Source organism: Enterococcus sp. 5H (genome assembly GCF_028128615.1).
In the GTDB taxonomy this organism is placed as follows: domain Bacteria; phylum Bacillota; class Bacilli; order Lactobacillales; family Enterococcaceae; genus Enterococcus_L.
On record NZ_AMDP01000051.1, the window covers coordinates 1 to 43,829 of the forward strand.

The following is a 43,829-nucleotide window of genomic DNA, read 5'->3' on the forward strand; positions in this document are numbered from 1 at the left end:
TGTTTAACGCAACTGAAAAGTGCACCACGTGATGATTGAAAACTGCACCAGTTAGTTTAACCAATTTTTTGTATCTTCCACACGGAAAGATTTCCCGCTTAAATCTAAAACGTGTGCCCGATGGGCAATTCGATCTACCATAGCTGCAGTAAGCATAGGATCCTTAAATACTTCTTCCCAACGGTCAAATGATAAATTTGTTGTAATAATCATTGAACCCGTTGATGTACGATTAGACAGTAAGTTAAAAAGAATTTCACTTCCTACTTGATCGAATGAAACATAGCCTAACTCGTCTAAGATGACTAAGTCATACTTACTAAATCTCCGTTTATAATAGGTCAGCTGGTTAGCGCTCATGGCTTCCTTTAACTCAACGACGAGATTAGGAATATTCGTGAACAAGACACTTTTTCCTGTCAAACATGCTTCCATACCAATGGTTGTTGCTAAATGAGTTTTACCAACTCCTGGATTACCCAATAAAATGAGATTTTCTTTTTTATCAATGAATTGAAGCTGCTGAAGCTCCTTGATTTGTTTTCTTAGTTTTGATGATAAATGACTATCCAGATAGTCATCAAACGTTACTTTTTGAGGTAATTTTGCTTGCCGAATCAATGTATGAATACGATTGTTTTTCCTTCGTTCGACTTCTAACGATAAAAGCTGACTTAGAAACTCTTCGTATCCTTGATTTAATGTAGTTGCTTCTTGAATCAGACGTTCATAATTTTCTTTGATATAGGAGAGCTTCAGCTGTTTCGCGTGTTCTTTAATCACAATCAGATCACCTCACTTACTTGATGAAGTCGGTTGTATTCTCTTAATTGATTTCGGGCTTCATTGACTGCTTTAGTTGCTGGCTTAGGAGTAAAGACCTCATGGTCTTTTATCGCCTGTTCGTCTAAATAGGTAACCAATTCATCAATGGGCAGTTTTTGCTTCTCTTCAATCAGCTGTATAAATCGTTTCGGTCGTTGTTTATAAAACTGTAAGAAACAACGCCTTAGTCTCGGTAGCTTTGCTAATACCAGTGAATGTTCAATGGCTCCTGGCTTTCTTTTTAGCGTATAAAGATAATGCCGCATTTCAACCTGATAGTTATCTCGGCCACTCAGACGAGCATGGGAAGCCACTATTTGGCCATTTCTTACTACCTTTAATTCATTGAGATATAGTTTGGCAGTTACTAGTTCTCCAACTAAATAATCCGGGATTGAGTAAAAGTTATTCTTAACATGGATAAAACTGTATTTATCAACCTTTTGATTCGTTGTAATGGCATAATCATAATCTGAAACCAACGGTTTCAACTGGGACTTTTCAGTTTCTATAGAGACTTTTTGATTCAACTTTGTTAGTGCATCAGTTAAATATTCCTGTGCATGTGCCATGCTGGCAAACTCATAGATTTTGGTGAAGGCACGATCTCGTATGACTTGAACACTTTTTTCAACGTGACCTTTCTCATTGCCACTGTACGTATTGGTGACGACCGGCTCAAATCCATAAAATAGAGAGAGTTTCAAGAGTTCCTCATTTAATTCTTTTTCATGTTTTCCAACAAATTTTTGAATAACATTTCGCATATTATCGTAGACAACGGTGGAATAAACACCCTGAACTTCTTTAAAAAACTGGATATGTGCATCAACGAAAACTTGTTGATTGGAAGAGGTATAAAGCCTTCCCCAGCGATAACCTGTGGCAGGAGAAGAAAATACTGCTAAGTAGTAAGTATATTTTTCTCCCTTAATCAAGCATTTTACTTCGCCAAAATCAAATTCAATCCGGTAACCCAATGGATATATCTGTTTAACAAACGCTTCCCGTTGTTTCTGAAGCTTTTTTCTAACATAGGGACGTATTGTACTTTCTGCAATATCAAATCCTTCAGCCACAAGGATCTCATGAATGCTTTTTGTTGTTAATTTTTGCTTATGCCTACCTAGTTTCTTCGTTTTTTCACTATCGAAGGCTAGAAGTTCATCGATTCGTTTGTCCATTTTTTCTGTGTATTTTCTAGGACTTCTATTGGCTGAATTATAGGTGGGTTTCGCTGTGAGCGCTTCTTTTTTCATTGGATCCGTAGGATCAAGTGTAATCTGCTCTTTCGTTTCAATGTATTCTTCCCAGTACTTCGCAACTGTACGGCGATTCATGTGTAATTCTTTTGCGACAGATCGTTGAGAACGACCACTTTCAAGAAGACGTATGATGGTACATTTATCCATTAAATTTTTCACTCCTGAACCTCCAATAAAAAAACAAGTTGTTCTTCTATTGTGAGTTATTAGTGGTGTACTTTTCAACCATCATCGCTGTAAAAAGTGGTGCACTTTTAAATTAGCATAAACAGTTTTATCAGAATCATTACTTAATGAGTCTGATAAAGTAAAAATTTTATCAGATTTTTTAGTTGAGATGCAAAAACCAACTTTTATTCAGGATACTAATGATGTAAATTATTAGTAATCTGTTGTGTAATAATATAAAGAAATGGGAAGATATTTTTGAGGAAAGATAATGGATTCTAAAACTAAATGGTATAAAAAAGCTAAAAAAGATAACTGGAAAGCTAAATTCAAAATTATAGTTAAAAACATAAAATGGTGTAGTGAAGAAAACTATGTTGAATTTTTTGGTGATGTCATTGAACATCAATCAGAATATCTGCGTAAAAATCCCTCGTTGCTACCAATGTTTAAAGGATATGTAGATTATCAGCTAACAGAAGGTGATGTTTTAGAGCTCATAGGAAGAGGACGATTGGGTTACAGTTCAGGACACTATGAAATAAGTTTTATAAATCCTAAACTTATTATGCTGAAGGAAAGTCTTGTTGAGGTAATAGAAGTATTAAAAGAGCCAACAGGAGCGGTAGAGAGTTCAAGTGGAGAGGTTAGATATTATGTGAGACATGGAGATTTAAATGCAACGTATAGTCAGTCTACTAGTTATACAGGAATAATGAAATCCTTAGAGAATGTTGGTAGAAATAGGCTCATGAACGATTGTGGATCATTCAATTTAAAAGAGTTACATATGGATGATAAAAATAACTCTCCAATCACTTTGGCAAGAAAATATTGGGAATATCGATCTATAGAAGAGATTAAAAATAATGAAAACTATAAAAAAATTAGTGGAGAAGCTGAGTATAAAATAATAGAATTATTGTATTAAATATGAATATATTCTGATGGGCAAGGTATGTTGATTGGTTACAAATCTTGACCACGAGAATTTAAAATTTACTCTAATACAATGAAATTTCCTTTAACTTATTTTTATAAGAATAGTTGATTTTACTAAAGTTTTAGTCTGTACGACATCTAGGATTAGCTAATCATGTTAAAAAAAACATTTTTGATATACTCGAGAGTTTTTTGACCATCTCGAACGAATTTAATCAGTATTTATCAGTTTTTTCAAACTTTGAAGAATTGTATTAAATTAAGATTTAAGTTTCGCTAGCGATTACCAGAGTTGTTTGAATTTAAAGAGAATATAGAGATGACCTTACTTTATGAAATAACATAATTAGCATTAAATATATATTTCAAAATAACAAACAAAAAATGCTATAATAATGATAGTAAAGAAGTGTCAGGGGTCTTTTGTAGAACTGTTCAAAAGACAGTGGTTATATATTTGTGAGTTTAACCATCTAATTACTTGCCAAAGTGAAAATTAGATGGTTATTTTGCTGATTATCAACACCGCTAATATTGCAAATTAAGGTTGTTTATTCTTAAATTTTAAGAGAGCTTCATTAGCGGTTATAACTTTTGCTTTTGAAGGAATGTTTTCTATTGAGTTTGCTTCATTAATGAAAAGAATTATATTTAGAATCCATTGTGGTAAAGACTTGAATAGTTTAGAATACTTTTTAATATTACTATCAAGTAGCATCAAATAATCAATTGTTTCATGATAATTTTGAATTTCTACAAGGGCACTTGAATATTTATATTTCCAGTTAAAGGGTTCTTTTACAATCATTTCTTCATTTCTGTAGATCCAATTTTCATTATAAAAATCTTTTGTAGAAAAAGAGCTATTTTTTATGAATTCATCAAATTTCTTTCTACACAAATGATTTTGTTTATATAGGTCGTACTTATCTTGATTAAAGCTATAACGATAAATTTTTCCAACAGTTATTGTCTCGACACCAATTAATTTTGCAGTCATAGTTCTATGGTTTCCATCTCCAGCAAGAAAATATTCTTTAACTCCATTTTTTTCAAATTCATAGAATGTACATTCGCTGAGTAATTCTTCTGAATACATTTTAACAACATAATCTAAATTTCCATCATAAAATAAAGATAATAAGCTTGCGAAACGAAGTGTTGCTACGTTCAAATCTATTCCAGTAGGAACGCCAATCAATCCATAGTTTACGGCTTGGAACCAGGAATGATCAGAGACTCTAGTAACTCCCTTAATATCGTTTGTATTAATTTTTTTATATTCAATAACCTCATTCAAATCATCAAAATATTCGAAATATATATTATCAGTTTTGATTGTTTCATTTTTTGCTTTTTCTAATTGTTTCAAAGAAACACCATGTGTAACTAGAAAGTTATACAGTCCTATTGATTTGACTTCATTAATTAATGTCTCACGTACGTCAACTATTGCAACTCATCTCCTAAAAAAAATTGAATTTCATGCTCAATTCCAAATTTTTCTATATAAAACTCATGTTCTCCAGGTAATAAAAAATCAAGATTTTTTACTACATAGATTAGCCATACATTATTCTCTTTTTTGAATTTAATGTAGCCCATTTCTTTTAGTTTTTTCTTGCAGTCGTCAATTACACTTTTGTTGTCATGATCAGGAACTCCTCCATAAAAACCTTCGTAAATTATTTTATTAATTTTGTAACTACTGGCATCAGACTCTAAACAATATGCTTTGTTGTTTAATGCGCAGGCCTTGTATATACAATAGTAAGTTCGAACTGTAAATTCTGTAAACTTTCCCGTTTTAGTAGTTCTTTGTTCTTTAAAATATTCTCGTTGTTTTTCTATTTTTTCATTTGACCACAAAATAAACACCTCACAGTTTTTATGTATTAATTATATCATACATAAAGATTGTGAATAGAATTTTATCAAGTTGTGTCTTTTTCCTCACTATTTTTGTTGGTAATAGGTATAAGAATAAAACTTGTACCTTGACAACTCAATAGAATCTATCAGTAACATTCCCTTTGCATGGAGCACTGCATTAAGAACCGCCATAACAAGCAATTAAGAATTGCTACAAGCGACTTCCTTCTTAATCAAATTGAAACTAGTCCCTTCAAGCCATGATATGCAAAGTACATAATGATACTTCTGTAAAGCTCGCCATAAACTGGGGAGAGGTGAAAATCCTATGCTGTTTGGTGACTCAAACAACTGATAGATGATACAAGGAAAGAAAAGGAGGGAGAAGATGCAAGAAAATATTTGTTTTCCAGAAACTCCAAGGCAAAATAAAACGCTAAATACAACGATCTATAAAAAATTAGACCAAGTTCTAGATGAACTTTCTAAAACACAACATTTCTTACCACTTGTTTTAACCAATGAAGACCTAAAGAGAGAATTTCAAATTAGCGACAGCACATTAAATCGATTAATCAGACTAGCAGAGTTCCCAAACTGTTGGTACGGCATTAGAGGTCATTACGCCAAAGATGAAGTGCTAAATTGGTTCAAAAATCACGATTATGAAGAGTACAGAGATCGAATGCACAATTTAAGAATGTCTTGAAAATATGTATTTTTGGGTGAATATGCTTTATAATGGAGGTACTCGAAAGCAATCTATTAACACATGTTCATCCTCCTTCTTGAAAGAGAGGGATTGAGTTTGGATATAGCTGATAGATATAAGCAGCATGTGAATCAAGCAGGAGAAATCACGTGGTATTTTCAAGCGTTCAGAACAACACGTAGAGGCTTTAAAACAAAACGGGAAGCGCAATTGGCATACTTAGAAATGGAGAAAAAACACCAGACGTATAAGAAATTGACTGGTAGTGATGAATTATTTCGAGAAGTAGCTGAAAAATGGTTTGTTTATTATCAATCATTGAAGGAACAAAAAGAAAGTACGTATGAGAAAAGACATGAATCTGTAAAAACTCTTTCTAGATGGATTGGCGATAAGAAAATGATCAGTCTTAGTTCAGATTTTTTAGAAGAACTATTCTTCACTTTGAAAGAGAAGGGTATAGATGGTGTATCGAAAGGCTATTCTAAAAATTCGTTAGAGAGTTTTCGTCAAACCTTAAATATGATCTTCAATTATTGTCTAAAGCATAATGTATTAAGCGACAATCCCTTGGAATCCGTTAGACGTCCAAAATATCAGCAAACCGTTCAGCAATTAAAGGATTCATTAGAGAGATTGGATCAAAAGTATTTGATGTTTGATGAGCTAAGATCATTGCTTAATTACAGTATTGTTCATGAAGAGCTACCACTTTCAACGTTGTATCATGTTTTGTTTTATACAGGCTGTCGTATAAGTGAAGCTTTAGCCTTACAACCCGAAGACATTGATCTTAACAATAATGAGATTCTTTTTTACAAGCAGACAACCGTAAAAGGGAAGCAAATTAATTTTAAAATTGATACAACTAAAAGTGTAAGTTCAGCACGACGAGTGGTTGTGACACCATTAGTGATGGAAAAGTTAAAAGCTTTAATGGAAATGCTAGATGATGTTAGGAAGCAGTTTAAATTTAAAGTAGAAGAGAAGTATTTATTTGTTTATCTAGAGCCACACAAGCGAGGCGTTCCATTTAGACGAGAGTATGTCAATCATCATATCAAACGATGTGTTGAGCAATGTGGTATAAAGAAACCCTTCCACACGCACCTGGCTCGCCATACAATGGCAAGTTTAGTCGCTGGTCATTGTGACTGGGAAGTATTGAAAGCTCGTTTAGGTCATACAGATAAAACAACCTCTGAAATTTATCGACATTTAACATCAGAAGAAAGATTAAAACCACTAGAAGCTTTTCAAATTTTGGAAAGCTGACTGCAGGTTTTTGATAATTCCATAGTGAAAAGCTTGGAATCATCACTTACTTTTTAATGGCTGTAGTCAGAGTGGTAGTCAATTTAATAAAAAATTTAATGATATCAATAGATAGCGTACTTTTAGCACGAAGTAAAGAAATCCGTCGTTAAGAACTTGTTATTCAGTAAAACGAAAGTCCTTGTTTATCAAGGGCTTTTTTGTTTGCGATAAGTTATATATCGAGAGTTTGATTTAAGTCATACAAGGTGTTTATTCATAAAAAGGGTCAGAAAAGGGGCAAGCTTTTATAAAAGCTCAAGGTCACTTTGAAGTTTTTCCCGTATGTCTTCAGTAACGTGTAGATATATTTGTTGAGTGATTTTACTCCCTTCATGACCAACTCTATCTTGTATAACATAAAGAGGTGTTCCGATTTCAGCAAGTTTTGAAATATCCGGCTTAATATCTATAATCTGCTATTAGAATAACCTGAAATAAGCAGGTTATTTACAGATAAATAACTGATTTACAGGCTGTAGTATTTTTAGAAAGATAGATGTGACGTTTTTGTTAGTAAATGGATAGGAAAACTTAACAACTTAGAAGTATACTCATTTTGTAAGATCTTACAAAAAATACCAAGGAGGGAACGACATGAATTCAATTATCAGTTCATTAGCTACACCTTATCAATTTGAAGATTTTGTAAACGAAGGTGACGAAAGATGGAATAGCCGTGAAGGTGCAGAGATTACAACAGTTGTAATCCATCACATGGCAATGACAAATTACGATGGAGTCCCAGAAGTATGGAGAGATCGAGAGGCTTCTGCTCATTACGGTATAGGTCCTAAAGGTGAAATTAGATCATACGTTGGTGAAGAAAAAAGAGCATGGCACGCAGGTAAAGCAAATTCCTATTCTATAGGTATTGAAAACTGTAATATTTCTACAGCGCCAAATTGGGAAGTAAGTGATCAAACGGTAGATTCTTTAGTTAAATTAATTAAAGATATCAACAGTAGATACTGTAAAAAAATGAAAATTGTAGGTCATCAATGCGCTGAGGGAAATTCGCCTTCATCCACTGAATGTCCAGGACCTTCTTTAATTCCAAGATTATCTGAGATTATAAGAAGAGTAAACGAAGATTGAATAAAGCTCTAGTCATCGCTTGTGCGGTGGCTTCTTATATTACAACTAATGGTCATTCGTGGTGATTGTTGTAACATGAAGAAAAAGAATACCACGCCAAGTGACGTTAAATAAAGAACTCTATCCAAAAAGAGAATAAATAAGTGAACGCATAATTGGATATGTGAAAGAAATAAATGATGCACTAGACCAAGTACCGGGACTTGAGAAAGTCATAATGTTTATGATTTGCAAATTTTCTAAGTTAAAATAGTAAGCCATTCAAACATATTGGTCGAGGATTACCTTAACTGCTGTTAAATAAATTACCAAGATGGTTGAGGACTTTTATAGCAAAGGATTTGGTAGAATACATACAAAAAGAGGCAAGAGCAGTTAAATGTTCTTCCTCTTCTTTATTTATTCAGATCACCAATCTAACTCGCATTCATGAGCGTGACACATTTCAATGAACTTATTATCTGGTTTTTGGTCAAGAATGATGGTTTGAATCGATGCATAAGTAGAAAATGTATAAAAGTTTTTCTTATATAATTTAGACGCATCACTTAATAAAATTGCTATTTTTGCTTGTGAAATCATATTATTTTTTAAGTAACCTTGCTGAAAATCTTCCTCATAAACCCCAGTTAAATCAAAACTTTTACAAGAAAAAAACGCCAGATCAGCATTAAATTCCTGAATAAACGAAGAAGCTTTTTCTCCTAATAATGAAACAGAAAAAGGTTTTAGTGTACCGCCTGTAACGATGACATGATTTGAAGTATTCACAGACAAATCAAGTGCATTTTTAAGGCTATTTGTGATGATTGTAAGATTACTAAATTCATTAATATAAGGACACAAAGCATTGGTGGTAGTGCTTGAATCTAAAAAGATAGTTTTCCCATTTTCTAAGTAATTGGATGCAATTTTGGCAATATAATTTTTTTCTTCGTGATGATCTTTTTGTCTCAATTCATGAGCAGGTTCATTATTTTCAAAAAGGGATACTTGTCCATGATGTTTATGAATTAAGCCAAGCTTTTCAAGATGAATAAGGTCTCTGCGAATGGTTGATAGACTAACAAACAGAGTCTGGCTTAACTCTTTTGGTTTGATGTATTTCTTCTGTTTTATAACCGCTAAAATTTCTTCTTGTCGTTCATTTTCGAGCATTAAAAATCCCTCCATGGTGAACTAATTTGAATGAAAAAGAACAATTTTGTTTGATTTAATGGATAAAGTTCAACTTTTATTAAAGTGTAGAAAATCGATTAAGACTATTGTAACATGTTTGTAAGCGATTTACTTATAAAAGTTAACATGATGAATGGGGATAGGAGGTGTAATTGTGAACAAATATGAACATATTGTGAATGATATAAAAAAACAAATTCAAGAGAAGGTAGTTTTCCCAGGTGATCGATTACCTACTGAAAATGAATTAATGGAAAAATATGGTGTTAGTAAAACGACTATCACTAAAGCTTGTTCTACATTAGAAAATTTGAATTTAGTCTATAGAAAACAAGGATCAGGCACATTTGTAACAAAATCAATGGTGAATAAACAAGTTTATTTTACAGAAAATAATCGCTTTTCACTGTCGGATACACAAAGAACTGAACTAGTTAATATTTGTGAAAGTGATGACCAAATTAATAACCAGCTTTTAGCAATCGATAGTATTGAAAAAGTCTATGTAGTAGAACGTGTCAAATATGTAAATGGACAACCCTTTACATTGCAACGAAACTTTATTCCAGAAAGATTTTTTTCAAAATTTGATTTTATCACTGCAAAAAACGGATTGTCAGTTTCAAAAAATTTTTACGAACATTTTCAAATAAATACATTCACAACGGATTTTGAAGAAACAATCCAAATAGTCGATGACGTGCCAAAAGAAGACCTTAGTAAGATCAATTTAAGTATTGGAACGCCTGTTATAAAATTTAATAAAAAAAGTTTTATTGACGGTAAAATCTATGAAATTATTGAGACGTTTTTAGACTATAAACACTATCAGTTAACGCTGAAATCTTTTAAATAGTTGGAGGAAATATGATGGTAAGAGAATTTGAATGGCCTGAAAATTATGGGAATCCTAAATGGTTTATTCAGGATCGGTTTGGCTTATTTATTCATTTTGGTTTGTATTCGGTAGCAGCTCGTCATGAATGGGGGATGACCTTAGAGGAACAGAGTGTATCAGAGTATCAAAAATATTTTGATGTATTTGATCCAGATTTATTAAATCCTGAAGAATGGGCAAAGAAAGCAAAAGAAATCGGATTTAAATACGTGGTAATTACAGCAAAGCATCATGATGGTTTTGCTTTGTGGGATACGGCCTATTCTGATTATAAAGTAACAAATACGCCATATAGTAAAGATCTTCTGGGTGAACTAGTTGCGGCTTTTAAAAAAGAAGGTATTCGTGTTGGTTTTTATTATTCATTACTCGACTGGCAGCGGTCAGATTTTTTAGTTGATGGCTATCATCCAGAGCGTAACAATCTTGAATATATCAATAGAAATCCAGGGAATATGGTCTCATATCAGCAGTTTATGAAGGATCAGATAACAGAATTATTGACAAATTATGGAAAAATCGATTATTTGTGGTTTGACTTTTCATACCCAACTAGAGATTGGGGGAATTCTATAGGTAAAGGTAAAGATGACTGGGATTCAGAAGGGTTGGAGAAATTAATTTTAGAATTACAGCCTCACATTATTATTAATGATCGTTTAGATCTTCATAGAGGTGTGGGAACGCCGGAACAGTACCAGCGAACTGGCGGGATGGAAAAAAATGGTAAGGAATTAATCTGGGAAGCATGCCAAACGCTAAATGGCAGCTGGGGATATGACCGGAATAATTTAGATTGGAAAAGCCCTGAAATGATTACGCGATTGCTGATTGATAATGTATCAAAAAACGGTAATATGCTGTTAAATGTAGGCCCTAATGGTAGAGGAGAGTGGGATAAAACAAGTTTGACCATTTTAAGTGAAGTACAAGAATGGATGAAGTATCATTCAAAAGCAATTTATGGTTGTGGTAGTAGTAAATTTAAAGCTCCACTAGATTGTAGGTATACACAAAAAGGAAATCACTTGTATTTGCACTTATTCTCATGGCCATATCGCACGGTTTTACTTGATGAGTTAGGTGGGAAAATCAAATTTGCGCGATTGCTTACTGATGGATCAGAAATTCAATTTAAAGATGCGAGTACAATTACCGGTGTTCGACCGTCATATAAAGATTTGCGCAAAGAAATTACCGAAGTCAATATCAAAGAGTCCTTAGATCCAACATCTGTAGTATTAAATTTGCCAATTCAAAAGCCAAATTCAATTGTCCCTGTTATTGAACTAATTTTAAAGGAGGAAATGTAATGAACTATCTCATTGTTGCACATGGCAAGTATGCAGAAGCGAGTCTTGCCAGTTGCGAAATGATTACGGGAAAACATGATAATCTCTTTGCTGTTTCTTTTACCGATGAGTTGTCACGAGATGATTTAATTGAAAAAATAACTGCGATTTTGAACCGTTTTAGTGGACAGAAATTTGTGTTATTAACTGATATTTATGGTGGAACCCCTTACAATGCAGCGAAGATACTGTATGACAATCAAGAGACGGTAGTCGGAATTTTAACTGGTATTTCACTACAGCTACTGATTCCAATTTCTTTAGGCGAACAGATTTCTGATTTGTTGATAGACCCACAGCAAATTGTCAGTTTTGAAATGAAAGGAGAAGAACAAAAACAACTAGAAGAAAAACAAAATTTTGAGAACGCAGTAAATGTAGAAAAGAATGGAATTATTCAGATAAGAATTGACGAGCGACTGATTCATGGACAAGTTGCAACTTCTTGGATTGGAAATTTATCTGCCTCAAGAGTCATGATTATTGATGATACGATTGTTAAAAGTGAAATGGAAAAATCTGCTTTACGTGCTGCTTGTCCCAAGAACATTAAATTAAGTATTTTAACAACTGAAAATGCTGCGAAAAGAATTAATGAAGGTCACTATAGTAAGGAACGAGTGCTTGTAATCGTAAAAAATCCGTCTGTTGTTAAACAATTATTTGAATTAGCTGTCAAAATTCCTAGTGTGACACTTGGGAATATGTCTAAAAAAGAAAATCGTGAACTTTTGAAAAAGTCAGTTTATATATCTAAAGATGAACTGGGCGATTTATCTTATCTTGAGCAACAAAACGTAAATGTCGATGTGCAGATGGTACCAAACGAGGAGAAAAGGAAAATTTCGGAATATCTTTAATTATGTTTTAGCAGTTTGGTTTCTGTACTTTTAAACTGAGGAGGAACAAGGATGAATATCGAAATATGGCAAATAATTTTATTAACTCTTTTAGCTTTTATTGGCGTAGTTGAAATGCTAGGCACTAATATTTTGGCAGGACAAGCAGTTATCATTGGTATGATTGCCGGGATCATTATGGGAGATATTAAAACAGGTTTAGCTGTTGGTGCAACATTACAATTAATGGGATTAGGAATCCAAGCATATGGAGGAGCATCTGTTCCTGACTATATGACGGCTTCGATAATTGGAACAACATTTGCTGTTTTATCAAATAAAGGAGTTGAATTTGGTTTAAGTTTGGCAATTCCAGTGGGTTTACTAATGGTACAATTAGACATTTTAGCAAGATTTTGTAATGTTTTTTTCCAAAAACGAATTGATAAAGCTATCGATAAAACAGATGTTAAACAAGTTCGATTAAATAATCGTTTAGGTGTTTTATCATGGGGGTTATCAAGATCTTTACCAGTTTTTGTGATGTTAGTTTTTGGTGAAGGTTTAGTTAACTTAATGCTTAATTATATTCCAGCTTGGTTAACAAATGGACTTGCAACCGCAGGAGGACTTTTACCAGCAGTCGGTATTGCAATTTTACTGCGATATCTTCCAGTTAGAAATTATATTACTTATTTGATTGTTGGATTTGTGGCAGTTGCTTATTTAAGTATTCCGATGTTTGGGGTAGCTTTAGTTGGCTTGGCTTTAGCATTGAAAGCGTTTAAAGACACGATTAAGGAACAAAATCAAAGAGAACAGCAGACAGTTGTCTATTCAGCAAACATAAGTGGAGGGCTTCATGATGGAGAATACGAAGATTAATAAACAAGATTTAAAAAAAGTCAGTATTAATTGGTTATATGGAAGTCAAATGGCTTGGAACTATGAAAAAATGATGGCGCCGGGATATTTGTACGCGATGTTGCCAGCACTGCAAAAAATGTACCCTGATAAAGACGAGTTACAAAAAATGATGCGAGTTCATAATCAATTTTTCAACACGACACCCCATATGGGTGGCTTTATACTGGGGATTGATATTGCTGCAGAAGAAATTGAAGGAATTGAATCAAAAGAAGCTGTTTCAAGTATTAAAACTGGGCTAATGGGTTCTTTTGCTGGAGTAGGTGATACGATTTTTGGTGTATTATTTCCGACGGTTTTTGGATCTGTTGCATCATACATGGCATTAAATGGTAATGCAATTGGTGTTTTGATCTGGATTTTAGTCAATATCGGCATTTTGATTTTCCGCTACAATACAGTATTTATCGGTTATAAGCAGGGAGCAAAACTAGTTGGAGCCATGTCTGGTCGTTTGTCAGCTTTGACTGATGCTGCAACATTGTTGGGGATTACAGTTATTGGTGCATTGATTCCTTCAGTTGTAAAAGCACCGATTGTTTGGGAATTTAAATCAGGTGAAGTAACGTTGAAATTACAGGAGACATTGGATCAAATCATGCCGATGCTAGTTCCAGTTTTAGTTGTTGGGCTTGTTTATTATTTGCTGGGCACAAAATTCTTTAATTCGACTAGAGCGATCTTATTTATTGTTGTATTAGCGATAGTATTACGAGCGCTGAATATTTTAGGATAGACAGATGGAGATGAATGTTGTAGCAATCGATTTAGGTGGTTCATCTGGTCGTGTTGTCCTCGGAAAATTTACGGATGACCATTTCACACTAAAAGAAGTTCATCGCTTTAAAGAATATACTATCCAAAAAAACGGGTATTTGTATTGGGATATTCATAAAATTTTTCAAGAAATAGCGCAGGGTCTAAAAATTGCCAAGACAATTGCACCAGATTTTCAAAGTATCGGCATCGATACGTGGGGAGTAGATTTCGGGTTAGTAGCAAAAGACGGATCTATTAAACTTCCGTTTAGCTACCGTGATAGATACACCGTTAAGACATATAGCAAGATACAAAAGCAGCTAGGGAAAAGATACTTATTTGAAAAGACGGGTTTACAGACTTTACCGATTAATTCATTATTCCAATTAGCAGCACAAAATGATCTCCAATTATTAGATCAGACGCAATTCTTTTTAATGATTCCTGACTTACTGAATTATATGTTAACTGGAATTGCTAAAACAGAACTAAGTATTGCTTCAACGACTCAATTATTAGATCCAGATAGCAATCAATGGAATCGGACACTGATTCAACAAATTGGTTTGCCACAAAATATTTTTCCTGAAATTGTTACTTCAGGTAACTTTCTTGGAAAAGTAAAAGCAAATGCCGTGTCTAAGTTGCCGCTTGAAAATATAAACGTGATAAACGTCGCTGCACACGATACCGCTAGTGCAGTCTACAGCATTCCTGAATTAAAAGATCATTTGTTTATTTCTTCAGGAACATGGTCTTTACTAGGGATGGAAATAGATCAACCATTGATTACAAAAGAAATATTACTTGCTGATTTTTCCAATGAAAAAAGTGCTTCTGGCAAAACACTCCTTTTGAAAAATTTAACTGGATTATGGCTGATTGAAGAAGCAATAAAAGACTTTCGAAAAAGTGGAGAACTATTTGACTACGAAAAAATTGCAGACTTAATAACTAAATCCAGTGATACTCAACAACATTTTTGCTATTTTGACACTGATGACCGGCTATTAGCATTACCGGGAGATATTATTAAGAAGATTCAGCATATTGCAGAAGAAACGCAACAAAATAAACCAGAAACACCACGAGAGATTTTTGAAAGTATTTATAGAAGTTTAGCCTGTAAATACAGATACACCATAGAAAAATTAGCAAAATATCCAGAATTAAAAATAAAAGAAAAACAATTAGTAATTATTGGTGGCGGCTCAAAATCCGAAATTTTATGCCAATATACCGCAAATGTTTTGAATAAAGAAGTGAAGTCAGGTTTAGCAGAAGCAACAGCAATTGGTAATTGTATGATGCAATTTGAAGTGAACGGTGCAGCTTCAAGAGGAAAATTAGAGCAAATTATCGGCCAAACAACTAAGTTTAACATTTATAAACCGACAGAAGTTGAAAAATGGGAAGCAGATTATCTTGTTTATACAAAAGTGATGGAGGGATTAGCAAATGAATTATCCGAAAATCGGAATTCGTCCAACAATTGATGGTCGCCAAGGCGGTGTACGTGAAAGTTTAGAAGAAAAAACCATGAATATGGCTAAGGCAGCTAAAGAATTAATAGAGAGTCATCTTAACTATGCTGACGGGACACCAGTACAATGTGTTATTGCCGATCGTACAATTGGCGGACAAGGAGATGCTAGTGCTGTAAGAGAGCAGTTTCAAAAAGAAAATATTATTGCTACACTTTCAGTTACGCCATGCTGGTGCTATGGCACTGAAACGATGGATTTAGATGCAAATACTATTAAAGCAATTTGGGGATTCAATGGTACAGAAAGACCAGGAGCGGTTTATTTAGCTGCAGCGATGTCAGGATACGCTCAAAAAGGTATTCCCGCTTTTAAAATTTATGGTCATGATGTACAAGATTTAGATGATAATACTGTGCCGGCGGATGTTCAGGATAAAATATTAACTTTTGCCCGATCCGCAATTGCAATTGGTCAAATGAAAGGGAAATCCTATGTCAACATTGGTTCATCTTCTATGGGAATTGCTGGATCACAAATCGACAGTAAGTTTTTTAATAACTATCTAGGAATGAATGTAGAATTTGTTGATATGACAGAAATTCTAAGAAGAATGCAGTTAGGAATCTACGATCAGGCTGAGTATCAAAAAGCATTAAAATGGATTGAAGAAAATTGTCAGGAAGGTATTGATATTAATCAAGGCAAAAACTATTCTGACATTATTACAAAATCTAAAATTATTCCTGAAGCAGAGGATTGGGCGTTCATCGCTAAACAGGCTGTTATAATGCGGGATATTTTATTTGGCAATGATAAACTAGTAAAACTTGGCTGGTTGGAAGAAGCAAGAGGGAGAGATGCAATCGCAGGTGGTTTTCAAGGGCAACGCCAATGGACAGACTGGTTGCCAAATGGAGACTTTGCAGAAGCAATGATGGCTTCTACTTTTGATTGGAATGGCGCTCGTCAACCAACGGCTTTTGCAACGGAAAATGATTCCTTAAATGGAGCATCGATGCTTTTGGTAACATTATTAACAAATAAAGCACCCATTTTTTCAGACGTTCGCACATATTGGTCTCCAGAAGCGGTAGAACGAATTACTGGAAAAAAACTTCAAGGAAAAGCTAAAAATGGTCTCCTTCATTTGCTAAATTCAGGAGCATCGGCTTTGGATGGAACTGGTGCTGTTAAAGATGAATTAGGACAATCTGTTATGAAAGAATTCTGGCAAATGACTGAGGCAGATATCGATCAATGTTTAAACAAAACTAAATGGTGTCGCGCTAATTATGAATATTTCAGAGGTGGTGGGTTTTCTTCACAATATGCATCAGAAGGTGAAATGCCATTGACCATGCTACGCATTAACCTAGTTGACGGAATTGGACCAACATTACAACTGATTGAAGGATTTACATGTGAGTTAGAACAAGAGATTCACGATGTTTTAGATCAAAGAACCGATCAGACGTGGCCGACGCTTTGGTTTGCTCCTTGCTTGGAAAACCAAAATATTGATGTATATGAAATGATGAACTATTGGGGCTCAAATCACTGTGCATCAGTATATGGACATGTTGGTTCTGAACTAATTACTTTAGCCAGTATGTTAAGAATTCCAGTTTCTTTTCACAATATTTCAAAAGAGCGAATATTTAGACCACATGCTTTTTCAGGTTTTGGTACTGAAAATTTAGAAGCTGCCGATTATAAAGCCTGTAACTACTATGGACCGCTATATCACTAAAGATTGGATGTTAAAAAATGCAAATGATTGAAGAAAGAAAAAAACTTATTGATTATGGAAATAAATTAATAAATGACAATTATACGCTAGGTACAGGAGGGAATTTGAGTATCTTTGATCGAGAAAAAATGCTGATGTTGATTACGCCTTCTGGTATCCCTTTTCAAGAAATTACCGAGTCTGATTTAGTCTTAATGACTCTGGATGGTACAGTTATTGAGGGCGATAAAAGACCGTCTAGCGAATGGGTTATGCATAAAATTTTCTATGAAAAAAGAGACGATTTAAATTGCATGATTCATGCCCATACAATTTATTCAACAGTTCTTGCAGAATTACGTTGGCCACTCCCTGCAACGCATTATATGATTGCTGTGGCAGGACCGGATGTTCGTTGTGCAGAATATGCAAGTTATGGAACTCCTGAATTAGCAGAAAATGCCTTTATAGCGATGAAAGATCGTAAAGCAGTTTTATTAGCCAATCACGGAATTTTAGTTGGACACAAGGATATTGAAAATGCTTATAATGTGTTAGAAGAGGTAGAATATTGCTCTAATATCTATTACCGAGCGAAAAGTGTCGGAGAGCCAGTTGTACTGTCAGAAACAGAAATGAAAAAAATGGCAGCCAAATTTGAAACGTATGGACAGGTTTAAAAACCAAATTACGGAGGGATAAAAATGGGACTTGCATTTTTTGATGAATGCCAAAAATTAATGAATCTATTGGAAGTACAAGAACGGGAAAATATTTCTAAAGCAGCTGAAATTGTGGCTGAAGGGATTATCAACGGTGGAGTGACACAAGCGTTTGGCAGTGGACATTCGTATGCTGGAGCTTTAGAGATTAGTGGTCGTGCTGGCGGGTTAATACCGTCAAAAACAATTATGGACCCAGCTGGCGGAATGTATGAACAATTTGAAGGTGTGGGGAAAATGTTAGGCCATAAAATGATGATTCAACCTAACGATGTTTTTTTTCTTATTTCCAATTCTGGGCGTAATCCTATGAGTATTGAACTTGCAGAAATAATTAAAGCACATGGCAATAAATTAATTGTAGTTACTGCATTAGACATCTCAAAAAAGACAACATCACGACATAGTAATGGAAAGTTATTGTATGAATATGCAGATGTTGTTTTGGATAATCATTCAATTGAAGGAGATGCAGCTTTGACAGTAGATGGAATAGATACAAAAGTTTGCGGGACGTCATCCTTTGCAGCTACATTATTATTACAGCAAACAATGTATCAAGCATTTGAGCGAATGATAGAATTAGGTTTCGTTCCTCCCGTTTATAAAAGTGCAAATATCGATGGAGGTATGGAGTATAATTTGGAAATTGAAAAACGTTATGCTGACCGCATTTTCCATATTTAACTAAAAAATAGCGGTTAAGAAAGAAGCATGGAATCTTGAGAACAAAGTAAGTTCTATTCTGATGTTTACAGCAACGAGCGAAAATCCACGAATTTCATGGATTTTCCTCGTTTTTCAGATATAAACACTTTTGGCTATTGTCTTAACTCTAATAAATATGACAAAGCTTGTTCTTGATTCATCGTGCCTGTTTTTAGTTTTTCGGTAATAAGTTCGATTTCAGCACCTTTTGCACCAATTGACATAGCTAAAGATCGAGCTTGTAAGGACATATGCCCTTTTTGAATACCATCTGTAACTAACGCGCGTAATGCAGCTAGATTTTGTGCTAGACCAACAGCTGCGATTACTTCTGCTAGTTCTTTAGCTGAAACTATATCTAAAATTTGCAGAGCGGCCTGTGCTTTAGGTAAGACACTAATAGCGCCGCCAACAGTTCCAATTGCTGATGGTAGCTCTATTGATCCTTGTAAGCCATCTTCAAGTACTTTCCACTGACTTAATCCTTGGTAAGTTTCTTTTGCTGCAAATGCATGAGCGGCAGCAGCTACAGCACGAGTATCATTCCCCGTAGCTAAAACTACAGCCTCAATACCATTCATAATTCCTTTGTTATGAGTGGCTGCACGATAAGGATCTAATTGAGCCATTTTTGAAGCAGCTGCAATTTTTTCTGCAACTAGTTTTCCAGATTCCGGATCTCCTGTTTTACTTAACGAAGAGAAGGTCAGGTGACAAGTTGCGGTTACTAATGATTCTGTTGCAAAATTACTTAAAATGCTAAATAAAATTTCCTCATCAAACCACTGTCGAAATAAATCAGCTAACCCTTCTAAAATAGAATTAAGAATATTAGCTCCCATCGCATCTTTTGTATCAACAAGTAGATCAACAGATAAAAAACTAGTATCTGCTGGAAAATCACGAACTTGAATTCTTTTTAAACCACCACCGCGTTTTACGATAGAGGGATAACTTTTTTCAGCTTGAATAAAAATGTCCGCAGCCGCTTGTTCAATTTTGTTTTTTATAGGTGTATGATCTGACACGTTCATAAAGACAATTTGACCTCTTAGAAGTCCTTCAGATAAGTTACTTTGAAAACCACCACAACCTCGTGTTACTTTCGCGCCGTTACTACAAGCTGCAATAACTGAAGGTTCTTCCGTGACCATGGGGACTTGATAATTTTTTCCGTTGACTAAAAGATTTGGAACGATTCCCATTGGTAGCGCCATTTCACTAATTTGATTTTCAATTAAGTTGTTAGCAAGGTCTTCGTCTAATGAAGTATTTTCTAATTCTAGTCTATTTTCAGCTGAAAGATGTCCTGATTCTTGTAAAAAAGTTAAACGTTCAGCTTTAGATAGCTGATAGAAATTTTTATCTGTCGATAGCTTGGTAGGACGTTCAATAAGTATGGCCAAGCCTAATCCGCCGCCAACACAAAGTGAGGCAATACCGTATTTCCCGTCCGTATCTTCTAACTGTCTAGCTAAAGTTGCTACAATACGAGTACCTGACGCTCCTATAGGGTGTCCTAAACTGATACCTCCACCCCAAATATTGAGTTTTTCTTCAGGAATCTTTAGTTCATTTTGAACAACAATAGAAGAGGCAGCAAAAGCTTCATTGATTTCAAATAAATCAATATCTTCAACATTCATCTGATTGCGTTCCAGTAAAGTTTGAATTGCTTTAATTGGTGAAATACCCATTATTTGTGGGTCAAATCCAATTTCGGTAACATCCTTAACAATGGCAATATAAGGAAGCTGATGTTTTTCAGCAAAATCTTTTGAAGCTAGTATCATTGCAGCAGCACCGTCGCTAATGGTTGATGCATTTCCAGCTGTTACAGTACCGTTTTCTTTAAAAACAGTTTTTAAATTGCTTAATTTTTCAACTGTTGAATCTTTTCGCACGCCTTCATCCTGTTCAACAATGGTGCCGTTAATAGATAATGGAAAAATTTCTTTTATAAATTTACCTTCTGTTTGCGCTTTTGCAGCTTTTATTTGCGAATCAACTGCAAACGTATCCTGCATTTCACGAGTGACATTAAATTGCTCCGCAACGTTTTCCGCGGTTAATCCCATTGCTTTACCACTAAAAGCATCAGTTAAACCATCTACCATCATAGTAGGTGCTGGTTTTGAATAGGAATCATCTTCCTTGTATGTGATAGCAGGTGCTGTGGTCATACTTTCTGTACCGCCAGCTAATATGACGTCAGCTTCTCCAAGTTGAATGGCTTGTTTAGCTAAACTAATGGCTTTCATTCCTGAGCCGCAAACTTCATTGACGGTAAATGCGGGTACTTCAAAAGATAAACCACTGTTGATAGCTATTTGTCTTGCTGGATTTTGTCCATTACCAGCTTGTAAGACGTTTCCAAAAATCACCTGATTTATATGTTTTGTTACATTTGGGTTCCTTGTAAGTAGCTCTTTTGTAACCAGTGTGCCAAGCTGTACAGCAGATAAAGAGCTTAATTGTCCCCGATATTTGCCATTAGGCGTTCTTAAAACATCAATAATTACGATTTCCAAAACTACACCTCCAATATGAAATATACCACGGTTTGGAGAAAAAGAATACTCTATAAAACTGAATCAAAAAAATTCTGTAAATTCTTTAATAATCTTTAATTTGATCTTTTTTTCCCTATTTTAATCAAAACTATGATAAATTATTGTAGTATGATAAAGAGAAATACTTTAGGAGGTATAAAATGAACGTTGGCATAGATAAAATTAGTTTTTTCGTACCACCTTACTATGTGGATATGACAGATTTGGCTTTAGCAAGAGAGGTTGACCCAAACAAATTTCATATTGGGATTGGGCAAGACCAAATGGCGGTAAACAAAAAAACACAAGATATTGTGACTTTCGCTGCAAATGCTGCTAAGAATATTCTGACAGAGGAAGATAAAAAGCAAATTGATATGGTGATAGTCGGCACAGAATCAGGAATTGATGAGTCAAAAGCTTCTGCTGTGGTTTTACATCGTTTATTAGGGATTCAACCTTTTGCCCGTGCTTTTGAAATAAAGGAGGCTTGTTACGCTGGGACAGCAGCTTTACAATTTGCGATTGCACACATTCAAACACATCCAGAAAGTAAAGTTTTAGTAGTTGCTTCTGATATTGCAAAATATGGGTTATCATCTGGTGGCGAGCCGACACAAGGAGCAGGAGCCGTCGCAATGCTTATTTCAGCTGACCCAAGAGTTTTACAACTAAATAATGATACTATTGCTTTAACTCAAGATATTTATGATTTTTGGCGTCCTGTGGGACATGATTATCCAATGGTGGATGGTCAATTGTCCAATGAAACCTACATTCAAGCTTTCCAAACAATCTGGGAAGAGTATCAAAAGCGATATAAGAAAACTGTTGCAGATTTTCAGGCACTAGCGTTTCATATACCTTATACAAAAATGGGTAAAAAGGCTTTGCTAGCTGCTTTGGAAAATGAGTCGGAAACTGAACAGGAACGTATCTTATCAAAATATGAATCCAGTATTGTTTACAGCCGAAAAATTGGTAATTTATATACAGGATCGTTGTACCTTGGTTTAATTTCATTATTGGAAAATGGACAGTTAAAAGCAGGCGAACAGATTGGTTTATTTAGTTACGGATCAGGTACAGTGGCAGAATTCTTTAGCGGGACACTTGTTGAAAATTATCATGAACAATTACTTACTAACCTTCATCAAAATCAACTGACTGCACGAAAAAGATTATCGATTAGTGAGTACGAAGAAATGTTTAATGATGTTTTAGATGTTAATGCGGATAATAATTATGAAGATACGCTTCTGTATAGTATTGCTTCCATAACAAATACAATAAGAGAGTATAAAGAAGATTAATAGAATGCTGAAAAAGTAGGGTTAACTTTAACATTTTATATCGTGTTGGTTTAAGATGGAATAATTAGAAAATATCTTCATTAAGAATTAAATGTTTAGTTGGATATTAAAAGCCTGAGTCGTAAATTCTCAGGCTTTTTTGCATAGTTTTAAAGCGAAACAATAATAGTAATTATAAATGATATTTTATCTAAATAGATTGATTGTTAGAAAATGTGATTTAAAATATAGCTGAAAATCAGTATAAAAATAGAAAAAACGAAATAAGATATTGCGATATATGCGTATATAATATTATTTGAAAATTTATATTTTCTTAATGATACAAATCCCAAAACGAAAAATATTACAGATAAAATCATATATAATTACACCTCTTAGAATAATTATATCATCTAAGTATATAAAATGAATATAAAATGTGTACAAAAAAAATAATTTTGGGATATTATTGATTTTTAACTTTTTGATTTATTTATCAGTAATAAATGAATAAAGAATGTCTAAAAATTTTTTTGCCGCTTTTGATTGAATTTGATTGTTTTTCCAAATAACTGCCAGACCTGCTTCTAATGTTGGTTTAAGTGGTCTAAAACAAAGAGGAGAGTGTTCATCAGTAGTGATTATTTTGTCGAGACATAGGGCATATGCTACTTGTTCATTAACAAGTAAAGATGCATTGAAAAGCAAATTATAGCTGCCAATAATATTTAACTCATTCAGACTTTTTCCAAACCAGTTTTCTAGTTCAGAGCTTGTCTTACTTTGTCGGGAGATAAGTAAAGGGATCTCATGTAAATCTTGTGGCATTATATACTCTTTTGAAGCTAAATCACTATTACTTGGTACCAATAAGCCCCAACAATCTTTAGCTGGAAGTTGAATAAAGTTATACTTTTTCTTGTCTACAGGTTCAATAACTAGTACAAAATCCAGTAGACCATTATCCAGTTTTTCTGAGAGTTCATCAGCATTTCCACTGTGAAGATGAATTTTAACGTCTGGATAATTATTGATGAGCTGATGAATTATTTTAGCTAGGAAACTCATCGCGTGACTTTCTCCTGCTCCAATATGAATATCACCGCTAATATGTTCTTCTTTAGATAAATTTGACGTCGTTTTTTCTACTAAAGTAAGTATTTCTTTTGCCTGACTTACTAAATAGCTTCCTTCCTCCGTAAGGGTTATTTTTCGATTTCCTCTTATAAATAAAATTACTCCAAGCTCTTCTTCTAATTCCATTAATTGTTTGGATAATGTAGGCTGGGTAAGATGCAGCATGTTAGCAGCTTTAGAAATAGTGCCTTCTTGAGCAACGGTTATAAAATATCTTAAAGTACGTAAATCCACGTAAATCCTCCTATTCGTTTTTTCTATACATAAATATTCAATATAGATATTTGTTATTTCAACTATAACATTTTATGATAAGGATAGAAATAATTTTTAGGAGGAGCCTATATGAATATTAAAGATAAAGTTGTTATCATTATGGGAGCATCAAGTGGTATAGGAGCAGCTACTGCGATAAAATTGGCCCAAAAGGGAGCTAAATTAGTGTTAGCTGCACGAAGGCTGGAGCGTTTGAAACAAGTAAAAGAACAATTTCCAGAAGTAGATATTCTTATTCAAAGAGCAGATGTTCAAAACTTTGAAGATATTCAAAGAGTAGTTAAATTAGCGATGAATACATTTGGAAAAATTGATGTGATGTATAATAATGCGGGTATTATGCCTACCGCACCATTAAGTGAAGTAAGAAGAGATGAATGGCAGCATATGCTGGATGTTAATGTTATGGGTGTTTTAAATGGAATTGCAGCAGTACTGCCTGTAATGATGGAACAAAAAGCAGGACATATTATTGCAACTGATTCGGTAGCAGGTCATGTTGTTTATCCAGATTCAGCTGTATATTGTGGCACGAAATTTGCTGTTCGTGCAATTATGGAGGGCCTGAGACAAGAGCAACGTGGGAATAATATTAAATCTACAATTATTTCTCCAGGAGCAGTTCAAACAGAATTATATCAAACCATTAATAATAAAAAGGTGGCGAAAGAATTGCATGCAGCTCAAAAAGAGTGGGGGCTAACTTCAGAAGATATTGCTGAGGCTGTCATTTATGCAATTAATACAGCCGATCATGTTTCAGTAAGTGAAATGATTATTCGTCCAACAAAACAAGAAATTTAAATGATGAGGTGAAAATTATGGGGAATAATATAATCGATCAATTAAGATTTGATAGTCCGATACTGCCTGATGATCCACTTTACAGTAAAATTCATGAAATAGTTGAAGAAAATATGCCAGAAGTGCTAAAACTTAGTTCAGGTTATCTTTCTCAAAAAGAAATACAAGTGGTTCTTTCTAAGATTATCGCTAGTCCAGTTGATGAAACTGTCTCAGTTAGGTTACCTCTATATACAGATTTTGGCAGACATCTTAATTTAGGAAAAAATATTTTTATCAATAGCGGAGTAATGTTTACTGATTTAGGTGGTATTTATATTGAAGACCATGTGTTAATCGGTCCAAAAGCCAATATTTTAACAGTGAATCATCCAACTGATCCAAAAATCAGAAGAGGACTAATTTTAAAGCCTGTTGTTATTAAGAAAAATGCTTGGATTGGAGCGAACGCGGCCATCTTGCCCGGAGTAACAATTGGAGAAAATTCAATTGTTGCAGCGAATGCCACTGTGACAAAAGACGTACCAGAAAATGTGATTGTTGGAGGAACACCTGCAATCATTATCAAAAAAATTGGCTAGAATCATCAGTTTTGAAGAGACTTTAAAAAGGTTTTTTGTAATTTAAGGTAGATTTAAGGTTGAGAGCTTATGATGTACTCAACCCTAATAAACCAACTTTTCATATTTTTCCTTTTCCCATCTCATCCCAATTGAGGTGGGTCTTTTTTTGATCAATTAGAATATGTAAGGTGAGGAATAAAATAGTGTGACAAGTTTTAGCTGAAATAAACTAGAATCCTTAACTCAATACTTGCAGTTCACAGCTTTATCGTGGATAATAAACAACTGCAAGAGAATAAATAGACAAGAATGAGGCAAACATGGAGAAGAACCAATTTAATGAATATAAACTAAGTGATTCCATATTAAAAGCAATTAATGATCTAGGCTACAAAATGCCGACAGCAGTTCAAAAAGCTGTTATACCAGCAGTATTGGAAAATCAAGATATGCTAGTTCAATCACAAACTGGGAGTGGCAAGACGGCTAGTTTTGGTATCCCTTTATGTGAGAAAATAGTTTGGGAAGAAAATAAACCTCAAGTACTTGTACTAGAACCAACGAGAGAATTGGCTCAACAAGTGCAAGAAGATTTGATTAATATTGGCAGATATAAACGGATTAAAGCAACAGCTGTTTTTGGAAAAGCATCATTTATCAAACAAAAATCTGAGTTAAAACAAAAAAGCCATATCGTTGTAGGAACACCAGGAAGAGTCCAAGACCATATTTTAAAAGGGACATTGCCGCTAGAAAAGATCGATTATTTAGTAATTGACGAAGCAGATGAAATGTTGAATATGGGGTTTATTGAACAAGTTGAAAGTATTATCAAAGCGTTACCAGAAAATCGGGTATCGCTGTTGTTTTCGGCAACTATGCCAAAAAAAATTGAGAATTTAAGTAATTCATATTTAAATAATCCTGTCGTCATAAAAATGGCAGCAACAGAACAAAATACACCAAAAATTCAGCATTCTTACTTGGATGTTAGTGAAGAGAAAAAATTAACGGCCTTAGAAGCAGTTACCACAGTTGAAAATCCAGACACGTGTATTATATTTTGTAACACTCAGGATAAAGTGAATGAGACATTTCAATATTTAGTCGATACTGGATATTCTGTTGGGAAATTACATGGCGGAATGATTCAAGAAGATCGTTTTGAGGTTATGGATGCTTTTAGACAAGGAAAGTTTCGTTATTTAGTTGCAACTGATGTAGCAGCCCGAGGAATTGATGTTGAAAATATTACTCATGTTATCAACTTTGATATACCTTTTGAAAAAGAGAGCTATGTCCATCGTGTTGGTCGAACAGGTCGTGCAGGTAAGACGGGTTTTGCTTTGACTTTTGTAGCTCCTAATGAAGAAAAATACCGTAAAGAAATTGAAGCAGACACTCAAATTTCAATGCAGCGGATTACAGTGCCAAATGCAAAACAGGTTACAAGAGCTAAGTCGGATTTTGATAAAAAAATGCAGACAAAGCAAAAACCAAAAATACAAAAATCAAAACAACTAAACAAGGAGATCACCAAACTTTACTTCAACGGTGGTAAGAAGAAGAAATTAAGAGCAGTTGACTTTGTTGGAACTCTTTCAAAAATTGATGGTGTAGAGTCTGAAGATATTGGCATTATTTCAATTCAAGAAAACGTGACTTACGTAGATATTTTAAATGGTAAAGGACAGTTGGTCTTACAAACTATGAAGGATCGAACGATTAAAGGAAAACAGTTGAAAGTTCATATTGCAAAGAAAAAATAAATTTTGAAATGAGGCTGAGACAAAAACGTTTAGCTCCGAGAAATTGTTGTGATCGGAACGAAGGGCAGTAGTTGCTTTTTTCTCGCCGTTTATTCGAATCTAGTGAGTGAAACAAAACTGATCTTTAGTTTTGTTCCACTCACATTTTTTATTTTACACAAAGGGTTAAATAATTCTCTTCTGTGTAAATGGAAAATCTGATAATTATTCTTGTAACATACTCTAATTTTTGTTTAAGAAAGTCTGCACAAATTAAAATTTACTGAACAAATTCAAGAAAATCGCTTATAATAAAAATTACTCAGTCCAATATATACAACATGAATGATTGTAGTATTTGTTAAAAAATGGAGATATACAAATATGAAAAAAATAAAGGAATTTCTAAATAAAAAAAATCAAACAACAACGACAAATCGAAAAAGAGTAGGCATAATTATGCTTTTTTTAACAATTGCACTCTTTCTTTTATTTACATTTCGTCTGTCACATATAATAGTTACTGGTACTGTAGCTGGAACATCTTTAAATGAGAAAACGAAGGATTTATATGAAGTTCACGAAAATTTGGAAGCAAAACGTGGGTCTATATTTGATCGTTCAGGTAATGTTTTAGTGGAAGATGCTGTTTCCTTTTCACTTTATGCAATTTTAGATGAAAATTATACAGATTTAGATGGGAAAAAACGTTATGTTCAAGAAAAAGACTGGCAAGCAATTGCTGAAATTTTTGAAAAATATGTAAAAATAGATAAAGAAACAACCCTAAAACAGCTGCAGCCTAGTGTGAATGAACAAGGAGAAAAAATTACCAATGTTGAATTTGGCACAAATGGCAGAAATTTAAGTTTTGAGACAAAAAATCAAATAGAAAAAGAATTGGAAGATAAACAAATTACTGGTATCTACTTTAAAGAAGAGAAAAAACGTAATTATCTGACAGGAAATTTTGCGTCCTATTTTATTGGTTTTACTCAGCAAGATGACAAAGGTAATCAACAAGGTGTTATGGGGATTGAAGAGGCGTATAATGATGCTTTGTCAGGTGAAAATGGATCAAGAAGCTATGAAATAAATTCGTCTTTAGGAGATGTTAAACCTGGAAGTGTTAAAGAAACAAAACCCGTTAATGGTGAGGATATTTATACAACACTTGATAGTAATCTTCAATTTTATTTAGAAGAATTAATGGATACAGTAGCAAAAGATTACAGTCCCGAATATGCGACAGCAACATTGATGGAAGCTAAAACAGGGAACATCTTAGCAACATCCCAAAGACCATCATTTGAACTTGATACAAAAAATGGAGTTAATGATCCAAATTTTAATTGGAGAAATATTCTTGTCGAGGATGTTTTTGAACCAGGATCAACGATGAAAAGTATGCTAATTGCAAGTGCTATTGAAGAGCATAAATTTGATGAAAATGAACGTTTTCGCTCTGGAAGTATTCAAATTGATGATGCTAAAATTAACGATTGGAATTCAGGTCAAGGTGCTGGCGATATGACGTTTAGACAAGGTTTAGCATGGTCTAGTAATGTAGGGATGGTTCAACTGCAGCAACGGATGCCAGAATTATGGCAAGATTATCTAGTCAAATTCGGATTTGGTCAAAGTACTAATTTTGGTCTTTCCGGAGAAGCATCAGGTGAGATTCAAAATAGGACTACTGTCGATCAAGCAATGACCGCCTATGGGCAAGGAATTTCTGTGACGAATTTGCAAATGTTGCAAGCTTATTCAGCCATTGCAAATGGCGGTAACATGTTGAAACCTAATATCATCAGTAAAACAGTCTCTGCTGATGGCAAAGAAACGATTACTGAACCAGAAGTTACGGGAACACCAATTTCAAGTGAAACAGCTAATAAAGTTTTAGAGTACATGAAAGATGTTACGACAGATCCTGAATTTGGTAAGGGACATGAATATGCTATTGATGGATTAAATGTCTCTGCTAAAACTGGGACTGCAGAATTTTTCGAAAACGGCAGTTATCAAAAACAAGAGTACCTCCATTCAGTTGTAACAATCACACCAACGGAAGACCCTAAATATATTTTCTATATGACATTAAAAAAACCCGTTTTACAGGGTGTTTCAGCTAATGATATTATTTCAGGTGTATCGAATAAATTGGTGCAACGGGCAATGGTTGAATTAGAGTAATAGATACATGGTAGCTGGAAACCGTTTATCATGACTGAAGACTATGAGACGTTTATTTTAAGATTCAAAATAATACTGGATGCAGAAGTAATTTGACCAGAAAAATTGAATGAAGCAACCTATTTAAAAGAATAATATTATGTAGAATGAATGTTGACTGTACACGAATATAAAGGAGATCCCCAATGAATCTGGAACAAGTAATGAAAAGGTTGGAAGAACTAGGCTCTGAGCAAACTAAGAAGACACTGTTAAGGCATGGTGCAACGGAACCGTTTTTTGGTGTGAAAATTGGTGATTTAAAGAAGTATCTCGTAAAAGATGTCAAAAAAGATCAAGAGTTGGCTTTAGCATTGTTTGAAACAGGAAATTCTGATGCTCAATATTTAGCCGGTCTATCAATTAATCCTAAGAAAATGACGAAAGAACAGCTACAACATTGGGCAGAAAAATCTCACTGGGCAGCAATCAGTGAATCCATTGTTGCAGGTGTAGCTGCAGAAAGTCAATATGCAGTTGAATTGGCACGAGAATGGTTGCAGTCTGACGATGAAAAAATTGAAGACACAGGTTGGTGTTGCTATGGGAAATATATTACCATTGCACCTGACGATCAAATCGATTTAGTTGAAGTGGCGAGTTTATTAGAAACTGTCAAAACTACGATTCATCAGTCAAAAAATGATGTTCGTTATAGTATGAATAAATTTATCATCTATGTAGGTTCTCACTGTGAACCGCTACTATCAGAAGCTCAACAAGTTGCCTCAGAAGTAGGACCAGTTCAAGTTAATATGGGAGATACCTCATGTGTGGTACCATTGGCCTCTGATATGATCTTAAAATCACTGGATTCAGGCCGAAATGGTAAAAAGAAGAAAAGAGTTATCTGCTAATTAATTAATCTGATAAAATAATCCACCGCATAAATTATCTTACGATAGCTTATGCGGTGGATTATTTTAATGCTATTTCGACTTTAGTTGCTCTACCAATTTTTCATCCGGCGTTACATAGAGTGTTTTTTGATTTTCATAAATAACGTATCCTGGTTTAGCACCGTTTGGTTTATGCACATGTTTTACTTGAACATAATCTACAGGTACTTGAGCGGATAGGCGATATTTAGAATAATAAGCAGCGAGATTTGCAGCCTCAAGTAGTGTGTCATCTGATGGTTCTGGATTTTTAATAATGACATGAGAACCGGGAATGTCTTTAGCATGGAGCCAAATATCCGTTTTTTTAGCTGTTTTCAAAGTAAGTTGATCGTTTTGTAAATTGTTGCGACCAACCAGAATTAAGCTGCCATCACTTGAGTAAAACTCTTCGGGTTTGCTGGCTTTAGCAGACTTTTGTTTTTTAGCACTTCGTTTTTTTACGTAGCCTTGCTGGATTAATTCTTCGCGAATCATTTCAATATCCATTGGACCAGCGATTTCTAACTGTGACAGGACAGATTCTAAGTAACCAATTTCCTGCGTAGCTTGCTCGATTTGTGTATGAACCACCTTAACAGCATTTTTAAGTTTTTGGTACTTTTGAAAATATTTTTGTGCGTTTTGGTTTGGCGTCAGAGCTGGATTTAGTTTTATTTTTAATAAACGATCTTCTTCATAATAATTAGGTAATTCAACAAATTCAGCACCTTTTGGCACTTGAGCCATAAACGTTGTCAACAGCTCTCCGTCACGCCGATAGTTTTCAGCAAGTTCTGTGTCAGCTAGGGTTTGTTTAAGTTTTACAACTTTATTTTGATTTCGTTTTAGCTCATTTTCGATCTTGTGAATTAACTCACCGCCTTGTTGTTTAACGCGGTCTTTTTCCGCTTTACCACCATAAAATATATCAAGTAACTGACTTAGAGTCTCAAATGTCGTTTGTGTTCCAACCAGAGAAATATAAGGAAGCGGTGTAAAGTATTCTTTTTTATCAGTTATGGTTAAGGTCGGGATGGTTTGGGCTTGTAACTTACTCCAAAAAGATTCCCAAACAAACATTTTTTCATTTGTTCGCTCATTTAAACGAAAAGCTAACTCTTCAGCAGTATCTTTTCCTAGCCCTTGAAACTGACTTTGTAAATATTTGCCATTAAGTTCACTAGTTTTTGATAGAATTTCAAAAACTTTTTCTTTACTTTTTAAAAAAGGATTTAGCTGTTCTTGTCTGGGTGGATTAATATAGTCAACACCAGGGAGTAAAGAACGGTAACTATTTTGAGAACTGCCAATGTGCTTGATCGCGTCTAAAATTTTTCCGTTTTCTTTATTCATTAATACAATCGTACTATGTCTGCCCATTAGTTCAACCACTAAAACAATATTCTGCAAATCACCTAGCTCGTCTCTTTTAGTAAAAGTAAAGTGAATCACACGGTCGTTGTCAACTTGGTGAATTTGTTCTAAAATAGCTCCCTCAAGAAATTTCCGCAGCATCATGACGAAATTCGGCGGAGTACCCGGATTTGCATAAGCAATTTCAGTTAATTGGACACGGGCGTAACTTGGATGAGCAGATAAAAGTAGTTTATGATTTTTTCCTTTGGTACGAATAACTAAAATAATTTCATTTTCATAAGGCTGATGAATTTTCGAAATTCTGCCTGTAACTAATGTTTCAGTTAATTCTGAAACCATTGTATGAGTAAATACGCCATCAAATGACATAAACATCCCTCAATTCTATATACATAATAGTACTATTATAACGGAGTTCCCTTTAATTATAAAGAAAGTGAAAAATAAAAATGAAGAATTAGAAAGTATTATAGCGAATCTTTAAATCACTGCGCTTTCGATCAATATCTAGTATAATAGAAATAGACTATTTATTCTTAGGAGGCAATAAAATGGTAAAACGATTAATTAGTGCAAGTTATAGTGAAGTAACAAAAATGACAGCACAAGAGTTAAAGCAGTCAATCAAAGCAAGTGAGGGACGCACAATTTTATCAGAAAATGTTGTTGCAGCTTCTCCACAGGCAGGTGACATCAGTAATGCAGAGGTTGCAGCAGCTTTTGGGGCAGATTTAATTTTATTGAATTTATTTGATTGCTTTAACCCAATTGTTCAAGGAATTCCGGGGATGTCTTTTGACGAGGTAATGAACTACTGGCAACATCCTGAGCAAAATAAAGTGAACCCAATTCCTATCTTAAAAAAATTAGTAGGACGTCCAATTGGTGTGAATTTAGAACCAGTTGATGACTCTTCAGAAATGTTTAGTGAAAAATTAACGATTAGTAAGGGAAGAACGAGTTCAAAAGAAACGATTCAAAAAGCAGAAGAAATGGGAATTGATTTTATTTGTTTAACTGGAAATCCGGGCACAGGCGTCACCAATGCAGAAATAGCCAAAGCAGTGAAAATTGCTAAGGAAAATTTCTCAGGACTAATTATTGCTGGGAAAATGCATAGTGCGGGCTCAGATGAACCTGTTGTCTCGACTGAAGCTGTTGAAGCCTATGCGAAAGCTGGAGCTGATATTTTGTTACTGCCAGCAGTTGGGACAGTTCAAGGATTTACTGAAGAGGATTTGAAAGCAGCTGTAGCAATTGCGAAGAAATATGATTTATTAACGATGTCAGCGATTGGTACAAGTCAAGAAAGTGCTAATAAAGAAACTATCCGTCAAATTGCGTTAATTAATAAAATTTGTGGTGTGGATATTCAACATATTGGCGATGCAGGGTATGGTGGTTTAGCACCTGCAGAAAATATTTATGAAATGTCAGTTGCTATTCGTGGCATGCGTCATACAATAAATCGAATGGCACGTTCTGTAAATCGATAAAGTAGCGATTAAAGTTAAGCCTCGAAGTTGTGACAAAAGCCGCTTAAGCTTGAGCGGTTGAACTAAAACATGTGTACCGACCCCAAAAATCTACCTTTTTGGGGTCGGTACACCATTTAATGTTTAAAGAACCTAACTTTTTCACATATTTTATAGTTTCTTAACTATTCGCCCAAACTTTTTTAGCTGTTTCAACAACTAATTTTACTTTTGCCCATTGTTCATCCTCAGTCAAGTGGTTGCCTTCTTCGGTTGAGGCAAAGCCGCATTGAGGTGATAGACACAGATTTTCCAGAGGTACATAGGTTGTAGCTTCCGTAATTCGTGCAATCAAACTTTTTTTAGATTCTAACTCTGGGAATTTAGAAGTTACTAAACCCAGAACGATTTTTTTTGCCGGACCCTGTTGATAAATTTTTGCTAATGGTTCAAAACCACCGGAACGATTGTCGTCATACTCAAGAAAATAGCCGTCAATGTTTAATTGAGCAAGATAATCAGCTACGTGGTCGTAAGGACCAGCAATTGCCCAATCAGATTTATAGTTTCCTCGACAGACATGCATTGTAATCGTTAAATCAGCGGGTAAACCAGCTAATAATTGATTAATAACGCTAACACCAGCAGCGCATTGTTGGTGCCAATGTTTGATTTCATCATCTGACTTGGCATTTTCAATAAAACCTGTATACATGCCCCAAGAAGTATCATCTAGTTGAAGATAACGGCAGCCTAAATCATAAAATTTTTGAATTGTTTGCTGATATGCTTTGGCCAAATCTGCAATAAAGACTTCTTCATCTGAATAACTCTCATAACTAAAACTATCACTTTTACGATTAAATAATAACGTAGGAGAGGGAATCGTAACTTTTGGAATAATTCCTGCCGGAGTATGTTCTTTTAAAAAAGTAAATGCCTCAAAAAATGGATGTTCAGAATTATATGTGATTTTATCAGCAACATTGTATGAGGCTGCTCTAGTTTCCACTTTATTAAATTGGTAGCCATGTTCGGGTGTCGTTGCTTCAACACCATTCAATCCCCATAAAAAGTCTAAATGCCACCAACTACGGCGAAATTCACCATCTGTAACAGCTCTCAATCCAGCATCAACTTGTTTAGCAATTAAATCGATGATTGCTTGATCTTCAATTTCTCTTAATTCATCTGCCGATATGTTTTGATTTTGGAAATCTTCTCTAGCTTTTTTTAATCGTTCTGGTCGTAAAAAACTTCCTACTTGATCGTAGCGAAAAGGGATTTCTTTAATTGTTGTCATGATGTTGCCTCCTTTATAATTTAAGCATCTTGCCAAACTTGCTTGGCAATTTCTTTTACAAGCGCAATTTTTTTCCACTGATCTTCTTCAGTTAAGTGATTACCTTCATGAGTGGAGGCAAAGCCACACTGAGGCGACAGACAAATCTGTTCTAATGGAACAAATTGACTCGCTTCTTTAATACGTTCAACAATAGTTGAAGGATCTTCTAAATTACCGTTTTTCGTAGTGATTAAACCTAAAACAATACGCTGACTGCGCAACTCTTTAAGTGGTTCAAAACTGCCAGAACGCTCATCATCATACTCTAAAAAGAAGCCATCAAATTGTTCAATTGAAAACAAATTCTTAGCTATTTTGTCATAAGAACCATTGTAAAGCCAGTGAGATTGGAAATTTCCTTTGCAAAAATGAAAGGTAATTGTCAGATCATCAGGTTTGTTTTCTAAACATTTTTCGGTAATCTCTTGAAAGTCGATTAGTAATTGATCGGGATCAAAGCTGTTTGCTGTAATCATCTCACGAAAACGTTCATCAAATAATCCGCCCCAACTAGTATCATCAAGTTGTAGATAGCGGCAACCAGCATCATAAAACGCTTGAATTGCTGCTTGATATGTTTCAATCAAATCTGCTTTAAATTGAGTAATAGAATCATAAACCGGATGTTCATTATATTGTTTAGATAGAATCAATGAATCTAAGAAAATCATATTAGGTCCAGGAATCGTTTGTTTAGCTAAAATGGGAGCAGCATGTTTTTGCGTAAAACGAAAGTGTTCAATAAATGGATGATTATCGGCAAATGATAGTGGACCACTTACATAAGTCCCTTGTGCTTCAGTTGTAATTCCAAAAGCTGTTGTTTGAAAATCATAGACGGTAATCCCGTTTAATCCAGCAATAAAGTCTAAATGCCACCAACGTCGACGAAATTCACCATCTGTTACTGCATGAAGTCCGGCAGCTTTTTGCTGCTCAATCAAAGTAATAATAGCTTGATCTTCTGCTTGTGTTAACTCTTCTTTGGATACTAATCCTTTTGCAAAAGCTTCACGAGCCTCCTTTAAAGCTTTTGGCCGTAGAAAACTGCCCACGATATCATAGCGAAAAGGACTTTTTAATTTCTTAGTTGACATGATTGTACCTCCAATTCAAATAAGTAGATGAATAAAAAAAAGCCCATTACTTTTTTGCAAAAGTAAAGGACGACAAGATCGTGTTACCACCTTTAATTTAGAAACCTAGACTAGATTTCCCTCAATAAATATTAATCACAAATGAATAATACTTACAAGCTGTAATGGGCGAACCCAGCATTGGCTTACAGAGCTCACCAACACTAACTAAAAGGCCATCTTCCTATTTTCTTAAATTGTCTCTTTTCAGCTAACGAGACTCTCTCATAAAATTCTTGAAAATAGTACTCTTCTTTTCATCGTATTCTAATCTATTCATCATTAATGTAAGTATAGGCTAGCGATCGTAGTTTGTCAACAAACGTAAATCTAGCATTAGATTACTCCATTTCTTTCAAATTTATGTGATTTTGTAAAATAAATAAAGTTATTTTAATAAAAAGCAGATAAGGAATAATTGTTATACTAGGCAAAGGAAGGAACTACTAGTATAATGGATGTATAAGTTGTAGAGGAGCGAATGAATGAAAAAGAATATCATTACTGTAAAAGATGATTTTGTAAGTTATTTAAATAAACAAAAAAAACTTACAGCCATTGTTATCGGAATAATTGTTTTATTGATTATTTGTTTATTTATATTTGTTCCAAAAGTACAAGCTAGAATTCGGTCATCTGAAATTAATACTTTAGTTAGTCAAGAAACCTTAGCTAAAAAGGCCAACTTCTTAGATATTAAAACTGCAAAAGAAGAGATTAATGAAAAAACTGCCATCACTGTGCTATTTTCAGTACCTAGTGGAGATACATACAATAAAATTATCAATATTTTAAAAGACACAGATAAAATGGCAGAATTTAATCATAGCATTTTTATTTATCCGATCGTTTATGATGCAGAAAAAATCGAAAAAGAGTATTCTGTAAATAAGAATGAACCGACAATCATCTTTTTTGAAAATGGAAAAGAAAAGAATCGTCTTTCTGTGGATGAAAGTTTTGAAGTTTCCACTATGTTAATTCCATCTTTAAATCAGTTGCCGCTATCAGCAGCCGACCCAAGTGTTCCACCAGCATCAACCACGGCATCATCGACAACAGAAACTACAGCTTCCACACAAGCAGTAGAACCACAAACTGGAGTAGAAGAACAAACTCCAGTTGAATCAACAGTACAATAAACTTAATTTAGAAAGAAGGGCTTAATATGGGAATATATATTATATTTATCTTCGTTGGGCTTTTGTTAATGAAATCTAAGTTACAGCATGTTTACGTTAGAAGTGATCGACGTGACAAGTATTAATTGGCGGACTTTGGCGACTGACTTTTTAGAAAAGAGGACTCAGCCTAACGTTGAGTCCTCTTTTAATCGTAATAAGCAAAAAAAAGTACGAATAAATGAAAATCTTCGGTTAGTTCCGTTTGATAGAATTCGAGTGGAGTCTTTAAAATGGTATCAAGATCCTAAAAGTATGCGGAATATTGTTGGAACATACAGCAAGTACTCAGTTCAGCAAATTCAACGGATGTATCATTGGCAAGATGAGCACGGTTTACTTTATTATATAGAGTATAAAAACGGGAAACAATTTCAAATTGTCGGTGATGTTTGGTTAGCAGATGATGACTATGCCATCGTCATTGACCAAGCTTTTAGAAATCGTCATATTGGGCGAATGGTAACAAAATATTTTATTTACAAATCGCAAAAAATGGGTAGAGATCATATAATAGTTAGCGAAATTTTTAATTGGAATAAAGCCTCTCAGCAAATGTTCAAAAAATTAGGGTTCACACCGTTTGCAAAACAAAAAGATAGCTGGAGTTATAGAAAACAGATTTCCATACGTAAAACAATTAAAAACACACGTTAAATTCTCCCGGACTTCTCCCTAATTTAAATTTAGGGCTTGACGAATAATTTGTCTATGGTGTAGACTAACTTTAACAGAAAACTATAGGAGTGATTACATGAAACAACTATCAAAAACAATTGACCAATTAAATCGTTCATGGCAAAACTGGCGTAGATAGTTGTATGTATGATGCTCTCATAGATACAACTTTAGAAGATAAATTCTAAACTTTGTATCTATGTTGGTTTGTTTAAGTTGAATTTTCAACCGCGTAGATGATAGATCTATGCGGTTTTTTGTTTAAAACAACGACCGCTCCTTTCTTAGGATTTGTCGTTGTTTTTTTGTCAAACTAAAAATAAATTGGAGGAATTAAAATGCGAAAAAATCGATTAACTGTTGTTGTAGCAATTATTGTCATTTTTTTAATCGGCTCATTTTTTGTCGAGAAAAAAGAAACAAAAAAAGAAGATTTACCAACAGTAGGGGTTTTACAGTTTGTAAGTCATCCTGCGTTAGATGAAATTTATAAAGGAATCAAAGAAGGTCTAAAAGACAAAGGCTATGAAGATGGTAAAAATGTCACGATTGCTTTTCAAAATGGACAAGCAGATCAGAGTAAATTAGCGACTATGAGTCAGCAACTAGTACAGGAAAAGAAATCAGATGTACTCATTGGAATTGCGACTCCAGCGGCGCAAGCACTTGCAAATACAACTTCGGAAATTCCAATTATACTTGGAGCAATTACTGATCCAGTCAGTGCAGGACTTGTTAAAAATGATCAAAAACCTGGTGGAAATATAACAGGAGTTAGTGATAAATCACCAGTTTCGGCGCAATTTGACTTAATGAAAGAGCTTTTACCTAAGAGCAAAAAAATAGGAATTTTGTATGCTTCATCTGAAGAAAATTCTAAATATCAAGTTGAAGAAGCTAAAAAAACGGCTGAAGCAAAAGGACTAATAGTGAAGACTTTTGCAGTGCCATCTAGTAATGAAATAGCGCAAACCGTTCAAGTTATGACTCATGAGGTAGATGTGATTTATATTCCTACAGATAATACAATTGCCAATGCGATGCAAACAGTCGTAAATGAAGCAGATAAAACTAAAACACCGATTATTCCATCTGTTGATACGATGGTAGAACAAGGTGGACTTGCAACAGTAGGGATTAACCAGTTTGAGCTTGGTGTACAGACAGGTAAAATGGCAGCAGATATTTTGTCTGGTAAAATCCAGCCTGCAACAACGCCTATTTATACATTTAAAGAAGGGGATATTATCATTAATCAAAAACAAGCTGATATACTAGGAATCTCTATACCAGCAGAAATAAAGGAAAAAGCGAAAATAGTAGAATAAAATGGCAGGGAGTGGATCAAATGATTGTTTCGGCAATTGGGCAAGGAATGTTATGGGCAATATTGGGATTAGGAATTTTTATGACTTATCGAATTTTAAATTTTCCAGATATGACAACAGAAGGATCATTTCCTTTAGGAGGTGCTGTGTGTGTGACAGCAATTACTTCAGGAATTCATCCGATAATAGCAACTTTACTCGGTGTATTAGCAGGCATGTGTGCAGGTCTAGTAACAGGATTATTGTTTACTAAAGGAAAAATACCAGTGATTTTAGCAGGAATTTTAGTAATGTCCGGCTTAAACTCTGTGATTTTGTTTGTAATGCAAACACCGAATCTATCTTTATTAAATCAACCGAAAATTCAAGATTTTTTTACACAATTTAATTTACCAAACTACTATGATATTGTTTTCTTGGGTGTTATTTTTCTAGCTATCATTATTAGTCTGTTGTTATTTTTCTTTAACACTAATTTAGGACAAGCTTATATTGCAACTGGTGATAATGAGGAAATGGCACGCTCAATCGGAATCAAAACTGATTCAATGAAAATTTTAGGTTTAACCTTATCAAATGGTGTTATTGCTTTGTCAGGTGCTTTGATTGCTCAAAATGACGGATATGCTGATGTTAATAAAGGGACAGGTGTAATTGTCATTGGTTTAGCTTCGATTATTATTGGTGAAGTTCTATTCGGTGAATTGACTTTTGCAGAGCGCTTAGTGGCGATTGTTGTCGGCAGTATTATTTATCAACTACTGATTTTATTAGTCATTAAATTAGGCTTTGATACGACGTATTTGAAAATCTTTTCAGCAGTTATTTTGGCAGCGTGTCTAATGATTCCTCAATTGAAAAAAGCCTTAAATTTACATTTTTTACCGGAGAAGGAGGCTAAAAAATGAGTACAGTTTTAGAATTGAAAAATGCAACAAAGCGAATTGATAATGGTTTAAATGAAACAAAAGTTATTTTAGATCATGTGAATTTATCAATTGCTCAAGGGGAATTTATAACTGTTTTAGGAGGAAATGGGGCAGGGAAAAGTACGCTATTTAATAGTATTGCCGGAACGTTATCTCTAAGTGAAGGTGAGCTATTTGTTAATGAACAAAATATTACGCATTTCTCTGAAGAAAAACGGGCAAAATATTTTTCACGAGTTTTCCAAGATCCTAAAATGGGCACCGCGCCAAGAATGACAGTAGCTGAAAATTTACTTTTAGCGATGTATCGTGGTCAAAGCCGCGGGTTACGTTTACGTAAAATTAATGAGCAGAGAGATTTTTTTACTAAAATTTGTAGTGAAATAGGTAATGGATTAGAAAAACATTTGGATACGCCGACCGGCAATTTATCGGGTGGGCAACGACAAGCTTTAAGTTTACTGATGGCAACCCTAACAAAGCCCGAACTGCTTTTATTGGATGAACATACAGCCGCTTTAGATCCTAAGACGTCTAAACAATTAATGCGTCTGACCGATCAGCGAATTCAAGAAGCCGATTTAACTTGTTTGATGATTACACACCGGATGGAAGATGCGTTGCGATATGGAAATCGTTTAATTGTCTTACAGAAGGGGAAAATTATTAAAGATTTAAATAAGGCAGAAAAGGAAAAATTAACATTACAAGATTTATTACTATTTTTTGAAGAAGAGCAGGAAGAAATAGCGCTTGATTAGATTATTGTAAGAAAAAGAGGCTGAGAAAAAGCGTTTAGCTCATAGAAATTGTTGTGATCGGAATGAAGTGAAGTAGCTGCACTTTCTCGCCGTTTATTCAGACTTAAAGTGTGTAGCAAAACTAAAAATCAGTTTTGCTACACACTTTTTCTTATTTTGGGACATTGATTGTCGTTTTATTTTTATCTACGATTTTTTTGACCAGTCGTTCGACAATACCAGTAACCATAAAGCCAGCAGCAATGGCACCAGCGGTCATAATAACTTTTATAATCGAATGGGCACCACCAATAAAATCACCTAAGACAATACTTCTAACGGCTTGATAGGCTGGACCGCCTGGGACTAAAGGAACCAGACTGGGAATATTGAAAATTGTCATCGGCATTTTTTTCTTACGAGAAAAGAAAATACTAACTAAGCCAATGCCAATTGCACCAAGAAAATTAGCAAAAATTTCACCTGATTCGAGATTTTTAGTAAACCAAAAAATTAACCAGCCAACGGAGCCTGTAATACCGCAAGCATTCAATAATTTACGTGGAACATTAGTGATGATACCAAATGTAACCGTACTTAAATAGCTAAAGATACAATGTATAAAAATTTCCATGGTTCTTTCTCCTTACATAAATAACTTAAAAACAATCGCAATGCCAATACCAATCGAACCAGCTACAAAGATAGCTTCCGTGGCGCGAGCAGTCCCACTTAACAAATTACCGGCTAAAATATCCCGAAATGAATTGGTAATCGCAACACCTGGAACTAATGGCATGACAGCACCAATAATAATATTATCAATGTTGCCGGCTAAATGAAATTTCACTGCTAAATATGCAAGAAACCCAATAATAAAAGCAGCCAGAAAATCATCTAAGAATTTAATACTTAACCAAGCTTGTGTAAAAAAAGACACACTATATCCGATCATTCCAATTAAAAAAGTAGCTGCAAAATCTTGCCAACTTCCTCCGAAAATATACATCAAAGTGCAGCTAACTACACCGGCAGCAAAAATCTGTAAAGGTACCGAATAAGTAGGTGCTTCGTGATTAATATTCGTTAAACGAAGGTTTAGTTCTTCGATGGTAATTTCTTTATCGGCAAATTTTCTAGAAAGATTATTAACGCGGGCAACTTTTTCTAAATTAATACTACGTTCAGTCACATTTTCTAGTTGCGTATAATTGCTTGAACGAAATCCCATAAACAAACCTGTGGCAGTAACATAACTGACACTTTCTTTTTGGCCGGCATTTTCAGCAATGCGATTCATTGTATCTTCTACACGATAGACCTCTGAACCACTCTCGGTCATAATCTTTCCTGCCATTAAACAGGTATCTAAAATCAGTTGTAATTGTTTTTTTTCAGTCACATTCAACGGTCCTTTCAGCAAACTTTCAGTAAAATTAGTGTATCACTTTTTCTTATTCAATGGAATGAATAGTCGCTGTCATTCTATAAAAAGAACGTTTTTATATGATGATTAGTTTAAGAATCTTTTAGAATAATAAAAAATTGCTAAAAATTTGGATGAAAATTCTCAGATACTGGTAAGAGTCTTGCATTTTACATACAAAAGTCCTATCCTTATAGATAACAAACCGAAGGGGTCTAGATATTATGGATAAACAATGGTCACTGTATTCAGTAAGTAGTTTAATTTTATTAGTATTAATAATAAGAACGTTTGATCAGGGGCATTTTTGGTTAAGCGGAATTTTACTTTTTTTATTACTGATTCAAGTGACAGGATCTGTTGTCTGTGTTCATCAAAAAAGACATAAAAAAGAAATCCCATCTTCAAAATGAGCCGACCCCCAAAAGTTAGACCTGGAAATCTAACTTTTGGAGGTTTTTTTGTATGGCAAAATACAGTTTTGAATTTAAACTTAAGGTTGTCCATGACTATTTATCTGGTCAAGGAGGTACACGGTTTCTCGCAAAAAAATATGGGTTTAAAAATAGTTCTCAAATAAGGAAATGGATTAATGCCTATAAAGAACTTGGTGAAGAAGGACTACTTCGTAGTCGAAAAAGTAAGAATTACTCTGTTCAATTTAAGTTAGATGCGATAGAGTTGTATTTAACTACAGAGTTCTCCTATCAAGAAGTGGCCAATCTTCTCAAAATGAACAATCCACCATTAATTGCGAATTGGCTTAAAACATATCGGAATCTTGGTATAGATGGACTCTCCAAACAGAAAGGACGTCCACCTATAATGCCTAAGAAAAAACGAAATGAAACCCAGCCATTATTACCCAGTGAACAATCTCAATTAGATAAACTAGAAAAAGAAAATAGAATGTTAAAAATTGAGAATGCCTATTTAAAAGAATTGAGGAGGCTGCGTTTAGAGGACGAACAAAAAATGAAAGAATCGCGCGAACCATTCACAGCCTCCGAGGACACTTTCGATTAAAAGATATTTTGGAAACCCTAAGGTTTCCAAAAGCCACTTACATGTACTGGCAAAAACGCTTCGACAGAACAACTTCAACACAAATGATTGAAGAAGAAATTCAAGCGATTCGTAAGGAACATCAACATTATGGCTATAGAAGAATGACACAGGAATTGAAACGACGTGGATATCAAGTAAATAAAAAGAAAGTACAGAGATTAATTCAAAAGCTACAGTTACAAGTCAAAGCATTTACCAAGAAATCTAGGAAATATAATTCATATAAAGGAACTGTTGGGAAAGTAGCTAAAAACTTGATTCATCGAAGATTCAAAACTTCGGTCTCTCATCAAAAAATTACGACGGATACAACTGAATTTAAATACTATGAAACAGATGATGCGGGCATTCTTCGACAGAAAAAACTATATTTAGATCCGTTTATGGATATGTATAACAGTGAAATTCTAAGTTACAGCTTTTCTACTCAACCAAATGGTAAAACAGTTATGGCAGGGCTAGAAGAAGCAATTTCTCAAACAAATGATTGTCCCTATCGTCGCACCTTCCACTCTGATCAAGGCTGGGCTTATCAAATGAACACCTATATACAAACATTAAAGGATAATCGTATCTTTCAAAGTATGTCTCGGAAAGGAACCTGCTTAGATAATTCTCCTATGGAGAATTTCTTCAGTATTCTAAAGCAAGAATTGTATTATGGAAAAGTTTATCAAAGTCAAAATGAGTTACGACAAGCCATTGAGAACTATATTCATTATTACAATCATTATAGAATCAAAGAAAAACTTAACTGGAAAAGCCCAGTAGAATTTCGACATTTCAATCAAAAAACTGCATAAAAAATAGAGTGGAGAAATCCACTCTACAAAAAGTCTAACTTCTTGGGGTCACTACA

38 protein-coding genes and 2 pseudogenes are annotated in these 43,829 nt (G+C 34.4%); 27 read left to right on the forward strand and 13 right to left on the reverse strand.

The genetic code is table 11. The features are described from left to right. Nucleotides 1–51: 51 nt before the first annotated feature. Both istB and istA read right to left on the reverse strand, forming a co-directional pair. Complete coding sequence (gene istB / locus C240_RS13940) at nucleotides 52–783, reverse strand: IS21-like element helper ATPase IstB (RefSeq protein ID WP_271495776.1); 732 nt, start codon at nucleotides 781–783, stop codon at nucleotides 52–54. Between the two features lie 2 nt (nucleotides 784–785). Continuing rightward, nucleotides 786–2,237 (reverse strand): IS21 family transposase, encoded by a 1,452-nt coding sequence (gene istA, locus C240_RS13945; RefSeq protein WP_271495778.1) that lies wholly within the window; start codon nucleotides 2,235–2,237, stop codon nucleotides 786–788. Nucleotides 2,238–2,529: 292 nt separating this feature from the next. Between istA and C240_RS13950 the strand changes: the two genes are divergently transcribed. Next, nucleotides 2,530–3,189, forward strand: coding sequence for a hypothetical protein (locus tag C240_RS13950; RefSeq protein WP_271497071.1), 660 nt, complete (start codon nucleotides 2,530–2,532; stop codon nucleotides 3,187–3,189). 552 nt (nucleotides 3,190–3,741) lie between these two features. Here C240_RS13950 and C240_RS13955 read toward each other — a convergent pair. Both C240_RS13955 and C240_RS13960 read right to left on the reverse strand, forming a co-directional pair. Further along, nucleotides 3,742–4,572, reverse strand: a complete 831-nt coding sequence (locus C240_RS13955; RefSeq protein WP_271497072.1) for a hypothetical protein — start codon at nucleotides 4,570–4,572, stop codon at nucleotides 3,742–3,744. Nucleotides 4,573–4,649: 77 nt separating this feature from the next. Next, nucleotides 4,650–5,069: a hypothetical protein gene (locus C240_RS13960; RefSeq protein WP_271497074.1), complete on the reverse strand. Its 420-nt coding sequence runs from the start codon at nucleotides 5,067–5,069 to the stop codon at nucleotides 4,650–4,652. Between the two features lie 391 nt (nucleotides 5,070–5,460). Between C240_RS13960 and C240_RS13965 the strand changes: the two genes are divergently transcribed. Together C240_RS13965 and C240_RS13970 are read left to right on the forward strand one after the other, a co-directional pair. Next, on the forward strand, nucleotides 5,461–5,781 hold the full coding sequence (locus tag C240_RS13965; protein WP_271497076.1) for a DNA-binding protein: 321 nt from the start codon (nucleotides 5,461–5,463) through the stop codon (nucleotides 5,779–5,781). 99 nt (nucleotides 5,782–5,880) lie between these two features. After that, nucleotides 5,881–7,059 (forward strand): tyrosine-type recombinase/integrase, encoded by a 1,179-nt coding sequence (locus tag C240_RS13970; RefSeq protein ID WP_271497078.1) that lies wholly within the window; start codon nucleotides 5,881–5,883, stop codon nucleotides 7,057–7,059. Between the two features lie 287 nt (nucleotides 7,060–7,346). On the opposite strand, the pseudogene C240_RS13975 reads toward C240_RS13970, so the two are convergent. Next, nucleotides 7,347–7,493: pseudogene (locus tag C240_RS13975) on the reverse strand (tyrosine-type recombinase/integrase); the annotation flags it as partial. Nucleotides 7,494–7,695: 202 nt separating this feature from the next. Between C240_RS13975 and C240_RS13980 the strand changes: the two are divergent. Then, nucleotides 7,696–8,196, forward strand: coding sequence for a peptidoglycan recognition protein family protein (locus C240_RS13980; RefSeq protein WP_271497080.1), 501 nt, complete (start codon nucleotides 7,696–7,698; stop codon nucleotides 8,194–8,196). 408 nt (nucleotides 8,197–8,604) lie between these two features. On the opposite strand, the gene C240_RS13985 is transcribed toward C240_RS13980, so the two are convergent. Continuing rightward, the gene (locus C240_RS13985) at nucleotides 8,605–9,354 is read right to left on the reverse strand and encodes a DeoR/GlpR family DNA-binding transcription regulator (RefSeq protein ID WP_271497082.1); all 750 of its coding nucleotides are present in this window, start codon (nucleotides 9,352–9,354) and stop codon (nucleotides 8,605–8,607) included. A 175-nt stretch (nucleotides 9,355–9,529) separates the two neighbouring features. Between C240_RS13985 and C240_RS13990 the strand changes: the two genes are divergently transcribed. From C240_RS13990 to C240_RS14030, 9 genes are read left to right on the forward strand one after another with little or no spacing between them, the layout of a single operon-like run. Beyond that, a complete protein-coding gene (locus tag C240_RS13990) occupies nucleotides 9,530–10,231 on the forward strand; it encodes a GntR family transcriptional regulator (protein ID WP_271497083.1) in 702 nt (233 codons plus the stop codon). 14 nt (nucleotides 10,232–10,245) lie between these two features. Further along, nucleotides 10,246–11,586 carry an alpha-L-fucosidase gene (locus C240_RS13995; RefSeq protein ID WP_271497085.1) on the forward strand — a complete coding sequence of 447 codons (1,341 nt, stop codon included), beginning with the start codon at nucleotides 10,246–10,248 and terminating at the stop codon, nucleotides 11,584–11,586. After that, entirely contained in the window at nucleotides 11,586–12,485 is a 900-nt protein-coding gene (locus C240_RS14000; protein ID WP_271497087.1) for a PTS mannose/fructose/sorbose transporter subunit IIAB, read from the forward strand. The genes C240_RS13995 and C240_RS14000 overlap by 1 nt, the downstream gene beginning before the upstream one ends. 51 nt (nucleotides 12,486–12,536) lie before the next feature. Further along, on the forward strand, nucleotides 12,537–13,349 hold the full coding sequence (locus C240_RS14005) for a PTS mannose/fructose/sorbose/N-acetylgalactosamine transporter subunit IIC (RefSeq protein ID WP_271497089.1): 813 nt from the start codon (nucleotides 12,537–12,539) through the stop codon (nucleotides 13,347–13,349). Then, nucleotides 13,330–14,127, forward strand: a complete 798-nt coding sequence (locus C240_RS14010) for a PTS system mannose/fructose/sorbose family transporter subunit IID (RefSeq protein WP_271497091.1) — start codon at nucleotides 13,330–13,332, stop codon at nucleotides 14,125–14,127. The genes C240_RS14005 and C240_RS14010 overlap by 20 nt, the downstream gene beginning before the upstream one ends. Before the next feature lie 4 nt (nucleotides 14,128–14,131). After that, nucleotides 14,132–15,646: a rhamnulokinase gene (locus C240_RS14015; RefSeq protein WP_271497093.1), complete on the forward strand. Its 1,515-nt coding sequence runs from the start codon at nucleotides 14,132–14,134 to the stop codon at nucleotides 15,644–15,646. After that, nucleotides 15,609–17,387 (forward strand): L-fucose isomerase, encoded by a 1,779-nt coding sequence (locus tag C240_RS14020; protein WP_271497095.1) that lies wholly within the window; start codon nucleotides 15,609–15,611, stop codon nucleotides 17,385–17,387. The genes C240_RS14015 and C240_RS14020 overlap by 38 nt, the downstream gene beginning before the upstream one ends. Nucleotides 17,388–17,404: 17 nt before the next feature. Next, a complete protein-coding gene (locus C240_RS14025; RefSeq protein WP_442896601.1) occupies nucleotides 17,405–18,046 on the forward strand; it encodes an L-fuculose-phosphate aldolase in 642 nt (213 codons plus the stop codon). Nucleotides 18,047–18,070: 24 nt separating this feature from the next. Then, on the forward strand, nucleotides 18,071–18,775 hold the full coding sequence (locus C240_RS14030) for an SIS domain-containing protein (RefSeq protein WP_271497097.1): 705 nt from the start codon (nucleotides 18,071–18,073) through the stop codon (nucleotides 18,773–18,775). A gap of 134 nt (nucleotides 18,776–18,909) precedes the next feature. Here C240_RS14030 and C240_RS14035 read toward each other — a convergent pair whose 3' ends face one another. Then, nucleotides 18,910–21,327, reverse strand: a complete 2,418-nt coding sequence (locus C240_RS14035) for a hydroxymethylglutaryl-CoA reductase, degradative (RefSeq protein WP_271497099.1) — start codon at nucleotides 21,325–21,327, stop codon at nucleotides 18,910–18,912. A gap of 182 nt (nucleotides 21,328–21,509) precedes the next feature. On the opposite strand from C240_RS14035, the gene C240_RS14040 reads away from it, so the two are divergent. Beyond that, nucleotides 21,510–22,661: a hydroxymethylglutaryl-CoA synthase gene (locus C240_RS14040; RefSeq protein WP_271497100.1), complete on the forward strand. Its 1,152-nt coding sequence runs from the start codon at nucleotides 21,510–21,512 to the stop codon at nucleotides 22,659–22,661. A 471-nt stretch (nucleotides 22,662–23,132) separates the two neighbouring features. Here the strand turns inward: C240_RS14040 and C240_RS14045 are convergent, their stop codons facing one another. After that, a complete protein-coding gene (locus C240_RS14045) occupies nucleotides 23,133–24,014 on the reverse strand; it encodes a LysR family transcriptional regulator (protein ID WP_271497102.1) in 882 nt (293 codons plus the stop codon). A 111-nt stretch (nucleotides 24,015–24,125) separates the two neighbouring features. On the opposite strand from C240_RS14045, the gene C240_RS14050 reads away from it, so the two are divergent. The 5 genes from C240_RS14050 to C240_RS14070 all read left to right on the forward strand — a co-directional run bounded on the left by C240_RS14050 (nucleotide 24,126) and on the right by C240_RS14070 (nucleotide 30,263). Continuing rightward, nucleotides 24,126–24,860 carry an SDR family oxidoreductase gene (locus C240_RS14050; protein ID WP_271497104.1) on the forward strand — a complete coding sequence of 245 codons (735 nt, stop codon included), beginning with the start codon at nucleotides 24,126–24,128 and terminating at the stop codon, nucleotides 24,858–24,860. A gap of 17 nt (nucleotides 24,861–24,877) precedes the next feature. Beyond that, the gene (locus tag C240_RS14055; protein WP_271497106.1) at nucleotides 24,878–25,441 is read left to right on the forward strand and encodes a DapH/DapD/GlmU-related protein; all 564 of its coding nucleotides are present in this window, start codon (nucleotides 24,878–24,880) and stop codon (nucleotides 25,439–25,441) included. A 302-nt stretch (nucleotides 25,442–25,743) separates the two neighbouring features. Further along, nucleotides 25,744–27,192, forward strand: coding sequence for a DEAD/DEAH box helicase (locus C240_RS14060; protein ID WP_271497109.1), 1,449 nt, complete (start codon nucleotides 25,744–25,746; stop codon nucleotides 27,190–27,192). 363 nt (nucleotides 27,193–27,555) lie between these two features. Beyond that, complete coding sequence (locus tag C240_RS14065; protein WP_271497111.1) at nucleotides 27,556–29,367, forward strand: penicillin-binding transpeptidase domain-containing protein; 1,812 nt, start codon at nucleotides 27,556–27,558, stop codon at nucleotides 29,365–29,367. Between the two features lie 185 nt (nucleotides 29,368–29,552). Next, nucleotides 29,553–30,263: a DNA alkylation repair protein gene (locus tag C240_RS14070; protein ID WP_271497113.1), complete on the forward strand. Its 711-nt coding sequence runs from the start codon at nucleotides 29,553–29,555 to the stop codon at nucleotides 30,261–30,263. Nucleotides 30,264–30,335: 72 nt separating this feature from the next. Here C240_RS14070 and efbA read toward each other — a convergent pair whose 3' ends face one another. Continuing rightward, a complete protein-coding gene (gene efbA / locus C240_RS14075; protein ID WP_271497115.1) occupies nucleotides 30,336–32,033 on the reverse strand; it encodes a fibronectin-binding protein EfbA in 1,698 nt (565 codons plus the stop codon). A gap of 182 nt (nucleotides 32,034–32,215) precedes the next feature. Here efbA and C240_RS14080 point away from each other — a divergent pair, with 182 nt between their 5' ends. Next, nucleotides 32,216–33,160, forward strand: coding sequence for a DUF7916 family protein (locus tag C240_RS14080; RefSeq protein ID WP_271497117.1), 945 nt, complete (start codon nucleotides 32,216–32,218; stop codon nucleotides 33,158–33,160). A gap of 160 nt (nucleotides 33,161–33,320) precedes the next feature. Here the strand turns inward: C240_RS14080 and C240_RS14085 are convergent, their stop codons facing one another. Next, complete coding sequence (locus C240_RS14085; protein WP_271497119.1) at nucleotides 33,321–34,442, reverse strand: 5-methyltetrahydropteroyltriglutamate--homocysteine S-methyltransferase; 1,122 nt, start codon at nucleotides 34,440–34,442, stop codon at nucleotides 33,321–33,323. Nucleotides 34,443–34,462: 20 nt separating this feature from the next. Further along, nucleotides 34,463–35,581, reverse strand: a complete 1,119-nt coding sequence (locus tag C240_RS14090; RefSeq protein WP_271497121.1) for a 5-methyltetrahydropteroyltriglutamate--homocysteine S-methyltransferase — start codon at nucleotides 35,579–35,581, stop codon at nucleotides 34,463–34,465. Nucleotides 35,582–36,105: 524 nt separating this feature from the next. On the opposite strand from C240_RS14090, the gene C240_RS14095 reads away from it, so the two are divergent. The 5 genes from C240_RS14095 to C240_RS14115 all read left to right on the forward strand — a co-directional run bounded on the left by C240_RS14095 (nucleotide 36,106) and on the right by C240_RS14115 (nucleotide 40,497). After that, nucleotides 36,106–36,762 (forward strand): hypothetical protein, encoded by a 657-nt coding sequence (locus C240_RS14095; RefSeq protein WP_271497123.1) that lies wholly within the window; start codon nucleotides 36,106–36,108, stop codon nucleotides 36,760–36,762. Between the two features lie 87 nt (nucleotides 36,763–36,849). After that, nucleotides 36,850–37,458, forward strand: a complete 609-nt coding sequence (locus C240_RS14100) for a GNAT family N-acetyltransferase (RefSeq protein WP_271497125.1) — start codon at nucleotides 36,850–36,852, stop codon at nucleotides 37,456–37,458. Between the two features lie 359 nt (nucleotides 37,459–37,817). After that, a complete protein-coding gene (trpX, locus tag C240_RS14105; protein WP_271497127.1) occupies nucleotides 37,818–38,807 on the forward strand; it encodes a tryptophan ABC transporter substrate-binding protein in 990 nt (329 codons plus the stop codon). A gap of 20 nt (nucleotides 38,808–38,827) precedes the next feature. Then, the gene (locus C240_RS14110; protein ID WP_271497129.1) at nucleotides 38,828–39,715 is read left to right on the forward strand and encodes an ABC transporter permease; all 888 of its coding nucleotides are present in this window, start codon (nucleotides 38,828–38,830) and stop codon (nucleotides 39,713–39,715) included. Beyond that, nucleotides 39,712–40,497: an ABC transporter ATP-binding protein gene (locus tag C240_RS14115; RefSeq protein ID WP_271497131.1), complete on the forward strand. Its 786-nt coding sequence runs from the start codon at nucleotides 39,712–39,714 to the stop codon at nucleotides 40,495–40,497. Before C240_RS14110 ends, C240_RS14115 begins: the two co-directional genes overlap by 4 nt. A gap of 151 nt (nucleotides 40,498–40,648) precedes the next feature. Here the strand turns inward: C240_RS14115 and C240_RS14120 are convergent, their stop codons facing one another. Beyond that, nucleotides 40,649–41,110: a threonine/serine exporter family protein gene (locus C240_RS14120; RefSeq protein ID WP_271497133.1), complete on the reverse strand. Its 462-nt coding sequence runs from the start codon at nucleotides 41,108–41,110 to the stop codon at nucleotides 40,649–40,651. Nucleotides 41,111–41,122: 12 nt separating this feature from the next. Next, nucleotides 41,123–41,896 (reverse strand): threonine/serine exporter family protein, encoded by a 774-nt coding sequence (locus tag C240_RS14125; RefSeq protein WP_271497139.1) that lies wholly within the window; start codon nucleotides 41,894–41,896, stop codon nucleotides 41,123–41,125. Nucleotides 41,897–42,126: 230 nt separating this feature from the next. Here C240_RS14125 and C240_RS14130 point away from each other — a divergent pair, with 230 nt between their 5' ends. Next, nucleotides 42,127–42,315, forward strand: a complete 189-nt coding sequence (locus C240_RS14130) for a hypothetical protein (protein ID WP_271497135.1) — start codon at nucleotides 42,127–42,129, stop codon at nucleotides 42,313–42,315. Nucleotides 42,316–42,367: 52 nt separating this feature from the next. Continuing rightward, a pseudogene (locus C240_RS14135) lies at nucleotides 42,368–43,773 on the forward strand (IS3 family transposase). Nucleotides 43,774–43,829 lie beyond the last annotated feature (56 nt).

Bases quoted from the DNA above. Each gene is read 5' to 3' on its own strand.
- C240_RS13950 (WP_271497071.1), top strand. From the start codon at position 2,530: ATGGATTCTAAAACTAAATGGTATAAAAAAGCTAAAAAAGATAACTGG.
- C240_RS14100 (WP_271497125.1), top strand. From the start codon at position 36,850: ATGTTTACGTTAGAAGTGATCGACGTGACAAGTATTAATTGGCGGACT.
- C240_RS14000 (WP_271497087.1), top strand. From the start codon at position 11,586: ATGAACTATCTCATTGTTGCACATGGCAAGTATGCAGAAGCGAGTCTT.
- C240_RS14050 (WP_271497104.1), top strand. From the start codon at position 24,126: ATGAATATTAAAGATAAAGTTGTTATCATTATGGGAGCATCAAGTGGT.
- C240_RS14010 (WP_271497091.1), top strand. From the start codon at position 13,330: ATGGAGAATACGAAGATTAATAAACAAGATTTAAAAAAAGTCAGTATT.
- C240_RS14070 (WP_271497113.1), top strand. From the start codon at position 29,553: ATGAATCTGGAACAAGTAATGAAAAGGTTGGAAGAACTAGGCTCTGAG.
- trpX (WP_271497127.1), top strand. From the start codon at position 37,818: ATGCGAAAAAATCGATTAACTGTTGTTGTAGCAATTATTGTCATTTTT.
- C240_RS14130 (WP_271497135.1), top strand. From the start codon at position 42,127: ATGGATAAACAATGGTCACTGTATTCAGTAAGTAGTTTAATTTTATTA.
- C240_RS14025 (WP_442896601.1), top strand. From the start codon at position 17,405: ATGCAAATGATTGAAGAAAGAAAAAAACTTATTGATTATGGAAATAAA.
- C240_RS14115 (WP_271497131.1), top strand. From the start codon at position 39,712: ATGAGTACAGTTTTAGAATTGAAAAATGCAACAAAGCGAATTGATAAT.
- C240_RS14110 (WP_271497129.1), top strand. From the start codon at position 38,828: ATGATTGTTTCGGCAATTGGGCAAGGAATGTTATGGGCAATATTGGGA.
- C240_RS14060 (WP_271497109.1), top strand. From the start codon at position 25,744: ATGGAGAAGAACCAATTTAATGAATATAAACTAAGTGATTCCATATTA.
- C240_RS14020 (WP_271497095.1), top strand. From the start codon at position 15,609: ATGAATTATCCGAAAATCGGAATTCGTCCAACAATTGATGGTCGCCAA.
- efbA (WP_271497115.1), bottom strand. From the start codon at position 32,033: ATGTCATTTGATGGCGTATTTACTCATACAATGGTTTCAGAATTAACT.
- C240_RS14015 (WP_271497093.1), top strand. From the start codon at position 14,132: ATGGAGATGAATGTTGTAGCAATCGATTTAGGTGGTTCATCTGGTCGT.
- C240_RS13995 (WP_271497085.1), top strand. From the start codon at position 10,246: ATGGTAAGAGAATTTGAATGGCCTGAAAATTATGGGAATCCTAAATGG.
- C240_RS14085 (WP_271497119.1), bottom strand. From the start codon at position 34,442: ATGACAACAATTAAAGAAATCCCTTTTCGCTACGATCAAGTAGGAAGT.
- C240_RS14065 (WP_271497111.1), top strand. From the start codon at position 27,556: ATGAAAAAAATAAAGGAATTTCTAAATAAAAAAAATCAAACAACAACG.
- C240_RS14090 (WP_271497121.1), bottom strand. From the start codon at position 35,581: ATGTCAACTAAGAAATTAAAAAGTCCTTTTCGCTATGATATCGTGGGC.
- C240_RS13980 (WP_271497080.1), top strand. From the start codon at position 7,696: ATGAATTCAATTATCAGTTCATTAGCTACACCTTATCAATTTGAAGAT.
- C240_RS14095 (WP_271497123.1), top strand. From the start codon at position 36,106: ATGAAAAAGAATATCATTACTGTAAAAGATGATTTTGTAAGTTATTTA.
- C240_RS14120 (WP_271497133.1), bottom strand. From the start codon at position 41,110: ATGGAAATTTTTATACATTGTATCTTTAGCTATTTAAGTACGGTTACA.
- C240_RS13985 (WP_271497082.1), bottom strand. From the start codon at position 9,354: ATGCTCGAAAATGAACGACAAGAAGAAATTTTAGCGGTTATAAAACAG.
- C240_RS14040 (WP_271497100.1), top strand. From the start codon at position 21,510: ATGAACGTTGGCATAGATAAAATTAGTTTTTTCGTACCACCTTACTAT.
- C240_RS14005 (WP_271497089.1), top strand. From the start codon at position 12,537: ATGAATATCGAAATATGGCAAATAATTTTATTAACTCTTTTAGCTTTT.
- C240_RS14030 (WP_271497097.1), top strand. From the start codon at position 18,071: ATGGGACTTGCATTTTTTGATGAATGCCAAAAATTAATGAATCTATTG.
- istA (WP_271495778.1), bottom strand. From the start codon at position 2,237: ATGGATAAATGTACCATCATACGTCTTCTTGAAAGTGGTCGTTCTCAA.
- C240_RS14080 (WP_271497117.1), top strand. From the start codon at position 32,216: ATGGTAAAACGATTAATTAGTGCAAGTTATAGTGAAGTAACAAAAATG.
- C240_RS13965 (WP_271497076.1), top strand. From the start codon at position 5,461: ATGCAAGAAAATATTTGTTTTCCAGAAACTCCAAGGCAAAATAAAACG.
- C240_RS14055 (WP_271497106.1), top strand. From the start codon at position 24,878: ATGGGGAATAATATAATCGATCAATTAAGATTTGATAGTCCGATACTG.